Origin of the sequence: Rhizobium sp. SL42, from assembly GCF_021729845.1 — a bacterium.
In the GTDB taxonomy this organism is placed as follows: Bacteria; Pseudomonadota; Alphaproteobacteria; order Rhizobiales; family Rhizobiaceae; genus Allorhizobium.
This window is the reverse complement of sequence record NZ_CP063397.1, coordinates 1,511,146-1,568,816: the sequence shown is the minus strand read 5'-3', so window position 1 is coordinate 1,568,816 and position 57,671 is coordinate 1,511,146. Positions and strand designations below refer to the sequence as shown.

Genomic DNA, 57,671 nt, shown 5'->3' with positions numbered 1-57,671 from the left:
AGCTTGGACACTTGAAAGGCCGGAGCGAAACGCTCCGGCCTTTTCGTTCGGCGAGTATTATTTCTTGCGCATGGCCTCGGCCAGCGCCGCGCCGAAGCCGCCAACGGCCGGCGTTTCCGGCTTGGGCGGCTTGGCATTGGCGTGGCGCATGGCATTGGCGTTGCCGCGCGTATCGCCACGCGGAGATGGAGCCTGGGCTTCTCCGCCATCCTTGCGCATTGTGAGCGCGATACGCTTGCGCTTCACATCGAACTCGACGACACGGACCTTGACGACATCGCCGGCCTTGACGACCTCATGGGGGTCCTTGACGAAGCGATCGGCGAGCTGGGAGACATGCACGAGCCCATCCTGATGCACGCCGATATCGACGAAGGCGCCGAAGGCGGCGACATTGGTCACGGTGCCTTCGAGCAACATGCCGACCTTCAGGTCGGAGATCTCCTCGACACCATCGGCAAAGGTGGCGGTCTTGAAGCTCGGGCGCGGGTCGCGGCCGGGCTTTTCCAGTTCGGCGAGGATGTCCTTGACCGTCGGCAGGCCGAACTGCTCGTCGATGAAACGTTTCGGATCAAGCGCCTTCAACGTGGCGCTATCACCCATGAGAGCGCGCAGATCGCGACCACAGGCGGCGACGATCTTTTTTGCCACACCATAGGCTTCCGGGTGAACGGACGAGGCGTCGAGTGGCTCCTTGCCGTTCGGGATGCGCAGGAAGCCGGCGCATTGTTCGAAGGTGCGGGCGCCGAGGCGGGCAACCTTGAGCAGATCCTTGCGGCTTTGAAACGGACCGGTCTGGTCGCGATGGCTGACGATGGCCTCGGCAATCGAGCCGCCCAGACCCGAGACGCGGGCGAGCAGCGGCGCGGATGCCGTGTTAAGATCGACGCCGACCGCATTCACAGCGTCTTCGACGACGGCGTCGAGCGAGCGACCGAGACGACCCTGGTCGACATCGTGCTGGTATTGGCCGACGCCGATCGACTTCGGCTCGATCTTGACGAGTTCGGCAAGCGGGTCCTGCAGACGGCGGGCGATAGACACGGCGCCGCGCAGCGAGACGTCAAGATTGGGGAATTCCTTCGCCGCAGTTTCCGACGCCGAATAGACCGAGGCACCGGCTTCCGAGACGATGACCTTGGTCGGCTTCGGGGCTGTGGCCGGAAACTGCGCCAGCATGTCGGCGACCAGCTTTTCCGTCTCGCGGCTGCCGGTGCCGTTGCCGATGGCGATCAGCTCGATACCGTGCTTGCGGATCAGCGAGGCCAGTTCAACCTGGGCACCCCGCACGTCGTTGCGCGGCTGGAAGGGATAGACGGTCGAGGTGTCGAGCACCTTGCCCGTGCCGTCGACCACGGCGACCTTGACGCCGGTGCGGATGCCCGGGTCGAGGCCCATGGTCGGGCGCGAGCCGGCGGGAGCCGCCAGCAGCAGGTCTTTCAGGTTGCGGGCAAAGACATGGATCGCCTCTTCCTCGGCCCGTTCGCGCAGGTCGCGCATCAGGTCGAGCGACAGCGATACCGAGAGCTTCACCCGCCAGGTCCATCCCGCGACATCCATAAGCCATTTGTCGGCCAGGCCTTTGGCGGCAATGTCATAGGCGGCTGCGATCGTGCGCTGCGACGGCTTCACCGGTGATGGATCGTCGCGGTCGACCTCGATCGACAGGGTGAGGAATTCCTCGTTCCAGCCGCGCAGCATGGCGAGTACCCGGTGGCCGGCCACCGTTGCCCAACGTTCGGAATGGGCGAAATAGTCGGCGAATTTCTCGCCGGCCGCTTCCTTGCCCTCGACAACCTTGGAGTAAAGGATCGCGCGGTCCTTCATGTCGTTGCGCAGGCGGCCGAGCAGATCGGCATTTTCCGAGATCAGTTCGGCGATGATGTCGCGGGCACCTTCCAGCGCTGCCTTCACGTCCGGCACATCAGGGGTGACATAGGCGGCAGCCAGCACCTGCGGATCGGCGGAGCGGTCGGCCCAGATCGCGTCGGCCAGCGGCTGCAGGCCCTTTTCGCGGGCGATCTCGGCGCGGGTGCGGCGCTTGGGCTTGAAGGGCAGATAGATATCCTCAAGCTCCGCCTTGGTTGCCACCAGCGCAATCTTGCGCGCCAGCTCGTCGGTCATCTTGTCCTGCGAGGTGATGCTCTCGACGATCGCCTTGCGACGGGAGGCCAGCTCACGCAGGTAGATCAGCCGTTCGGCGAGGTTGCGCAGCTGCGTATCGTCCAGGCCGCCCGTCACTTCCTTGCGGTAGCGGGCGATGAAGGGAACGGTTGCGCCCTCGTCCAGCAGACCGACCGCCGACACCACCTGATCGGGGCGGGCATTGATCTCGGTCGCAATCAGGGCTGCAATGGATTTGATGTCGTCGGCCATGGGAATTCTCCAGTCTTTCAAGCGGCGACCATAGCCGCGACAGCAGTGAAGGCAACAAAGTGCTCCACCCCTCCACAGGAATACGGCAGTTCCGGGTTTTTCCTTGACCTTTGCCCCCTTCCCCCTTAACCGCCGCCTATCCAAGGCAATCGGAGGTCGGGCAATGAAGGTTCTGTTGATCGGTTCGGGCGGACGCGAACATGCGCTGGCCTGGAAAATTGCCCAGTCTCCCCTGCTCTCCAAACTTTATGCCGCTCCCGGCAATCCGGGCATTGCCGAGCATGCAGAACTGGTTTCGGTCACTGTCGAGGATCATGACGCGGTCGTTGGCTTCTGCAAGGAAAACCTGATCGACTTCGTTGTCGTCGGGCCGGAAGCGCCTCTGGTAGCGGGCCTTGCCGACGTGCTGCGCGCCGAGGGCATTGCGGTCTTCGGGCCGTCGGCCGCCGCCGCCCAGCTGGAGGGCTCCAAGGGTTTCACCAAGGATATCTGCGCCCGCTTCAACATCCCGACCGGCGCCTATCAGCGCTTCAACAATGCGCCGAAGGCCAAGGCCTATGTGCGCGAACAGGGCGCGCCGATCGTGATCAAGGCCGATGGCCTGGCCGCCGGCAAGGGCGTGACGGTCGCGATGACCGTCGAGGAGGCACTTGCTGCCATCGACGACTGCTTTGAAGGCGCGTTCGGCGCGGCCGGCGCGGAAGTCGTGGTCGAAGCCTATCTCGACGGCGAGGAAGCGAGCTTCTTCTGCCTGTCCGATGGCAAGACGCTTTTGCCGCTTGCCACCGCCCAGGACCACAAGCGCGTCGGCGACGGCGATACCGGCCCGAACACCGGCGGCATGGGCGCCTATTCGCCCGCCCCGGTGATGACAGCCGGCATGGTCGAGCGGACGATGAAGGAGATCATCGAGCCGACCATGCGCGGCATGGCGGAACTCGGCATGCCGTTTTCCGGCGTGTTCTTCGCCGGCCTGATGATCACGGCAAAAGGCCCGGAGCTGATCGAATACAATGTGCGTTTCGGCGACCCGGAATGCCAGGTGCTGATGATGCGGCTGAAGAGCGATCTTTTGCCAATCCTGCATGCCTCAGCCATGGGCACGCTCGACCAGGTTTCTGCCGAATGGAGCGACGATCCGGCACTCACCGTGGTTCTAGCCTCCAAGGGCTATCCGGGCAGCTATGCCAAGAACACGCCGATCGCCGCCATTCCCGCAGCCACGAACGGCGCCAAGGTGTTTCATGCCGGTACGGCATCGAAAGACGGCCAGCTGGTCGCCACCGGCGGCCGGGTTCTCAACGCGACTGCAACGGGCCGGACCGTGGCGGAAGCACAGGCTGCCGCCTATGCGCTGGTCGATGCGGTTTCCTGGGACAATGGCTTCAGCCGCCGCGATATCGGCTGGCAGGCGATCGCGCGGGAAAAAGCCTGAGCGAAGAGGCACATCCAGGGTGACCTGCCGGAAAATTGCGCATTCGTTCAAATTTTACCATTCCCTCTGACCGGATCGAAAGAAAGCGGCGCTAGGGTCCTCGTGAACAATCCGAGGAATACGAGATGCGCAAGTTTCTTTTGACGGCCATGTTGCTTGCAGGCACGAGCCCCGCTTTCGCCTCATCGATCGAGGTCATCAGCGGCACGCCGACGCAAGCGCACAGCATCACGGCGATCGCCTGCCCGAACTGCCCGCCCCCGCAGGTGAAGAAAGACAAACACGCCTATCAGGTTCCGACCGTCCCAAGCGGCTCGCAAACCGCGGAAATCCTCGATGTCGGCGGCGAGAAAAAGCTGAAGCGGATTGAAAGCTGGCTCGGCGGCTCGCCGGTCGTGATCATGAGCTCTGCAGAGGGCTGGTCGACCAATGGCTCGATGGTGATTGCTGGCAACGCGCCATCTGCCGGGCAGATCGACCATGAGGCAACCACTGCAGCCGTCAACGTGGCGCCGCCCGCAGATGGCAAGCTTGATCTCGATACCGCCGGTTTCGACCTGCGCCTGAAGTGACTGTTTCAGCTACCCTTGCCCAAATCCAGCCGCACGATCCAGGCTGAGCGGGCTGCCGCGCGAATGCGGACAAACGCTCCGGGATGTCCGGAGCGTTTGCATTTCCTGCCGCCAGACGGCGCGGGGGTCGGGCAGCACAAGTACAGGCAGTGCAAGTTCGGGCTCGCGGATCAAGGCTTGCAAGCAAGGGAGTGACCTACATCGGCGCCTATTATTTTATTAATATTTGATACGTAGTTTACCGACAATGCAATGCAGCATCGGCAGCGAGACTCAAGCGGCCTCCGTCATCATCGACCTTGAGCGGGCACGACGGACAACAGCTCTCACTTCCGATCCTGCGAGGGTTTATGAACCGCCTCAAGATTTCCATGCAGCTGATGCTGCTTGTCGGCGGCCTGATGGCCGCCTTTGCCATCGCCACTTTTTTCCAGGTCAAGGCATCCTCGGACGCCATCTATCAGCAGCGCTATGAATTGCTGAGGACGCAGGTCGAGACGGCGATTTCCGTCATGAAGACCTATGACGACAGGGTACAGTCAGGCGAACTCTCGCTGGATGACGCCAAGGCACAGGCTTTCGCGACGTTGAACAAGCTGAAATTCGAACCCGATGGCTATTTCTTCGGCTACGACTATGACGTTGTTCTCGTCTTCCACCCGACATCCAAATCCGTGGGTCAGAGCAGCAAGGGCAAGGGCGATCCGACCGGCTATGCCTATCGCGACGAACTGGTCAGGCTTGGACAGAATGGCGGCGGTTATGTCGAGTTCATCGGTCCGAAGCCCGGCCACGACCCGAACGACTACAGCTTTCCGAAAGCGGCCTATGGCATGACCTTCCAGCCCTGGAAGATCGTCGTTGCCACCGGCCTCTACACCGACGACCTGAAAGCCGAAGTGCGTGCAAACATCATGCAGACCATCGGCGTTTCACTCGGGATCCTGGTGTTGGCGCTCAGCGCGGCATTCGTGGTGGTGCGCGGCATCACCAAGCCGCTGAATGCCATCCATGCCGCTCTCGAGGCCGTGGCCGAAGAAAATGTCTCCATCACCATTCCGCATACGGACATGCGCAATGAAGTCGGCATGATGGCCAATGCCACACAGGCGCTTCAGGAGAAGATCCGCGAACGCCATGCGCTGGCCAAGCGCCAGGAAGAACAGCAGCGCGAACTCGATGGCGAGCGCCAGCAGAATGCCGACATGCAGGTGGCGGAGGCCAATCAGCAGGCGCATGTGGTGAGCACCATCGGCGCATCGCTGGTCAAGCTTGCAGAAGGCGATCTCACGGTCCGCTGCAACGACCTCGGCCCGAAATATGCGACCCTGCGCGAAAACTTCAACGAAGCGCTTGGCCGTCTTGAGGAAGCCATGGCGCGCGTCAGCCTGAAGGGCAACGATATTGCCGTCAGCAAGGAAGAAATCCGTCGTGCCTCCGGCGAACTCGCAACCCGGACGGAGCGCCAGGCGGCCAATCTGGAAGAAACCTCGGCAGCGCTCGACGAACTGACCGTTGCCGTTCGCCAGACAGCCGACGGCGCCCGCGAGGCGGCCAGCCGCGTCGGCAGCGTCTCAACCGAAGCCCGCCAGAGCGACGCAATCGTATCGCGCGCCATCGAGGCGATGAGCGGCATTGAAAAGTCGTCCGAGGAGATCACCAAGATCATCGGCGTGATCGATGAAATCGCCTTCCAGACCAATCTCCTGGCCTTGAACGCAGGCGTCGAGGCCGCACGCGCCGGCGAAAGCGGCAAGGGTTTTGCCGTGGTTGCCCAGGAAGTGCGCGAACTGGCGCAGCGTTCGGCTGCGGCAGCCAAGGAGATCAAGGACCAGATCGCCCGGTCCTCAGCCCAGGTCGAACAGGGCGTGCAGCTCGTCGGCCAGACCGGGGAGGCCCTGAAACGGATCTCCGACCAGATCGCCAGCGCCAACGACATTGTCTCGAAGATCTCGCACAGCGCCCAGGAACAGGACACAACCCTGCGCTCGATCTCGTCTTCGGTGAACCAGCTCGACACGGCCACGCAGCAGAACGCCGCTATGGCCGAAGAGACCACGGCATCGGCCGAGGTTCTGGCCAACGATACCGGCGACCTGCTGGCCCTGATCCGCGGCTTCCGGACATCGGGCGCCAAGGCCGATCATGGCCATCAGCCGATGCGCATGGCGAGCTGAGCACGCCAGATTTCGACGACAGTTGCGAGCCGCCGGAGCGATCCGGCGGTTTTTCTATGTCCGCCAGACAGTCTCGATCCTGGTGACAAGCGCATCGATCTCACGGTCGGAATAGACCTCGATGCCGGCCGACTGCATCAGCGCCGCCGTGACGCCGTTTCCGACATGGCGCCTGCCGGCGAAGGAGCCGTCATAGATGAAACCGGAACCGCAGGACGGGCTACCGTCGATCAGCAGGGCGAAGCGACAGCCCTGCGCCTTGGCGAAGGCCAAGGCCTTTTCACCACCATCAATGAATTTGGCCGTGACGTCGCCTCCGGTGACTTCCAGCACCCGCGCGCGGCCGGCGAGCACATCGGCACCACTCATGCCGTTCTCGATTTCCGCCGGGGGACGCGGCGTCGGCAAGCCACCCGCCTGTTCCGGGCAGAAGCCGACCAGCCTTCCCTCCGCCTGCCAGCGGACAATCGCCGGGTGATGCAGCGGCTTGCCCTTGCCGTCATAACGGACGGGGCGGCCGAGAAGGCAGGCGCTGATGAAGATTTTGGCGGGCATAGATGCTATTCGTTGAGTTGCCGGGCAATATCGCGTTTTTCGTGAACTATACGAATGACATCAATCAAATCGACCTCGACCACATAAAATATCAGGTGGTGCCCGACTTTGTATCTACGATAGTTTGAATGTAGCCAGAAACCGGCCGCCCCAGATGTGGGTTGGCGACCAGATGGCTAATCGACGCAAAGATGTCAGAGACATAGTGCTCGGCCTGTGTCACGGACCAGATTTCGGCGGTGTAGTCCCAGATCTCTTCGAGATCAGCCTCTGCCGACGGGCGAAGGCTGTACGAGCTCACAGTGTACGCTCGCGCATGCGCGCGATGAACTCATCCTTATCTACATACCGGCCAGGGCCGCTGTGTTCACCCTCGATCAAGGCCTGTCTCAGCCATTCGAGCTTGTCTTGCTCCTGCTTCAACAGCCGCAGCCCCGCCTCGACGACCTCCTGGGCAGAGCCGAATTGGCCGCTCTCGACCTGCGCGTCAACGAAGCTTTCCAGGGGCTCGCCCAATATGATCTGAACCGACTTGTTCATCCATGCTCCTATGCGCAAAGGACTGGTGTTGCCGGATTATACTACAGGGGATGAGCAGATACAAAAAGCCCCGCCGGAGCGGGGCTTGGGATCAGCCGGTGATCTTCGAGAAGTCAGCGACGGTGCCCGTCGCCTCGCGGATCGCCTTCAGGAGGGCCAAACGGTTGGCGCGGATGGCGGCATCCTCGTCGTTGACCAGGACGTCCTCGAAGAACTTGTCGACCGGGGCACGCAGTGTCGAGAGGGCCTGCATCGCAGCACGGAAGTCTTCCTTCGAGACCGCCTCGGCGGCAGCCTTGGTCGCCTCGGTGACTGCGGCGTAGAGCGCCTTTTCAGCGTCGAGCTTGAGCAGGTCTGCGGAGACGCCATCGGCGACGACGGTGCCCTTCTTCTCTTCGGCGGCCAGCAACTGGGTGGCGCGCTTGGTGCCGGCGAGGAGGTTGAGGCCGTCTTCCGAGGTGATGAAGGCGGTCAGTGCTTCGGCGCGACGCGCAACCATCAGCAGGTCGTCGGTTTCCGGCGTCAGAACGGCATCGATGATGTCATGGCGGGCGCCCTGGTCGCGGAGGTAGACTTTAAGGCGGTCGTGGAAGAAGGAGAGGAGGTCAGATGGAAGCTTGGCAAGCACCTCTCGTGAGAACCCAACGTCGTAGTCCTCCGGAACTGAACGCATAAGGTCAGGCAAAAACTTGACGAGTAGATCAGGTCGACCAGAAAGACGCTCGGCTTCAGCAAGACTCCCCGCTAGTTGTGCCATGTGCTCCCGGGCGAACAAGCGCGCTAGGTTGATCGCCTGAGAAACGAGAACACCGAGCAGCGGAAGTCGTATCCCCTTTTCCAGAATGACCCTTACCATACCCAGCGCCGCACGCCTTAGCGCGTAAGGATCCTTCGACCCCGTCGGCTTCTCATCAATCGCCCAGAAGCCGACGAGCGTATCGAGCTTGTCGGCGAGCGCGACCGTCAACCCAACCTTGTCGGCCGGCAAGCGGTCGGAGGGGCCGTTCGGCTTCCAGTGGTCCTCGATTGCGGCGGCGACCGAGGCGTCCTCCCCCTGCAGGAGAGCATATTTGCGGCCCATTGCGCCTTGGAGTTCGGGGAATTCGCCGACGGCTTCGGTGCGCAGGTCAGCCTTGGCCAGCACCACGGCGCGGTCGACGAGAATCGGATCGGCACCGACGATCGGGGCGAGTACCTTGGCGAGTTCGCGAATGCGCGCCACACGTTCGCCCTGCGTGCCGAGTTTGGCGTGGAAGGTGACGTTGAGCGCGTCGAGCTTGGCCATGCGCTGGTCGAGCGGCTTTTGAAGATCGAGGTCGAATTTGGCGGCCGAGGCCTTCAACGTCCCGAGATCCGGAAGGTCGCCCTGGTCGCGCTTCCAGAAATGCAGGGCGTCGGAGAGACGGGCACGCACGACCTTGCCGTTGCCGTGAACGATCTCCTTGCCGCCATCGGTGGCGGCAATGTTGGAGATCAGGATGAAATGGTTCGACAGCTTGTCGGCCTCGCCTTGCGGCCGCACGACGAAGCACTTCTGGTTGGTCTTGATGGTCAGGCGGATGATTTCGGCCGGGATCGACAGATAGTCTTCCTCGAAGGTGCCGAGCAGGACCTGCGGCCATTCGACCAGGCCGGAGACTTCTTCCAGCAGGCCTTCGTCCTCAACCAGGTCGAGGCCATTGGCAAAGGCGATGTCGCGGGCGTCGTGCAGGATCATGTCCTTGCGGCGATCGGCATCGAGGATGACCTTGGCGCGCTCGAGGCTGGTGACATAGTCGTCGAAGCGGCGGACGGTGATGGCGTGCGGCGCATGGAAGCGGTGGCCATAGGTGATGTTGGACGCCACGATGCCGTCGATCTCGAAGGGGATGACCTGCACTTCGTCATGCTCGGGGCCGAAGGTGCAGATGATCGACTGCAGCGGACGGACCCAGCGCAGGCTTTCCATGCCCTTGCCCTCGACGCCGCCATAGGTGGAACCCTTGGGCATGGAGGCATAGCCGGAGCGCATCGAGGTCGGCCAGGAAAAGGAACGGATGATGCCGGGCATCACGTCGGCAATGATCTCTTCCGCCGCGCGGCCGGGCTTGTCGATATAGGCGACGTAGAAGTCGCCCTTCTTCGGATCGGTTTTGATCGCCGCCTGGTCGATCGAGGCCAGACCCGCGCCGCGCAGGAAGCCATCGATTGCGCCTTGCGGCGCCGAAACGCTCGGGCCCTTCTTCTCTTCGCGAATATCGGCGGAACGCGCAGTCAGGCCGCGAATGTCGAGCGTCAGGCGTCGCGGCGTCCAGTATTCGCGCGCACCTTCGTAGGTCAGACCGGCATCGACCAGCGCATCGGTGACCGCCTTCTTCAGATCGCCAGCAGCCTTGCGCTGCATGCGGGCGGGGATTTCCTCAGAGCGGAGTTCGAGCAGTAAATCGGGCATCAGACTGACTTTTTCGCTTGTTGCATAGGGCTGCGGGGGACTTAGCAAGCCGCGCGGAAAAAGTCATCCATGCAATCGCCGAAAATAGTCGTTGGCTCTACCATCCCCCGCCACCGCCGCCGCCTCCGCCGCCGCCGGAAGATCCGCCGGAGGAAAAGCCGGATGTCGACGAGGACGAGGAACTCGGCGGTGGGGCCGGAATGGTCGAGGCGATCGTCGTTGCCATCGACGACGAGAAGCCACCGATGCGGTCGCCGAACGTGCCGCGATTGCGGCCGTGATACCACATCGGCTGATAGGGTTCGGCCTCGGCCCGGGCCGCGGCCAGCCAGGTTTCGAACGTTGCCGACCAGGGTTTTTCGACGCCGAGCGCGACGGCATAAGGCAGAAGCGTTTCGAAATGCGACGGCGACATGGTCGGGGCACCCGCCATGTTCATCCGGTCCTTCTCGGCCAGTGTCATGTAAATGCGAAGACCTTCAATGCCGTCCATCAGCTTGCGTCCAAGCGGGGTTGGCGCATCCATCAGGAAGAAGAACAGGAAGTTGGCGAGAATGATGCCGCCAATGGCGATGATCACATGCAGTTGGCCGCTATGCGACAGATCGAGCAGGATCGACATCACGATCGTGCCGAAGATCGACAGGCCGACAAAGCCGACAAAAGCGCCGATGACAATCGAGACGATGCGGGTGAGCAGAGGCGCCCCGCGCCGCAGTCCCTTGCCGATGCCAACCGAGAAAATGCCGAAGAAGACGGAAAAGAAAGTCGGCACGATCATCAGGGCCACGGTGTCTTCCTGCAGGTCGCCGAACATCAGCAACAGGAAGAGGATGGCGACGCTGATGGCGATGCCGCCGGCGATATAGCCAGTATTGCCGCGGTAGTATTTGCCGCGATGTTCCTTCTCGATCGCCGAGCGGAAACTGTTGCCGACCTGTTGAACACGTTTGCCATTGGCCTTGTCTATGGTCAGCGTGTCGCCCTTCGACCCAACGGCTGACAGCAGTGTCTCCTGTCCAGAAGGCAACTTCTCCCTGGCCGGTTTGTCCGTGCGCGTCAGCGTGATGGAATTTTCCAGGTCATCCAGCGTGATGTAGCCCTTGACGGCGAGATCTAGGGCCGACGCGGACAGGGCCGTCCAGCCACCGTTGGAAAAGCCCTTGTTGTCGACATAGTTGACCAGAGCCGGAGAGATGCCGTCCGGCGCATCCCAGCGCGGCACGACGACGCCCTTGGCAGGGTCGCGGCCGACCGCCATCCAGGACCGCAGGTAGTAGCCCAGCACAAGGATCAGGCCGCCGATGGAAAAGATATCGGCGAAATTGTCGCGCAGATACCACCAGAGGCCCGTTTCCGGCTCGGGCGCGGCCACCGTGCCCTTGGGCATGGCGAGCACGATGGTCAGGCCCTCCCGCGCGCCAAGCGGCGCAGTGGTTTCAAATTCCAGACCACCGCTGCCGGGAACGACGCGGGCATTGCTGTCGGTGGAGCCGACAGCACCAGTGTAGACGGCGGTCCTGGTCGGTTGGATATCGCCCGGCAGGGTGACGCTGGCGCTCGCCTCCTCGATCGGGAACAGCCAGCCATTGCCGGTGACATTCCAGTAGAGTTCGTCATGATCGTCGAAATAGCGGATCTGCCGGGCTGTGGTGTAGGTGAAGACATAGGTGTGCTCGCCCGGGTCGAGCGTCACATCGGCGGATCCTGCATAGATGCGGATGCCTCCGTCGATGCTCTCGGTGTGAAAAGGCTCCGGCTCGCCGTCGCGCTCCACCGAGGTCAGATCGAACGCGACCTCACGGCGCTTGCCGCGTTCATTGGTGTAATAGAGCGGAAAGTCGCGGAAGATGCCGCGCTTGATGTCGATGCCCTCGGCATTGACGGTGATCGTCTCCGTCACCTCGAGGCTAGCGTCGGCGGAAACCGCGATATCGGCGTGATAGGAGCGGATCACCTCCTCGGCCCATGCGCCGCATGCCGTCCAGAGAGTGAGAAGCAAGGCGGCGCAAAGGCGAAGGAGCATAGGGCTTATCCGTTGTGTTTGACCTGCTCGACCCCGAGCGAGGCAAGCGCATCCCAATAGCCGGGATAGGTCTTGCCGACGCAATCGGGGTCCAGAATGGTGATGTCGCGGATCTTGAGGCCGGCAAGCGCAAAGCTCATGGCAATGCGGTGGTCGGCGAAGGTGTCGATATCGGCCGGCAGCGACTGGCCGGCGAGCGACGGATCGGACGACACGATCAGATCATCACCCTCCTCCGATGCCAGTCCTTCGCGGATGTTGTTGAGGCCGGTGGAGACCGCACGGATGCGGTCGCATTCCTTGACGCGCAGGTTGGCGATGCCAATGAAACGGACCGGATGGTTGTTGAAGGCGGCAAGCACGGCGATCGTCGGGATCGCATCCTGCATCTGGCTGCCATCGATCACCGCAGGCATGTTCGGGAAGGCGGCGATCACATCATAGGCCTTGGCGTCGGGCTGGGTGAAGGCGTCGGCCGGCGTGCCGATATCGATCGCCCCGCCGGTCATCACTTCCGCGCCCCAGAGATAAGTGGCGGCCGAGGCATCCGGCTCGATGTGGAAATCGGTCGCGGTATAGCCGGTCGGCTGAATCACCCAGGAGGACGGCGTCGGCTGTTCCACTTGGGCTCCAAAAGCGCGCATGGCCGACAGCGTCAGGTCGATATAGCCGCGCGCGCCGATATCGGCACCGGCGAGCTCGATGGTGAAGGGTTCGGAGCCGCAGGCGGCCGCCATCTGCAGGGCAGAGACATACTGGCTGGACAGGCCGGCATCGATAACGACATGGTTCTTCCTGAACGAACCATTGGCATCAATGGCGACCGGCGGGCAACCGGAAGGAGCCGCGATCGCGACGCCGAGCGACTGAAGCGCATCGACCAGCGGCTTGATCGGCCGCTTGCGCATGTGTTCGTCGCCATCGACGACGTAACGGCCCTTGCCGAGCGCCAATGCCGCGGTCAGGAAGCGGGTCGCGGTGCCGGCATTGCCGAGGAAGAGCGGTGCTGCCGGCTCTTTCAATTCGCCGGAGCTTGTGACGACGAAGGTGGTCGCGTCCGGTTCCTCGACGGTCACACCCATGGCGCGCAGGGCTTCGGCCATATAGCGGGTGTCGTCGCTTTTCAGGGCACCAGTCAGGCGGCTCGTGCCCCTGGCAAGGCCGGCGAGCAGCAGCGCGCGGTTGGTGATCGACTTCGAACCCGGAGGGCTCACCCGGCCGGTCAGGGCATGGGCAGGCGGAATGATGGTCAGTCTGTCAGTCTTCATTGTCTCGTCTCGGAGGGGGCAGCAGGCCTGGTGTCAGAACTTGACCGTCGGTACCGCACGGTCGGCCTCGTTGGCAATCTCGAAATACGGCTTCTTGGCAAAGCCGAACTGGCCGGCGACCAGATTGTTCGGGAAGGTCTCGACCTTGACGTTCAAATCGCGGGCTGCGCCATTGTAGTAACGACGCGACATCTGGATCTCGCCCTCGATGGTTTCAAGCGATTTCTGCAGCTCGACGAAGTTGTCGTTCGCCTTCAGGTCGGGATAGGCTTCTGCAAGGGCGACGATCTTGCCAAGGGCAGCCCCCAGAAGACCTTCGGCAGCAGCACGACCGGCGACGTCGCCGGCTGGCACGGCCTGGGCCTTGTTGCGCAATTCGATGACACTTTCCAGCGTGCCCTTTTCATGGCCGGCATAGCCCTTGACCGTCTCGATCAGGTTGGGGATCAGATCGGCGCGGCGCTTCAGCTGCACGTCGATGCCCGACCAGGCTTCCTCGGCCATCTGCCGGGCCTTGACCAAGCCATTGTAGATGAAGACGACATAGGCGGCGATGGCGGCAATAATGGCAAGCGTCGTGAACATGTAATTGCAACTCCCCAGCTTCGATGCGCAGACGTTAGCCGGTCAGCACAGCAAAGTCATCGGGGTTCGGCGCTACGGGCAATCTTAGTCAGGCGTGGCCCGGCATCAGGCGGCCCTGCCGAAATTCACGCCGCCGGCATCTGTCAGCAAAAATGCTTCGCCGCAGGCCTTGGCGAGCGTGCGTACGCGCAGGATGTAGCTCTGGCGCTCGGTGACCGAGATCACGCCGCGGGCATCGAGCAGGTTGAAGACATGGCTTGCCTTGATGCACTGGTCATAGGCCGGGAAGACGCATTTGTGCAGGCGCTGGTTATCGTTGTCGGAAGGCGCGCCTGCGGCGAGAAGCGCCTGGCATTCCGTCTCGGCATCGATGAAGTGGCGATGCAGCATCTCGGTATTGGCGAATTCGAAATTGTGCCTCGAATATTCCTGCTCGGCCTGCATGAAGACGTCGCCATAGGAGATTTTCTCCTCACCTTCGCGACCGTTGAAATTCAGGTCGTAGACATTGTCGACGCCCTGGACATACATGGCCAGGCGTTCGAGACCATAGGTCAGTTCGCCGGCGACCGGCGAGCAGTCGATGCCGCAGACGGCCTGGAAATAGGTGAACTGCGAAACTTCCATGCCGTCGCACCAGCATTCCCAGCCGAGGCCCCAGGCGCCGAGCGTCGGGCTTTCCCAATCGTCTTCGACAAAACGCACGTCATGCAGCAGCGGATCAAGTCCGATGGCCTTGAGCGAGCCGAGATAGAGCTCCTGCAGGTTGGACGGGTTCGGCTTCAGGATGACCTGGTACTGGTAATAGTGCTGCATGCGATTGGGGTTTTCGCCGTAACGACCGTCGGACGGACGGCGCGAGGGCTGCACATAGGCGGCCTTCCACGGCTTGGGGCCAAGCGCGCGCAGGGTGGTTGCCGGATGGAAGGTGCCGGCGCCCACTTCCATGTCATATGGCTGCAGCACGGCGCAGCCCTTGTCGGCCCAATAGGCGTGCAATGTCAGGATCAGCGCCTGGAAAGAGCGCTTCGGGTCCATATGCGGGGCGAGAGACGTGGTCATGGGATATCGTCCAAAACTTGGCTTGAAATGCGTGGTCCGTCTGGTGCCACGACGGGGCGGACGGGTCAAGCATGTGAAGGGGATTGCGAGCTCAGCGATAGGCGCGATCGCGTTCTAGCGATCCAGATCGGCGATCTGGTTCAACCGGCCGCTCAGCGAGAAGATCACGCCATCCGGCAGGAAGTGGATCTTCGCCTCGCCCTTGAACAGGTCCGAGACAACGCGCTCGGTCAGCCTTGAGCCGAAGCCGCGTCGGGGCGGTTCGCTGACCGGCGGACCGCCGCTTTCGCGCCAGTCAAAGGAAAAGCCCTCGCTGCCTTGCCGGGCCCAACTGACATCGACACGCCCGCCAGGCAGCGACAGGGCGCCGTATTTGGTCGCGTTGGTCGCAAGCTCATGGATGGCAAGCGACAGGCCAAGCGCCTGTTGCGCCGACAGGTAAACATTCGGACCCTGCATATGGAAGCGTATCTCGCTGTCGCTGTGCGGCGCGACGGCGGCATTGGCGATCGCCGACACCTCGGCTGCCGTCACGCTCATGCCGGTAAGCAGATCCTGCGCCTTGGCAAGCGTCTGGATGCGGGCGGATATCGTCGAGGCGGCGTCCGACAGGGACGAGGCGCCGCGCAGGGTCTGGCTGACGATCGACTGGACCATGGCCAGGGTGTTCTTCATCCGGTGTGCAAGCTCGCGATTGAGGAGCTTGAGTTCCTCCTCGTGCTTTTCGCGCTCAAGGATATGGCTCGTCGCATCGGCATAGGCCCGTTCGAGGGCTACGCGATCCTGCATGGCCTGTGTCGTTTCCGTAACGACATTCAAGATGCCGCGGATATCGCCAGTGTCGTCATAGAGCGGGCTATAAGAAAAGGTAAAATAGGTCTGTTCCTCATAACCGTTGCGGGTCAGGGTCAGCGGCAGGTTTTCCATCCAGGTGCCCTTGCCAGCCAGCGCACTGCGCACGAAAGGCAGGACGTCCTCCCAGACATCCGACCAAAGCTCCTTGAAGGGCTTGCCGATGGCGGGCTGACGCTTGCCCAGCATTGGCAGATAGGCATCATTGTGAAACTGCAGCAGGTCTTCACCCCACCAGAAGCACATGGGCTGGCGCGAGGAGAGAACCAGGCGGAGCGTCGATTTCAGCGACTGCGGCCAATTGTCGATCGGTCCCAATTCGCTCGAGGCCCAATCAAAACTGCAAATTTCAATTGCAGCCTCTCCGCCAATATTGAGGAAATCCTGCGTACGAATATTGCTACCCCTTCGAGGCCGTCGTCACCAGGCGGCAGAACAACCCCCTCAATTCCGCGCATGGCTTAATGATCAAACGATACTCAAAATAGGGCGAAACACATTGCAACTCAAGACGCCGGGCCGGAGCAAAACGCGCAGCATCAAGGTGCGCCGCGCCGGCGGAATGTGCTGAACTGGAATTTTTGCACCGATCCCGACGGCGTATGATGCTCATGGCTGATACTGCCGAGCAGATCAAAATCGGGACCGAGCAACCGTTGCAGGCTGGTGCAGTCGTGACGGGCGACCGGCAGACCGCTGCATTTTTTCGGCCCGTCCGGCGCAAAGGTGCCGATGACCGCCACGCCGCCGACCAGCAGTGCCGATTTCAACACGGTTACATAGGCATTCTGGTCGCTGACTTCGGTGAGGAAGTGGAATGCAGCCCTGTCGTGCCAGGCATGAAAATGGCGCGTCGGGGTCCAGCTACGTATATCGGCGACAACCCAATCCACGCTTCTGACACCCGGCAGGCGCTGTTGGGCGCGATCGAGGGCGGCGGCAGACAGGTCCAGCACCGTGACATGGGCCTGCCCTTCAACGATCAGGGCATCGACCAGAGCAGAGGCCCCTCCACCGACATCGATGACGGCCACATCCAGCCCGATGCCCGCCGATCGTAACAGCGACAGTGAAAGATCGGGCCGCTCCTCAAACCAGCTGACTTCGTGTTCGGCCTTGTGACGATAGACATTGTCCCAATGATCGCGTGCCGGCGTCACGGCCGCACCATCAGAGTGTGCCTCATCGGCCATCGGCGCCCCTCCAGAACCGGGCAGAATATGGACGGCGCTTTCGCAGCGCAGGACTATTCGTCGTCGCGGCGGACACGGTATTCGCCGGTTTCCTTGTCCTGGACCAGCGTTCCGATCGCACCCGTTTCGCGCTCCTTCTCCGCCGCACGGGACTTGGCCGCGAGCTTTTCCGCATCGCTGACAAATTTGCGGTAGAGCATCCAGCCGCCGCCGAACAGCAGTCCGAAAAATATCAGTTGCGCCATGTCCCCTCGCCCCGTCGCGTCCTAACCATGCCGTGCCGCGGTCAGAGACCGTAGCGCGACCACAATGCCTTTTCCTCAAGCGTGTCGGCAAGTCCCGCCACGGTTTGCGCGGCAATCTGGTCGATGGAACCGAATGCATCCACACCCGTCACGCGCTTGCCGAACAGGCTCTTGGCACCGCTGATCAATTCGAGCCTGGCATCTTTGCCATACCGCGTCTTGATTTCCTGGCGCATATTGCCGAGCCGATCGACAAGGCCAAGCTCGACGCCGCGACGGCCGGTCCAGAACAGGCCGGAAAACAGGGTCGGATCCTCGGCCAGAAGCACGCCGCGCCGGGCCTTGACCATGTCGATGAAGATCTCGTGGATCTCCAGCTGCAGGGTCTTCAGATACTCGATATCGCCTTCCTTTTCGGGCTGGAACGGATCGAGGATCGCCTTGTTTTCGCCGGCGGTGTAGACGCGGCGCTCAACGCCGATCTTCTTCAAAAGCTCCGGGAACCCGAAGCCGCCCGAGACCACACCGATGGAACCGACAATCGAGGTCGCGTCGACAATGATCTCGTCTCCGGCAATGGCGAGCATGTAGCCGCCCGACGCTGCCACATCCTCGACGAAGACGAGAACGCGCTTGTTCTTCTCTTCGGCAAGGGCGCGGATACGGTCAAAGATCATGCGCGACTGGACAGGCGAACCGCCGGGAGAATTGATCGACAGAGCAACGGCGGGGCTGTCCTTCATGGCGAAGGCCTTTTCCAGCTGTGGCGCGACACTGGCAAGATTGAGCGCTGGCCTGAACTTGGAACCTCCGCTCATGATCGCACCATGCAGACGCACGACGGGGATGACGATCCCCTGCTTGCGGAAGCGTTTCGGCACCAGCCGCTTCAAAAAATCTGCCATGGACGCACTATCCTCCTACGTGTCAAAACCTTGTCGAGATGTAAGAAGCCGGCCCCCAAACGCAATGGCTGCATACAAAATTCGGGCGATGCACGATCAGCGCTGACGGGCGTAACCGGCACGGCCATTGTTCAGATCATCGACAAGAGGGGCGAAGGCATGGCTGTCCCCGCGGTCATGCATCAAGAGCGGCGCCCGCAGTTGCAGACGCGCCCGCGACCCCTTGATCGCGGTAACCAGAATGCGGGTCGCGTTCTCGCCCGGCCGCGGATGGATGGCGGTAATCTCGATGCCACCGAAGCGGCGACCGCAGGCGGCGATGATTTCGGCGATCGACTGGGGTCTTGCGATCAGCGACAATTGCCCACCAGGCAGGGCGATGGCGCCAGCGGTTCGGATCCAGCTTTCGAACAGGTTTTCGGTCATCGCATGCGCCTCTGCCTTCAAGACGTCCGGCGTGCGGCGGTCGCTGGCATCGTTGAACGGCGGGTTCATGATGACATGATGGAAGCTGTCATCGCATAGACCCGCAGCAGCACGGGCGCGCCCGGTCAGCGTGACGTCCGTCTCAAGAACCGAGATCCGGTCGGCATATTGTGCATTTTCAGCCAGTGCGAGGCTCTTTCGGGCGAATTCCGCCATGTCGGGCGAGCGTTCGACGAGCACCACGTCTGCATCCAGCAGCCTGGAGGCCACGGCAAGGCCTGCCGCACCGGCGCCAGCCCCCAGATCCGCAAGACGAAACGGCCCGTCCTCTACCACCAGGGAAGCCAGCAACATGGCATCCATGCCTGCGCGATGACCCCGGCCGCGCGGCTGGACCAGATGAAAGCGGCCGCGGTGAAAGGCGTCGATGGTTTCGGAAGATGGCTGGTGCAACATCGGGCTTCAGGCCTCGTCGTCCCGCAACTCGGCCGCAAGACCCGCATCGGTGAGGATCCGACGCGCCTGACCGACCTCTTCTGAATCGACGAGCAGCCTGCGCTGCAGCATGCCCAGCGAGCCTTCGAGAATGCTCATCTGCTGGTCGGCAATCATCACAGCGATCCCGGCGTCCCGCATCAGGCTTTCGGCAAAGGAGAGAAGGACGACGTCGTTCGAACGGATGATCTCGTGCATTTTACCCAGAAAACCTTCTTCATTGCCGTTCCGGGACAATTCGCCCCTTGCCGTGGGTGCCTCGGCTTTTTATTGTCGAGGCAGAATTGAACAGGAGTCCGGTGCGTTGGGCGTAGTCATACCGCTTGAGGAAAACAAAAACAAACAGGCTTCCATCAAGCCCTTGGTGGACCTGACCAAAAGCGGCATGGAACGGGTGAACCAGCTGATCCTGTCGAAGGCGGGCTCGGATGTCCAGATGATCCCGGAAGTCGCCAACCACCTGATTTCGTCGGGCGGCAAGCGGCTGCGGCCAATGCTGACGCTGGCGACAGCATCGATGTTCGGCTATGAGGGCGACCATCACATCAAGCTGGCCACCGCTGTCGAATTCATGCACACGGCAACGCTGCTGCATGACGACGTGGTGGACGAAAGCGATCTCCGGCGCGGCAAATCGACGGCACGCACCATCTGGGGCAACCAGGCCAGCGTTCTTGTCGGCGACTTCCTGCTCGGCCAGGCTTTCCGGATGATGGTGGATGTCGGCTCGCTCGATGCGCTCGACGTGCTGTCGACGGCCGCCTCTGTGATCGCCGAAGGCGAAGTGCTGCAGCTGTCCGTCGCCAAGAACATGGAGACCACCGAAGACGACTACCTCTCGGTGATCCGGGCCAAGACGGCTGCGCTGTTTGCGGCGGCGGCCGAAGTCGGGCCGATCGTGGCCCAGACCGACAAGGCGACGCGCAATGCGCTGAAATCCTATGGCATGAACCTTGGCCTTGCCTTCCAGCTGGTCGACGACGCGCTGGACTATGGCGGCAAGGCCGCAGACCTCGGCAAGAATGTCGGCGACGATTTTCGCGAGGGCAAGATCACCCTGCCGGTGATCCTGTCCTATCGCCGCGGCACCTCCACCGAACGCGACTTCTGGCGGGAATCGATCGAAGGCGGCCAGAACGACGACGCCCGGCTCGAAAAGGCATTGGGGCTGATCAGCCGCTATGGTGCGCTCAGCGAAACGATCCAGCGGGCACAGCATTACGGCACCATTGCCCGCGATGCCCTGGCACCTCTGCCCGAGACGCCGTGGAAAGATGCGCTCAACGACGTGATCGACTTCTGTATCGCCCGCGTCAATTGACGCGGACAATCGTGGCGTACGGGCCGATTGCCTTGCGGGCCTGCTTCAAAAAAGCCATTCTATGCGTGAATCATCGCGCGTCGTTCCCATATAAGCACGACAGCGCTCTTTATCGGTTCTTGAAAGGCTCGTTCATGCGGCAAAGTCCCGCCACTCGTTTTCTCGCCGGCACTGCCCTGGCGCTGCTTCTCAGCGTCTTCCAAGCCCCGATCGTGTCTGCGGCGTCGCCCGACAAACCGGCGGAATCGGAGAGTTTCGACCTTGAAAGCGTAGACAGCTTTGCCGGCGCCTTTCTGGCGGCCCGGACGGCTGAGGCCGACCGCGACTACGCAAATGCCATCGGCCTGTACAAGAAGGCACTTGAGCTTTCGCCGGACGAGCTGGATATTCAACAGCGGCTGATGATCGCCCTGATCATGAACGGCGACTTCGATGAGGGCGCCAAGCTCGCCAAGGAACTGGAAAACGATCCGGCCGTCGAGCGCGTGACCTCCGTCGCACTGGGATTCCAGGCGATCCGGGATGGCCGCTACGACGACGCGCTGAAGAGCTTCAAATACGAGGGTCCGAACGACCTCGACCGCCTGATGAACGAATTGCTGGTAGCCTGGACCAAGGTCGGCGAAGGCAAGGGCAAGGAAGCGCTCGATCTGGTGAAGGGTCTGGAAGGCCCCAGCTGGTACGCGATCTTCCGCAACTACAATGTCGGCGTCATCGCCGCGCTGACCGGCGATGACGATACGGCCCGCAAGGCACTCACTGACACGCTGATCGACCGTAGTGGTGGCGCAACAGCGCCCGACACCTTTGCGCGGGCGGTCATTGCGCTTGCGACGCTCGAAGCCAATGCCGGCAACAGGCAGAAGGCCCTGGATGCCCTGGCGGCCGGTGACGAGCTGATCAACAATTACGCACCGTTCAAGGCGCTGCGCGACGAGATCGAAGCTGGCGGCAAACCGAAGCCGATGGTCGAGAATGCAGCCCAGGGTGCGGCCGGCGTGCTGTTTTCCATCGGTGGCGCGCTCAACCGCGAAGGCGCCGAAGACACGGTAATGCTCTATCTCCAGCTGTCGCATGCGCTGGACAAGGAAGCGGCAGACACCCTAGTCCTGCTCGGCGGCATTGCCGAGAATGCAAAGCAGCCGGAAAAGGCAATCGAATTCTACCGCCAGGTTCCGGAAGCCTCGCCGATGCGGCGGATTTCCGAATTGCAGCTCGGCCTGACGCTTGCCGAAACCGGCAAGGTCGAGGATGCACGCGAGCATCTGCAGGGTCTGATCGCGTCCGATCCGAAGGATATACGCAGCTACCTGGCCTATGGCAGCGTGCTGTCCGAGGCCAAGGATTACGCGGCGATGGCCGCCAACTACGACACGGCGGTCGAAGTCATCGGTCAATCGCCGATCAAGAGCCACTGGTCGATCTTCTTCCAGCGCGGCATCGCCAACGAACGCCTGAAGAAGTGGGACAAGGCCGAGCCGGATTTCCGCAAGGCGCTGGAGCTGAACCCGGAGCAGCCGCAGGTTCTCAACTATCTCGGCTATTCCTGGGTCGACATGAACCGCAATCTCCAGGAAGGGCTGGAGATGATCAAGAAGGCCGTCGAACTGAGGCCCGATGACGGCTACATCGTCGACTCGCTCGGCTGGGCCTATTATCGCCTCGGACGTTTCGACGAATCGGTCGCCGAACTGGAGCGGGCAGCCGAGCTGCGCGCCGGCGACGCGACGATCAACGACCATCTGGGCGACGCCTACTGGCGCGTCGGCCGCAAGCTCGAGGCCACGTATCAGTGGAAACGCGCACTTGCTTCCGAGCCGGAAGAGGCCGAAGTGCCGAAGATCCAGGCGAAGATCGACAAGGGCATGCCGCCGGTCGAATCCGATGCGGCCAAGATCAACGAACAGCCGGTGGTCAAGCCGGCTGAGATCGACAAGAAATCCTGACCATCATGATGCATGGCGCCGATTTTCGGCCGGTGCGGATCGAAGAGACCGCGCCGGCCAAGATCAATCTGGCCCTGCATGTCACGGGCCAGCGCAACGATGGCTACCATCTGATCGACAGCCTGGTAACGTTCTGCCAGCATGGCGACAGGCTGACATTCACGCTGTCGGATCAGGATGAATTCCAGATTACCGGCCGGTTTGGCGCCATGCTTTCAGCCGATGCGGATGGGCGCGACGGCAATCTGGTTGTTCGTGCGCGTGATCTGTTGCGCAAGGCTCTGGCGGCGGAAAACAGTGCCGCACCGCCGGTTTCGATCGTGCTGGAAAAGGAACTCCCGATCGCGTCGGGCATCGGCGGCGGGTCTGCCGACGCGGCCGGGACATTGCGCGGGCTGTTGCGATTGTGGCGCGCCGACATATCCGACGAAACATTGCAGAGGCTCGCACTCGCACTCGGTGCCGACGTGCCGATGTGCCTGCAGTCGAGGCCGCTTAGGGCGAGCGGCATCGGCGAAATCCTGACGCCCCTGCCCCAGATGCCGGCGCTGGCACTGGTGCTCGGCAATCCGTTGAAGGGCGTCTCGACGCCGACCATCTTCCGGCTGCTGGCGAACAAGGCCAATCCTGTCATGCCAGACTTGCCGACCGACGCCGCACTTTCTGACTGGATAGAGCGGCTGGGCACCCTGCGCAACGACCTGGAGCCGCCGGCGCGCGCGTTGCTGGCGGAGATCGGCATGCTGTCGGACATGTTCGCCGCAGAGGGCGCGCTGTTCACCCGCATGTCCGGCTCGGGCGCGACATGCTTCGGGATCTTTGCCGACCAGCACCATGCCGAGCAAGCCGCCGCTACCCTTCGCCAAAAGCGGCCGGACTGGTATTTTCAGGCGAGCCAGACATATCCAGGAGACATGGCATGAGCCGCATCGACGAGGCCCGGCCCTTCATTCCCGTCGGCATTGCCGTGCTGACCGTGTCCGACACACGCACGCTGGCCGATGACCGTTCGGGCGACACGCTTGTCCAGCGGATCACGGAAGCCGGTCATCGCCTTGTCGCAAGGGCCATCGTTGCGGACGACAGGCAGTCGATCTTCGATCAGGTTCAGGCCTGGACGCAAGACGATGCCGTCGATGTGGTGATCACCACCGGGGGCACCGGCTTTACCGGCCGCGACGTCACGCCGGAGGCGCTGGAACCGTTGTTCGAAAAGCGCATGGACGGCTTTTCCGAAGTGTTTCATCGAATTTCCTACGACAAGATCGGCACATCGACCATCCAGTCGCGGGCAACCGGCGGGGTCGCCAACGCGACCTTCATCTTCGTGCTGCCGGGATCGCCCGGCGCCTGCAAGGATGCTTGGGATGGCATCCTGAAGCTGCAGCTCGACTACCGCCATATGCCGTGCAATTTCGTCGAGATCATGCCACGGCTCGACGAGCACCTGACGCGCGGCAAATAACACCGCCAGTATGCGCTTCAGCGCCTGGCTTCGCGCGCGACCCAGGACGGGATAATTTCAGACGTCAACCGCCGCGGCTTGTGGCCATTTGCCAGATCGCGAAGATCCATGCCCGACCTGACCAGCGTCTGCGCCTGGCGCTTGGGCAGCAGCAGGCCATTTTCCAGTGGCGGGCGAGACCGGGTCAGGCGGCGATACAATGGCAGCCGATAGGCACGTGATTCCGAAAACCGGGCCGGCATCTTGTTGAGCGCGACGTATTCGGCGACCTCATCGATCCAGCCCTGTGTCAGCCGCGCCCCGGGCTCGACCAGGAGCAGCCACTCGCCGCGCGCCGTGCCGAGCAGGTCCTTCATGTCCCATTGCTGATAAAAGCGGCAGCCTGCGGCATCCGCCACAAAGGACGAACCGTCCTTGGAGCCGTGGTCCAGAACAATAACATCGCTCACAAGGCCTTCAACAGCGCCGGCTACGAGAACCGACAGCGTCTGAGCAAGTTCAGGCTCCTGATCGCGGCATTCCATGATCACTGTCAACATTGCCTATCTCTATCGCATTGCACAAAGATTTGCCACCGCTTTGCGGCGGCCCGATTTTTCAATTTTGTTCTTGCAATGTTCTCATTGATGATGGTAGGAATATAGTCATTCGGCGGGACTGATTGCCCCCGCGAGGAGCTAAACATGAACGAGCTGTCTCTTGTGGGCCAGGCTGCCTTTCAGCCTGGCAATACGGCAGATATTGCCGATGCGGTGATGACCTCTTCCGGGCTCCGGATCGAGATCGACCGACGCCGCGGTCGCGGGGCAACGCTCAACCCGGGCGGTCGCTTCGAACCAACGGAACGCGTGGCCTTCGATGACGGCTGGCAGAGCCTTGAGGACATGCCGCCGTTCAAGACGGAAGTGCAGGTCGAGAAGCCGAGAACGATCATCACCCGCAATGAATCGCCGGATATTCCCTTCGATCGTTCGATCAATCCTTACCGCGGCTGCGAGCATGGCTGCATCTATTGCTTCGCCCGCCCGACGCACAGCTATATGGGGCTCTCGGCCGGTCTCGACTTCGAGGCGCGGCTGTTTGCCAAGCCGGATGCACCGAAGCTTCTGGAACGGGAATTGTCGAAGCCGGGCTACAAGCCGCGGCCGATCGCGATCGGCACCAATACGGACCCCTATCAGCCGATCGAGCGGGAATGGCGGATCATGCGCCAGATCCTCGAAGTGCTCGACAAGGCCAATCATCCGGTGGTGATCGTCACAAAGTCGGCGCTGGTGCTGCGCGACGTGGACATCCTGAAGTCGATGGCGGAGCGCGGCCTCGCCAAGGTCGGCATTTCGGTAACGACGCTCGACCGCAAGCTTGCCCGGCTGATGGAGCCACGCGCGGCCACGCCGTCAAAGCGGCTGGAGACGATCAAGGGGCTGTCGGAAGCCGGCATCCCGGTTGCCGTGATGCTCGGGCCGGTCATTCCGGCACTGAACGACCATGAGATCGAACGCATTCTCGACAGCGGCAAGGCAGCGGGCGCGACGGAGGCCAGCTATGTGCTGCTGCGCCTGCCGCTTGAGGTCAGCCCGCTGTTTCGCGACTGGCTGCTGCAGCATTATCCGGACCGCTACCGGCATGTGATGTCGCTGGTCCGCTCGATGCGGGACGGCAAGGATTACGATGCCGAATTCGGTAAGCGGATGAAGGGCGCCGGTCCTTACGCCTGGCAGATCAGCCGCCGCTTCGAAATGGCGACCAAGCGTCTTGGCCTGACCCGCCGCAGTCTGCATCTGCGTGAGGACCTGTTCCTGTCGCCGAACAGCCATGGCGTGCAGCTGTCGCTGCTGTGAAACTGGCACTGTTGTGAAACTGGCGCCTCACAAAGGCGCAGGATCCCTATCGTGATGTCCGGGCGGCCGGCACCGCCTCGACATTGCGCCTCCCGGTCCAGGCCGGGTTTCGACTTCCGGCGCGGTTATCCGCCGCCTCGCGCCGGATGTGTCCCTGGTCAGCCGCCCCTTGCTCTCGCGTCCAACGAGAGAAAGGGACCAGGGGCTTGCAGGAGATCGGGTGTGCGTGCGAGTTCTGCCGCATGAAAACGCGAACGCCACCCGATTCTCCCAGCCTGTTTGCCGACATGCCGCTGGCACCCGATTTCTCGATCGAGAGCCGCACCAGGCGGCGCGGGCTCTGGCCGGTGGCCGGAACCGATGAAGCCGGCCGCGGGCCGCTGGCGGGGCCGGTGGTGGCCGCTGCGGTCATCCTCGACCCGAAGCGTATCCCTGAGGGGCTGAACGATTCGAAGAAACTGTCCGCGGCCCAGCGCGAGCGGCTGTATGACGAGATCCTTGCGACTGCCACCGTCTCTATCGCCTCTTCGTCACCCCGCCATATCGATGCACGCGATATCCGCAAGGCGAGCCTCGACGCGATGCGGCGTGCCGTTGCCGGGCTTGAATTGAGCGCCATGCATGTGCTGGCCGACGGCAAGGACGTTCCGGACGGACTTTCCTGTTCCGGCACGGCCGTGGTCAAGGGCGATGCCCGCTCGGTGTCGATCGCCGCAGCATCGATCCTTGCCAAGGTCATGCGGGACCGGATGATGGCACGGGCCGGGCTGCTCTATCCCCACTACGGGTTCGCACAGCATGCCGGATATGGCACGGCCATGCATCGGGCAGCGATCGCGCTGCATGGCCCCTGCCCGCTGCACCGTATGAGCTTTCGGCCATTGCGACAGGAAGACCTCATCGACTGAGGCAACGCTGCTGCCCGTGACAATCACCGATCCGGCTGGGCGGCAGCAACACTCCATATTGCAGACAACAAAAAAGCCGGGCGAACCCGGCTTTCTTCAATTCCAAGACCGATCCTGCGATCAGTTCAGGCGGGACTTGACCTCACCCACGGCGTTCTTGAACAGGTTGTCCTGAACCGCGCCGTCAGTCTTCTTGGCCAGGACCTTTTCAGCCGCAGCGATGGCCAGATCGACGGCCGCTACGCGCACGGCGTTGACGGCTTCGGTTTCGGCCTGCTTGATCTTCTGCTCCGAGAGTGCATTGCGGCGTGCAATGAACTCGTCGGTCTTCTGCCTGGCTTCGGCCGTCAGGGCAGCGGCTTCGCGTTCGGCAGCAGCAACGATGCCTGCGGCCTCTGCTTCCGCTTCCTTGCGCTTGCGCTGGTATTCGGCCAGCAGGTGCTGGGCCTCTTCGCGCAGGCGCTTGGCTTCCGCCAGTTCGTCGCGGATCTTGTCAGCGCGCTCGTCAAGCCCCTTGGCCATCATGCCCGGAACCTTGAGGTAAGCGAGCAGGACGAAGAAGAGAACCAGACCGACCAGGGCAAAAAATGTTGCGTCGAGATGCATGGCGATCACGCTCCCTGCTTGGCGGCGCCGGAAACGGCAGCCTTGATGTCGGCGGCGGTCGCCTTGGTGCCGATCAGCTGTTCAACGATCGAACCGACCGTGTCGATGGCGATCGTGTCGACTTCGGCGAATGCCTTGGCCTTGATCTCGCCGATGCGGACTTCGGCGGCAGCGATCTTGGCGGAAAGATCCGCTTCGATGCTTGCGCGTTCCGCGTCGGCCTTGACCTTGGCTTCGTCGCGCGCGACCGAGGCAATCTGGCCGGCCTTCGCCTTGGCCGCGCTCAGCTCGCGTTCGTATGTTTCAATCGCAGCGTCGGCCTCGGACTTCAGGCGTGCTGCCTCGTCGAGATCCTGTGCAATGCGGTCGTGACGGTTTTCGAGAATACCGCCAACGCGCGGCACGATGACCTTCTGCATGAGCATGTAGAAGATGCCGAACGTGATCACCAGCCACAACAGCTGCGAGGCATAGGTGGACGAATCGAACGGCGGGAACACACCGCTGGCATGTTCCGTATTCGGAACGCCGGTCTCGGTGTGGACAGTGCCCTCTGCCGGCGCTTCCTCGGCATAGGCGGGGGTCACAAACATGCTCACCTCCAGGTGTATTCACAAATGCACGAGATCACGGCCGCCGCGAAAGGCACGCCGTGATCCCAATCTCCAACCGTGTATTAGACGGCGAACAGGAGGAGGAGAGCGATGAGCAGCGAGAAGATGCCCAGAGCTTCCGTAACGGCGAAGCCGAATACCAGACGGCCGAACTGGCTGTCGGCAGCAGACGGGTTGCGCAGTGCGCCGGAGAGGTAATCACCGAAGATACGGCCGAGTGCGAGGGACGTACCAGCCATGCCGAGGCATGCGAGACCTGCGCCGATGTACTTTGCTGCTTCCGCTTCCATATGGATACTCCTTCGAAATGGTTGTTGCGGCTGTTTTGGCCCCGGTTGCGCCGGGGCCAGCGACTATATTCTCAGTGACCGCCGTGCACTGCGTCGTTCAGGTACATGCAAGTGAGTACCGCGAAGACGTAGGCCTGCAGGAAGGCAACGAGAAATTCGAGACCGGTCATGGCGACCGTCATCAAAAGGGGCAGAATTGCGCCGCCGACACCGACCGCACCCATGGCGCTCATCGACGCGACGAAGCCGGCAAAGACCTTGAGCGTGATGTGACCGGCGAGCATGTTGGCGAACAGACGGACGGAGAGGCTGATCGGACGCGAGAGGAAGGAAACAACCTCAATCGTGGACACCAGCGGCAGCAGAGCAATGGGCACGCCGGACGGCGCAAAGATGCCGAGGAACTTCAGGCCGTGCTTGTAGAAACCATAGACCAGGACGGTCAGGATGACGAACAGCGCCAGAGCGAAGGTGACGATGATCTGGCTGGTAATGGTGAAAAAGTACGGGAACATACCGAGCAAGTTTGCCGTCAGCACGAACATGAACAGCGAAAACACCATCGGGAAAAACTTCATGCCATGGCTGCCAGCGCCTTCGCGCAGCATCGAGGCGATGAATTCATAGGCCATTTCAGCGACGGACTGCATGCGGGTCGGAATCAGACCCCGGTTCGACGTCGAGAAATAGAGGAAGCTTGAAGCGGCTGCGACAGTTGCAACCATGAACAGCGACGCATTGGTGAACGAAAAATCAATCCCACCCACTTCGATCGGAACAATCTTCTGGATCAGAAACTGATGAGTAGGATCGTTGGCCACGTTCTGCTCTTTCGCGTTTTGCCGCCGGGGCGGATATCTTATCGTCGTGCTCGGATCGCCTCAGCGACCGTCGCCTTTTTCTTTCAAGTCCAACTTGCGATCAGCCGGATGCGGCGAAGCCACAATTCCAACGACGCGCATGACGTTCAACACGCCGGCGCAGAACCCGATGAGCAGCATGACAATCATGCCCCAGGGCGCCGTACCGACAAAGCGGTCAAAAAGATAGCCCAGAAATGCGCCAACAACGATGGCGGAGATGAATTCGCTCGAGATCTTCATCGCCATTCCGTAACCCTTGCGGGTTTCTTCGGCGTTGATCTCCGCGCTTTCCTCGCTCTTCGCCTTGGTGTCCCGGACAGCCAATTCGGCAGCCAGTCTCCGGCGACGCTCTTCCAGACCTTCTTCCCGATTATCCGTCATGGCTTCCTCCCGTCCCAATCCGTATCTCACAGGGCACAATACACCCGATTTGAATGCAGAAACGGCAGGATAGAAACCCTTCTGGCCCGCTTTGAAGTCGGCCGCACCATAATTTTGAGGACCTGCATAGTCAAGGCATATGGGGGCCAAGTTTCACGACAAATTAACCCATAAAATTCAGATGGTTAGATAAATATTGCCGATTCAACTCACATGACAGACGCCAAATCGTGTCACTTGGTCGCGATGGAAGGAGAGAATCTGCCATAATCGATGCCGCGCCATGCCACATTGCGGCACAAGCAAGTCAGCGGAAAACGAAATCATGTTCGGCCGGCGTCAAAGTCCGAAAATGCCGCCGCAATCCTGAAAGGGCGCCCGCCTTCGCGCAGATGCTGGCGTGTCAGCTCCAGCCACCGCCATAGGTGCGGTAGAAGATGTGCTTGCCGATCGTGTCAACCCGCTTCATCGTCGGACCCCAATCCGGCTTCACATAGGTCGCGTGATAGTGGGTGGCGGATCCCACCTCCTTGAACCAGATCTTGCCGGCGGTGACCGCCATGGCAATCTCCTTGGCGATGCGCCAATGGGACGGCGATGTCACGCGGTCGGGGATACGGTCGCAGGCGAAGGAAAACTGGCAGCGGTTGCGCCAATCCTCGTTCTGATAGACGACACCACAGATCGTTGATGGATAATGCGGATTGCGTACCCGGTTGAGGATGACCTGGGCGACCGCCGCCTGCCCCTTCACCGATTCGCCTCGGGCTTCGAAATAGATGCCCTCGGCGAGGCATTTCTGTTCCTTGTCGGAAAATACGCCGGCCGGCAAAGCGGTTGCAGCCCAGGCATGATCCTGCGGGCCGATCTCGGGCATGAAGCGGCCGCGCGCCGTCTGCTTTTCCGTCAGGATCGCATCAAAGGGCGAGACACTGGCGTAATCCGGTGCGGGCGGCGCGTAGGCGGTGGCCAGAACGTCCGGGTTTCGGTTGGTCACCAATCCGGCAAGCATGGCCGGCAGCGCCGGATCGACCGGCTGCTCCTTGCGCTTGAAATAGAAGCTCGCCAATTCGACCGGCTTCGTCTCGGTTTTCTCCCGAGCAAAGGCTGTGCGTTCGGTCGCGCGATCCCTTGGGTCGAGCAGCGAACTGGTGCGCTTCAGGATCGATCCCGCCGAAAAGGCACGCGGTGGCAGCATCTGCTCGACGGCAATCACCCTGCCCTTCTTCAGGTCTCGGGTGACGCGCATTTCATCCGGCAGCGGATCGGCGGCCTGCTTGCCGCCGTCAAAGGCGATGCGGCGGCCGTCGGGCAGCACAAGGCCGGTGTCATTGGACAGGGCCGACGATGTTTCGTCGGCAGAAAATGCCAACTCTGCCTGATGGATTGAACCTGCCGGCGATGCGGTCAGAACCATACGCCAATTGCTGGCGCCGCGGTCGCTGCCGGCCAAAAGGCCGGCCAGATCCGCTTGGGCTGCAATTGTCGGGAAGGCGAGCCAGGAGACGAGGCCGAAGAGCAGAGGCGAGGTCCACATCTCCAGCCGGGAGAGGACCTTCTTGGACGGGCGAAATGAGGAACGCAAACCGAACTCCAGCACAAGGACGCGAGATACATTAGAAAAACATCTCTCATTAACCTTGATGCATGGTTAACGCCGGCTGCAATACGGCGTGAAAGCGGGCCGCACCAACGCGAAGGGCCACCGGGATCATCCGGTGGCCCTCGAATGCATTTTCCGGCATCTGCGTCAGATGATGACGTGCGAGCCCAGTTCGACCACGCGATTGGCTGGCAGGCGGAAATAGTCCGACGGGTCGGCTGCCGCGTTGGCAAGCGAGATATAGAGCCGGTCCTGCCAGTAGGGCATGCCGGATTTGGCATCCGGCACCAGCTTGCGCCGGCCGAGATAGAACGAGGTCGACATGATGTCGAATTTCAATCCGCAGCGGCGCAGGTTGGCCAGGGCCTTGGAGACATTCTGGTTCTCCATGAAGCCGAACCGGATCTCGACGCGGGAAAAACGTTCTGACAAAGGCTCGATGACAAATCGCTCGTCGGCGGTGGCGCGTGGCCGCCCGATCGTCTTTATCGTCAGGATGATGTTGCGTTCGTGGAGAACATGGTTGTGCTTGAGATTGTGCAGAAGCGCGGCGGGCGCCGTTTCGGCATCGCTGGTCAGGAAGATCGCGGTACCCGGAACGCTCGCCGGTGCATGGTCGCTCTTGCGCTCGATGGAGGCGATGAACGGCGCGAGCGGCACATCCGTATGGCGGGTCTTGGCAAACAGGATGCCGTTGCCACGACGCCAGGTCCACATGATGACCGTGAAGACGCCGGCAAAGAGGACTGGGATATAGCCGCCATCGTGGATCTTTAAGAGGTTTGCGCCGAGAAACACCATTTCCAGCGCCAGGAGCGGCAACAGCGCAGCCACGGCAGTGGTCAGGCTCCAGTTCCAGCGCTTGCGGACAAATTCGAAGGCCATGATCGTGGTGACGACCATGGCACCGGTGACCGAGATGCCATAGGCGGTGGCCAAGGCCTCGGAGCTTTCAAACAAGAGCACCAGCGCCAGAACGCCAACCAGCAGCAGGGCGTTGACCGAGGGAAGATAGATCTGGCCGGTATGGGTTTCCGAGGTAAACAGGATCTGCATGCGCGGCAGGAAGCCGAGATGGATCGCCTGGCGCACCAATGAGAAGGCGCCGGTGATCACGGCCTGGCTGGCAATGATGGTTGCGAAGGTCGCCAGAATGACGACCGGCAACAGCGCCCATTGCGGAAACATCAGGTAGAACGGGTTTTCCATGGCAGCGGGATTATGCAGCACCAGCGCGCCCTGCCCGAGATAGTTGAGCACCAGCGACGGAAAGACCAGCACGAACCAGGCCCACTGAATGGGCTTGCGGCCAAAATGGCCGAGGTCGGCATACAGCGCTTCCGCACCGGTTACGGTGAGGAAGACGGCGCCGAGGACGACAATGCCGAGGAAGCCTTCACGCAGCATGAAACTGGCGGCATGCCAGGGATTGAAGGCCGAGAGAATGCCGAGGTCGTCGAAGATGTGATTGACGCCGCCGGCCGCCATGACCAGAAACCAGAGTGCGGTGATCGGGCCGAAGAAACGGGCAACGGCCGCGGTGCCATGCGATTGCACGGCAAAGACGCCGATCAGGATCGCGACCGAAATCGGCACAATATAGTCCGACAGGTCCGGCGCCACGAGTTTCAGCCCCTCGACCGCCGACAGCACCGAAAGCGCCGGAGTAATCATGGAATCGCCGAGGAAAAGTGCCGCCCCGATCAGACCAAGCACCATCAGGATCGGCCCGTGGCCATTGGCGGTCTTCGACAGCAATGCGAGCAGCGACAGGGTTCCGCCCTCGCCATCATTGTCGGCGCGCAGAAGGAACAACACATATTTGATCGTGACAATGATGGTCAGCGCCCAGATCATCAGCGAAATCAGACCGATGATCTCCATGCGGGTGACGCCACCTTCGCTGATCGGCTTCAGCGCTTCACGAAACGCATAGAGCGGGCTGGTGCCGATATCGCCATAGACGACGCCGACGGAACCGAGCGCAAGGAAAAACATCCCCCGCGGACCCTTGTGAGCTGCTGACGCATGATGTTTGTCGTGTTCCATAAGATGTCGGGCTCCTTCAGAGCCAGCCTTTCCAGCGGAAGAAAAGAAACGGAATGACGGCGGAGATCAGCATGCCGAAAAGCGCCAATGCGTAGCCATAGTTCCAGTCCAGTTCCGGCATGAAGTGAAAATTCATGCCGTATATCGAGGCGACCAAAGTCGGTGGCAGGAAGACCACCGAGGCAATCGAGAAGATCTTGATGATGGCGTTCTGTTCGACATTGATCAGGCCGAGCGAGGCATCCAGCATGAAGGTAATGTTGTTGCTGACGAAAGCCGCATGCTCGGCGAGCGACTGGACGTCGCGCGCCACGACCAGACAGAGTTCGGCCGCCTCCTCCTCACGCCGCACGACCTGCTGAGACTGCAGGAATGTAACCAGACGTGACAGGGAGATGAGGCTGTCACGTGCCTTGCTCACCAGTTGGTGGTGACTGGCGATATCGAGCAGCTTGTCTTCCAGAAAGCGCGGCGGGCGGCGCTTGGCAGCCTTGCGATCGACAAAGACGGAAATGGATAGCGCATCCAGGCGCGTCGCGAGGATTTCCAGCACTTCGGCCGTCCGGTCCACCACCGTCTCGAGCAGGCGCCCGAGCAGAACGGTCCCGGTCGGGCACTGTTCGGTGGCACGCAAGAGGCTGGCGCTGAAGAGCGCGAAGGATTTCGGCTCTGCGTAGCGGATGGTGATGAGGCGGTTGCCATGCAGGATGAACGCCACATCGGTCAGCCGCGCCAGATCCGTCTCGACCTTGTAGATCAGCGAGGCGGTCATGTAGACACCGCCGTTCTCGACATAGAGACGACTTGAAGGCTCGATATCCTTCAGTTCCTCAGGGGTCGGCAGCGGAATACCGAGCCTTTTTTCGACCTGCTGCTCTTCTTCCTTCGTGGGGCTTATCAGGTCCAGCCAGATGATCGACGCGTCGAAGTCACCTGTGGCGTCATCCGGGCCGATCACCTCCGCGCTGCCGTCAGTTCTATAGGCCCGGATCAAGACAAAGTTACCTTCATGGCTACCCGCGAGTGGCAAATTGCCCGGACCCAAACACAAATGGCAAGAAAAAGGCAAGTCGAATTTTGCACCGCAGTATTCTGTCCCGAACACTGCTCTTTTCCGGAATGCGCCCGACAGCGGCTTTCAGATGCCCGAAAATAACATCCGAAACCGCCTCGAAACCCGTTCAAAACAGAGGGCGCACTCCTGCCGGTATGGCGCTATTCAAAGACGATGGCCGGTGCGGCACGGCCCGAGCGCGCCTTGACCTCTGTCCAGACCTTCCCGGCGATCTCGCGGTAGACGGCCGCTTGCGGACCTTCGGGATCGGAAACGACGACCGGGGTTCCGGCATCCGACGTTTCGCGGATCGAGATCGTCAGCGGCACTTCGCCCAGGAAGGGTACGCCGATCTTCTCGGCTTCGGCACGGGCGCCGCCATGACCGAAGATATCGTAGCGATTGCCGGTGTCGGGCGCGATGAAATAGCTCATGTTCTCGACGATGCCGAGCACCGGCACCTCGACCTTATTGAACATGTTCAGCCCCTTGCGCGCATCGATCAGGGCGAGATCCTGCGGGGTCGAGACGATGACGGCACCGGAAAGCGGGACCTGCTGGGCCATGGTCAGCTGGGCATCGCCCGTGCCTGGCGGCATGTCGACGACCAGGACATCAAGGTCACCCCAGGCGACTTCGCGCAACATCTGCATCAGCGCCGACTGGACCATCGGCCCGCGCCAGATCATCGCGGTGCCCTCGTCGACGAGGAAACCCATCGACATCACCTTGATGCCGTAGTTCTCCATCGGCACGATGATGCGGTTTTCGATCTGCTGCGGACGTCCGGTAATGCCGAGGAGGCGCGGCATGGAAGGACCGTAGACATCGGCGTCGAGAATGCCGACGCGCAAGCCATTGGCCTTGAGGCCAAGCGCCAGATTGACCGCTGTGGTCGACTTTCCGACGCCGCCCTTGCCGGAGGCAACCGCAATGATCGCCTCGATGCCCGGCACGCCGGCCTTTGTGCGCTGCTGCTGCGGCTGGGCGTGGCCTGGTCCATGCGTGTGTGCGTGGTTGTGCCCATGATCATGCCCGTGATCGTGACCGCGGGCAGCGGCGGCTGGCGGTTGCGGCCGGGCTGCTGGCGCCGCACCTTGCTTGCGCTCTGCCGTAAGGCTGGCCAGAACACCCTTGACGCCCGGAATGGCCTTTACAGTGCGCTCCGCCGCCTGGCGCAAGGGCTCCAGCGCCTCGGCCTGCTCAGCCGGTACGGTGATCGAGAAATAGACCTTGCCGTCGGAAATAAAGACATCCGACACCATCTTCAGCTCGACGATGCTGCGATCCAGATCGGGACCGCGCACGCGCCCCAATGCGTCCAGAACCTGCTCGCGGGTCAACTCGGTCATGACGTCCTCTTTCCTGGCTCATTTTCTAGGCTCTGGCGTCAGAGCTTAGCGTGTCGTGACAGCGTAGATAATAGAGGAGCGCGACTTCGCCAACCGCAAATGCGGAGACAAAACGCCCCACGACAACAGGAGCGGACAAAGCCAGATGGAAGCAAGGGGGAAGTCAGTCCGGCCCGAGACGGAAGGGCGCCCGGTAAAGACGCCAGCGCCCTAGAAACAGGAAAGCCGCCAGCAGGAACCGATGTTCACCGCGGCGGCTTGTCCTTGCAGCACCCTTGGCTGGGTACCATGCAGCGTCCCCTCTGGACTGAAATAGAGAAAGCAGGAAGCGTGCCAGACTGGAACCCGGAGGAGAATCGGCGTTTCCGGCGGTTTTCTTGCGGGAGAAAACCCCAATCGGCGACCCACTTGCCAACAATCTAGGCGCCGGTCGCGCGGACCGCACAAAAAATCAACAGAGGTCAGAGTTATTTAATCAAGCCGAGGCGGAGCGCCTTGGCGACTGCCTGGGTGCGGTTGACGGCATCGAGCTTCTTCGTTGCACGGTTCAGGTAGTGATTGATGGTGTGCTCGGACAAAGTCAGGATTTCGGCGATCTCGACGCTGGTCTTGCCGGCAGCCGTCCAGTTGAGGCAATCCAGTTCCCGCTCAGTCAGCATATCGCTGTTGCGGCTGTCCATGTCGCGGATTTCGGCCAGCCGATTGAAGACATGGACTGCCAGATAGCTCAGTTCCATCATCTCGCGCATCGTGAACGGTTTGCGCTCGCCGCTGAACGAAACGGCCCCTCGCGCGCCCGTTGCGTCATGCACCGGGAAATAGGCGCCGCGATTCATGCGGAAGCGATGAAACAGCGTCTTTGAAAGTTCTGCACTGCGCGGATCGCGCTGCGCTACGACCTCATCGATATCGTAAGTGAAGGGTATGGAGGCGCGGCGCAGCACGGCAAGGACCGGGCTTCCGGCCAGAAGCGCCCCCTGATCGAATTCGGTCAGCAGGTCCGACGGCCAGTTGGTGATGATCGAACTGCTGGACAGATCCAGCGACGTCGCACCCGGCATGTTCAGAACCATGAACGCGCGAGAACCATATTGCTCCGTCGCCCGCTTCATGAAGCGAAACACGTCGAACTGTGTCTTGAAACTTTTCACCTCGAGTACCAGCGCCTCTATGCGGCTGGAGTCGGGGGTATCGTTCGTGGTCATGGCATCATTTTCTGCACGATATGTTCGGCCATCATGACGATCCACATTTTCCAAGGCGGTATTCCCAATCCGTGGCAGTACCGGTCTGTCTCACAGCCATTGGCACAGCAAAATGTCATCAAGTGCGAATCCCAACAACACGATACAAAACCATCTCGTCAGGCTTGTTGGCTGGTACGCGATCACGGGATTTATCGAGAACGCGACCTCATGTTGGGTCTTATATCGAGCACCAACGAATCCGTTTCCCAAGTTGTCACACAATAGACTTGTAAACCACTCCGCGTCCAGCAACCTCTTTATTTTACCGTAAACCCCTGTCAAACAAAGGGGCGCAGCGGCAAAGGTCGCGGCGACCAATGCAGGAGGATAGAGTGATTTCAATGACACCATTCACAGGTAAAGTTCTCACGGAAGAGCGGCTGGAATTGGGCGAAGGCCCAAGTTACGACGCGCTGACCGATTGCCTCTGGTGGTTCGACATTCTCGGCAAGACCCTTTGCCAGCTCAACATCGCCTCTGGAGCCTTCACCAAGCACGACCTGCCTTTCCTCGGCAGCGTGTTTGCGGTCATTAACGACAAGCAGCACCTTCTTGCATCCGACAAGGGGCTTTTCCTGCGTGATGCGGCGTCGGGCGCGCTTCACCCCTATGTGGAGATCGAACCCGGCAAGACGCAGAACCGCTCGAATGACGGTCGTATGCATCCCAGTGGCGCGCTGTGGATCGGCACGATGAGCCGAACGGCCGAAACCGGCGCCGGCGCCATATATCACGTGGCCGGCACAACAGTGACGAAGCTGTTCAACGCCGTCAGCATTCCGAACTCGATCTGCTTCTCGCCGGACGGGACGATCGGCTATTTCAACGATTCCAAGGTCAACCACCTGATGCGCGTCAGCGTCGATCCGGCGACGGGCCTGCCGACCGGCGAGCCGAGCATTCTGATCGACCAGTCGGCACGGACGACGGGCGTCATCGACGGATCGGTGGTGGATGCTGAAGGGACGATCTGGAACGCGAACTGGGACGGCGGCGCCGTTGACCGCTATGCGCCGGATGGCCGCCAGATCGCGCGCTACGAAATGCCGGCGCGCCGCGTTACCTGCCCGGCGTTTTTTGGTACGAAATTCGATCGCCTGGCGGTCACGTCCTGCTTCGAGGGACTGTCGGCCGAGGAGTTGAAGAACGATCCCCTGGCGGGAGCAACCTTCGAGCTCGGCGTTGCCGTCCAGGGGCGTGCGGAACCGCGCTTCAAGCTCTGACTTCAAGTGTTACAATGACTTGCGGCGCCTTCTGCGGGGCGCCGCAAACCAAACAACGACCCAAATGTTCCCGTCATCCGGCAAAATAAACTGATGAAAAAAATGGGAACGATCGGACCTGCCGGGCATTTTCCTCTCGAACCGACGCAACCTGAATAACCCGAACGGGACGGTGGCGTCAGTCGAAGACGATCTCAGAGGAAAGGTAGTCCATCATGAACAAGTCCTTCAAGACATTCGCCGCGGCCATGCTGCTGGGTTCCACCGCCATTGCACCTTTCGCCGTCGCACAGGACGCCACTGCGCCTGCAGCCGGCACAGAAAGCACGACCGGCGCGCCGCCCGCGGCGGCCCCGATCGCTCCTGATGCCGCGACCGGCACCGATGCAACCGGCACGACGGCCACCACTGCCCAGACCACGACCGGCACTGCCACTGGCGAAACCTATCTGACCGCACAGAGCGAATCGCAGATGAGCGCCAACGACTTCATGGGGCAGGCGATCTATACCGGCGACAACCAGAGCATCGGTGACATCAACGACCTGCTGGTCGAAAAGGATGGCGGCATCGTCGCGGCCGTGGTCGGCGTCGGCGGCTTCCTGGGCATCGGTGAAAAGGATGTGGCCGTTCCGTTCAGCAAGATCACGCTGACCAGGGAAGCCGGTGAGAACGGCGCCGAAGGCGATGTGCGCCTGACCACCACCGAGACCGCCGAAAGCTTGCGCAACGCGCCTGAATTCAAGACGCTTGATGACCAGGCTGCAGACGCAAGTGCGACGGCTCCGGCCACCATGCCGGCCGACAACACAACTACCTCGTCGACGAAGAACTAATTCCGGAACGAGAGACGTGTTGACGTTTCAATGGGCGGCGCCTTTGGCGCCGCCTTTTCTGTGTGCCTACAACAGGCTGCAGTAGCGCAAGGCATCGTAGACCGCAGCGTGAATATTGCGGCTCTCGATGGCATCCCCGATGCGGATGACATCGAATGCCGCATTTTGATCTAGCTGCGGCAACGGTGCCCGGCGCGCAATCAGCGCATCATAATCAACCGCGCCCCGGTTGCGCGAATGCGGTTTCAGCTCGAGATACAGATCGGCATTGGCCATGGTTCCGTGCTCGACCACGACCTGGGCCACGCGGCGCTCCGTCCGGACATCTGAAAAATCAGAGCCCAGGATTGCGACAAGACCGTTACCCTCGCGGCGGACGGCCAACAGGCGCGTATTGATCGTCACGCGGACATTCTTCTCGGCGAAAGCCTTGGCATAGGGCACATGGTTCATGCCACCCATTTCCGGGGCGAAGAAACGCTCGGGCGACACCAGTTCCAGCTCGGCGCCAGCATTGGCGATCACCTCGGCAGCACTCATGCCCGGATGGCCGCCATTGTCATCGAACAGCAGGACCGATGCTTCGGGTCTGGTTGTGCCGGCGAGAATATCCCAGCTCGACACGACCAGGTCGTCGCCTGCCTCAAGCTCAGGCGACTGGCCGATGCCGCCGGTTGCAACCACGACGAGGTCGGGGCTGCGTTCCAGCACATCCTCGACGGAGGCATAGGTGTTATAGTGGATCGGCACGCCGAGCCGCTCAAGTTCTGCCAGACGCCAATCGACGATGCCGACCATCTCCTTGCGCCGTGGATTGCGGACCAGCAGATTGACCTGCCCGCCGGGCTCACCCATCGCCTCCAGCACCTCGACGTCATGGCCGCGCTCGGCCAGTACGCGGGCTGCTTCCAGACCTGCGGGTCCGGCGCCGACGACGACAGCCTTGCGGGTCATGCCGGCCTTCGGAAGCTCGTGCGGGATCAATGCCTCGCGGCTGGTCGCCGCGTTGTGAATACAGAGCGCCTCGCCCCCTTCGTAGATCCTGTCGAGACAGTAGGTGGCGCCGACGCAGGGCCTGATCTCAGCCTCGCGCCCCGCGATGATCTTTCTGACGATATGAGGGTCGGCGATATGGGCGCGGGTCATGCCGACCATGTCGAGCTTGCCCTCGGCGATCGCATGGCGGGCCGTTGCGACATCTGCGATGCGGGCGGCATGGAAGACCGGAAATTTCGTCGCCGCCCTCACTTCGCCGGCGAAATCCAGATGCGGCGATGCCGCCATGCCCTGGATCGGGATGACGTTGTTGAGGGCCGCATCATGTTCGATATGACCACGGATGATGTTGAGGAAGTCGACCTTGCCGGAGAGGGCAAAGCGGCGGGCGATCTCGATACCCTCTTCCCTTGACAGCCCCTTGTCCCAGTCCTCGTCCGCGACCATGCGGATGCCGACAATGAAATCGGGGCCGACGGCCTTGCGGACCGCCTCAGTCACCATCTCGGAAAAGCGCATGCGGTTCTCGAGGCTGCCGCCAAAGGCGTCGTCGCGCCGGTTGGTTGCCGGCGACCAGAAGCTGTCCATCAGGTGGCCATATGCTTCGAACTCGATGCCATCGAGGCCGGCGGCCTGCATGCGCTCGGCGGCGCTGGCATAATCGGTGACGATGCGCTCGATATCCCAGTCCTCTATCTCCTTGGGGAAATGCCGGTGTGCCGGTTCACGGATCGCCGAGGGCGCCAGCACCGGCAGCCAGTCGCCCTTGTTCCAGTTGGTACGACGGCCGAGATGGGTCAGTTGGATCATCACGGCGCAACCATGCTCGTGACAGTCGTCGGCCAGGCGTTTGAGATGCGGGACTATCTCGTCCCTGTAGGCAAGCAGGTTGCCAAAGGCTGGCGGGCTGTCACGGCTGACGCTGGCCGAGCCGGCGGTCATGGTCAGCGCGATGCCGCCCTTGGCTTTCTCAACATGATAAAGCCGGTAACGCTCCGTCGGCATGCCGGCTTCCGAATAGGCAGGCTCGTGGGCCGTCGACATGATACGATTCTTCAGCGTGAGATGCTTCAACCGATACGGCTGAAGAAGCGGGTCCTTGCTTGCTGTCATGCGTGATGGGTTCCAGTTCAGTACCAGGCGTCGGGGCGCGCGCGGTTGGTGCGATCGATATAGTCGCGCAAGGCGTCGTCGATGGCGATGTCCAGCGGCGGCGCGGAATAGTCGGCAAGCGCCTTTTTCCACCTCAGATTGGCGCGGCTCGCCATATCGGTCGAGCCGGCGTCGGACCACTTCTCAAACGGCTCGTTGTCGGAGACCGCACTGTCCCAGAAAGCCGTCTGGTAGTTGCGCATCGTATGGGCAGAACCGAGGAAGTGGCTGCCGGGGCCGACTTCGAGGAAGGCATCCATGGCCAGGGTGTTGTCATCAACGACGACGCCGGCGAGATAGGAATGCAAGGCACCGCAGAAATCGCTGTCCATCATGAACTTCTCATAGGACATGGCAAGCAGGCCATCCACGAAACCGGCGGAATGCAGGATAAAATTGGCGCCGCAATGCACGGCCGACAACATCGACATCACGCCTTCCTGCATGGCCTGGGCGTCGGGCAACTTGGAATTGGAGAAATTGCCAGCACAGCGCAGCGGCAGCTTCAGCCTGCGGGCAAGCTGACCGATGACCATCGAGCCGATCGCCGGCTCCGGGGTGCCAAAGGTGGGCGAGCCCGAGCGTAGCGACATGGAAGAGAGGAAGTTGCCGAAGATCACCGGCGCGCCTTTTCGTTCCAGCTGGGTCAGCGCGCAGCCGGCGAGCGTCTCTGCATAGGACTGGGCAATCGCGCCGGCATTGGTGACCGGCCCCATGGCACCGCCAAGGATAAACGGCACGATGACCGCTGCCTGGTTGGCACGCGCATAGGCCCTCAGCGCCTTGGTCATGGTACCGTCCCAGACCAGCGGCGAGTTGACATTGACATTGCCTAGGATGACGCAGTTCTCGTTGACGAAATCGGCGCCGAACAGGATGCGGGCCATTTCGATCGATTCCTCCGCCCGCTCTTCGGCCGTCACCGAGCCCATGAAGGCGCGGTCGGAATATTTGATATGGCTATAGACCATCTCCAGATGACGCTTGTTCACCGGAAGATCGACAGGCTCGCAGATCGTTCCGCCGGAATGGTGCAGCCAAGGGCTGGACTGGGCAAGCATGACGAGGTTGCGGAAATCCTCGATCGTGCCATAGCGCCTGCCCTTGTCGAGATCCATGACGAAGGGCGAGCCATAGGCGGGAGAAAAGACGACAGCACTGCCGCCAATCTCGACATTGTTGGCCGGGTTGCGGGCATGCTGGACAAAGCGCTGCGGCGCTGAAGCCACGATTTCGCGCAACATGCCGGGGGGAAAACGTACTCTCACCCCATCCATCTCGGCTCCGGCGCCGCGCCACAGGTCGAGCGTCGCGGGATCATCGCGAAATTCTATACCAATTTCGGCAAGGATGCGGTCTGCCGTCTTTTCGATCCGCTGGAGGTTTTCCTCCGACAAGATGTCGTAGGTCGGGATATTGCGCCTGATGAAGGGCACCTTCAGATGCGGTGCGGCTGACGCCTCACGCCGCCCTGGTCGCGCGCGGCGGGGCCGACCAGTTTCCAGCAGATCACCATCCATTGTGCTTTCCCCTGATTTTTCTGAAGGCTAGCCTTGGGAAATCGGGATGTGACGCTGGAAAAAATCTGGATATGCAATAAGCTGAACTTATGACAAGTTTTCGCAGCCTGATCCCTTCGGCGAATGCGCTGGTGATTTTCGAAGTGGCCGGCCGGCATGAGAATTTCACCCGCGCGGCTGAAGAGCTCGGCATGTCGCAGGTGGCGGTCTCCTATGCCATCCGCGGCCTGGAACAGCAGCTCGGCGCCCAGCTGTTCGAACGCCAGCACCGGGCCGCCAAGCTGACGGAGGTCGGCGAACGCTTCCATGCGGATGTCTCGGCCGGACTTTCGCGGATCGGCCGGGCAGCGGAAGACATCCGCAGCAAGGGGCGCGAAGTCAACGTCACGCTTGCCGCATCGACGGCCTTTGCGTCGATGTGGATGCTGCCGCGCTTGACCGCCTTGCGCGCGGACCTGGCGGATATCGATCTGCGTATCCAGACCAGCGTGCGCGATCTCGACCTTGAGGATGAGGCGATCCCGCTCGGTGTGCGTGGTGGCGATCCGAAGGACTGGCCGCATTATCACGCAGCCCAGCTTGCGCCTGAAGTGATCACGGCGGTGGCAAGCCCCGCCTTTGTCGAGGCGCATGGCCGGCCCGACACGCCGCTGGCTCTGGCGCAACATCGGCTGATCTGGCTGGAGGAGCCGGTGCGGCAAGCCTGCAACTGGCCCGAATGGTTCGCATCGGCCGGGATCGACTACAAGCCGACGGGACGGCGTCTGGCGATCAACGACTATGTCCTGGTGGTCCAGGCTGTGCTTGCCGGCGAAGGCATCGCGCTCGGCTGGACGCATCTGGTCGATCGCCTGGTGAAGCAGGGGCAACTGGTCGAGGTCGGAGGTCACGCACTGCTGACGGGCAACGCCTTCTACGTGGTCTGGCCGCGATCCCGCGAGCTCAATGGCGCAGCGACCCGGGTGCGCGACTGGCTGCTGGCGCAGGCCTGAGGCGCTGGAAACTCCGTCAGGCAGAAGCGCGCTCGACGAGGGCGAATTCGTGGTGATGTTCGCTGAGATAGCGCAAGGTGGCTGCGGTATCGACCGGCTTGCCAAAAAAGTAGCCCTGCCCCATGCCGCAGCCGAGCGCACGCAACTTGTCGGCTTCCGCCTCCGTCTCGATGCCTTCGGCGACCACTTCGAGATCCAGGCCCTCGCACATCGTGACGATCGCCTTGATGATGTGCTCGGACGTGCGATCGGTTGTGATGGCCGAGACGAAGGCGCGATCAATCTTGACCTTGTCGAAGGTGAATTCGCGCAGCCGGCCGAGGCTCGACTGGCCCGTGCCGAAGTCATCCAGCGAGATGCGGATGCCGGCATCCTTCAGATCCTTGATGATCCGGCGCGCGGTATCGGCCGAGGTCATCACGGCGGTTTCGGTGATTTCCAGTTCCAGCCGTCGCGGATCAAAGCCGACGCTGTTGAGAATGGAGAGCGTGCTGAACGAGGTGCGCGGATCCATCAGCTGGCATGAAGACAGGTTGAAGGACAGGAACAGGTCGCGCGGCCACGCGAGCGTTGCTTCGGCCGCCTTGCGCAGCAGCGTTTCCGACAGGGTATCGATAAAGCCGCGCTCTTCGGCCAGCGGCACGAATACAGCCGGAGAGACAAACCCGAGATCGGGATCGATCCAGCGGGCGAGTGCTTCAAAGCCGACGACACGGTTGTCGCGCAGACGCACGATCGGCTGGAAATGCACATCGACCGTGTCGTTGATGATGGCGTTGCGAAGGGCCTGCTCCAGCTGGGTGGCGCGCTTCATTTCCTGGGCGATCTCGCGGGAATAGACGGTGATCTGGCCGCGGCCGCGGCGTTTCGAGCGATAGAGCGCTGTCTCGGCGCTCTTCATCAGTTCCTCGAAATCATTGCCGGCAAATGGATAGATGGCAAAACCGAGCGAGGCGGAGAGGCGCACATTGCGGTCGCCGAGGTCGTAGGGAGCGGACAAGACGTCCTTGATCATCTGGCCGGCGCGTTCGGCACCGGCGCGCTCGAAGACCAAAGGCAGGATGATGGCAAACTCGTCACCGTCGTGGCGGGTGACTGTGGCACCGTCGGGAGCGCAGGCCTTCAGGCGATGGGCAACCTGGCAGAGGATTTCGTCGCCGGCCGCCTGGCCGAAAAGGTCGTTGATCGGCTTGAAACCATCAAGATTGACGATGCCGACGGTGAATGGCGCGGGATCAGAGGCCCGATCGGCGGCCAGTTGGCGAGCCTTGTCACGCAGCCGGTGACGATTACCCAGACCGGTCAGATGATCGGTGTAGGCCATTGCGTGCAATTCGTTCTGGTTAAACTGCTCGGTGGCAGATCCAGCGGGGCCCATTCACGATTCCTGATTCAGTTCCTTCCACGCTGGTGAGAATGAGGCGGAAACATTAAAATTATCATATCGATATCGCTCGCCGGACGCGCCCCGGCGACCCCTTATTTGGGGGGTTGACAGCGATCAAGCCAGAGAAGCGAGCTTGGCTATGCTCGGCACAAGACGTGTCAGCGCCGCATCAATTATATCGGGGCTCAGGGGCTTCAAGATCACGTCGTTCATGCCGGCCGAATAGCAACCTTCACGGTCACGCTCGAAAGCCTGGCTCAGCACGCCGATGATCGGTGTCGTGATCAGGGTGGCATGCTCCAGCTCGCGAATACGGCGGGCTGCGTCGAAACCGTTGATATCCGGCAGCGTCACATCCATCAGAACGATCGCCGGAGCGAGTTCCTGCCAAAGCCGCACGACTTCTTCGCCGGTTGCGGCGATGCGATAGGCATAGCCCAGCCCTTCGAGGATCTGGGCAAAGACGATCTGGTTGATCTCGTTGTCTTCCGCCACCAGCACCAGCGACGGAGATGTCGAGGGCTTGAGCGGCTCGACGCTCTCTTCGGTGGTGATCTCCCAGTCATCGACCGGGGACGGCGCCGCCTGCAGGGCCGTCAGGCGATCGAGGACGGTGAAAGCCAGTTCGGTCGACAGCTGATAACCGTCCATGGTGATGTAGTCGACATCGACGGTCTGGATCAGCTCAAGGCAACGGACATCCATCTGGACATCGACGATGGCAAGATCGATGGCAACGCCGACGGACAGGGCGACATTGAGGAAGGCATCCAGCTCGTCGTCATTGCGGACGCAGCAACTGTCGAGACCGAGGATCTCAAGCGTGTTAAGTGCGGCGGCCTCGAACTCCCGATCGCTGGTGACAAGCAGCGCCTTTCGGCCACGTAGCCGCTGATCGAGTTTCGGGTCCACGACCGGTGACAGTTTGCTCGGAGTACCGCCCGTCAGGCCAGTGTCGATTTCGACGGTCGTTGCCATCGAGCCGACCTCGCCGAGGCTGGCGACGACGAAGTATCGACCGGGTTTTCCGACACGCTGGACATGGGTCAGTATCGGCCGGGACGGATCGCCGTAGAGGCGCATGTTCAGCGTCACGGACGAACTCATGCCGGTGTCCAACACGTGCCGGCTGACATTGGTCAGGGTCGTGGCGAGTTCCGCCTCGAAAATCGCGTTCAGGCTGCCGCCGAGCGCATTATCGGCTCCGACCGCCATTGCCGCGCAGAAAACCTTGTTGACGGCGACAAGCTGGAGGCTGCGGTCCTGAACAAAGACCGGATGCGCCAGGTTGTCGAGGATTTCCTCGGTCAGCTGCACCCGCTCCAGATCGGCGCGCCACTGGTCCTCGCGCTTCTTCTGCTCGGTGATGTCGGTGATGACGCAGATGCCGTAGCCGGAGGGCAGACGGCGCTTGGAATAGCGGGTCCAGCGCCTGGAATCGTCACAGAACTGCTGTTCGGAGCGCTCCTTCCAGTGGGCGGATATCTGCCGGCTCAGCCATTCATCACGGCTCTGGGCGGCGTTTTCCCCCTGATCGCGCCAGCCATTGTCGTAGGCGCCGGCGAGGAAATCGCGTAGCCGCGTCCCGGGCTCAAAGAAACTCGACGGCGCCGGCACAAAGTTTCGCACGGCGCGACTGGCGAAGATCAGCTGGTCATTGCGGTCGTAGACGAGAAAGGCGGCATTCAGCGCTTCCGATACGGCGTCAAGCATCGCAGCCTGGAGAAAGCTGTCTGATGTCTCGCCCGCTATTCCGTTATGTCCCCTGTTTTCGCCGGGGACCGGTGGAAACTCGCTCACAATGCTGCCTCAAAGAACCTGATCACTGGACGCAACAGGTTTGGAATCGGAATCGTGCTTGCAATGGACATTCCGGCAATCACTTGAGGAGGGTGGGAGTGTGTGAAGAGCGATCCGGCTGTCCGCTCTTCCTCCATTGGCTCGCAAGCCCACCGTGGAAAACATTTCAAGTTGCCTCGAAAACTAGAGCCTTTCCGTTAAGGCGCGCTTAATGATGCAAGCGAAATCAGGGCGCCGCATTTAGGCCTTTCCCCGGCAGCCCGAATCCCGGAAAATGACCGCATGATGATCAAGCAGCTCTCAGAAACCCTGATCAACCAGATTGCCGCCGGCGAGGTCATCGAACGACCGGCCAGCGCGGCCAAGGAGCTGATCGAAAACGCCATCGATGCGGGGGCAACCCGGATCGAAGTCGCGACAGCGGGTGGCGGCAAGACATTGCTGCGTATTGTCGACAATGGCTGCGGCATGGGGCCGGAGGATCTGGAGCTGTCGATCCGCCGGCACTGCACCTCGAAGATCAGCCAGACCCTGTTCGACATCCGCTCATTGGGCTTTCGCGGCGAGGCCCTGCCCTCGATCGGCTCGGTCGCGAAGCTGACGATCACCAGCCGGCCGGCCGGTGCAACGGCGGGTGCGGAAATCTCCGTACAAGGCGGCAAGGTTGGCGCGGTCAGGCCGGCCGCTGCCAATCCCGGTACGACGGTCGAGGTTCGCGACCTGTTCTTTGCCACCCCTGCCCGGCTGAAATTCCTGAAGACGGAAAAGGCGGAAGCCGCAGCGATCACCGAAATCGTCAAGCGCATGGCGATCGCCTTTCCCGGCATCCGCTTCGTCCTCTCGGGTACCGACCGGTCGACGCTGGAGTTTCCCTCCACCGGCGACGATCACTTGGCCCGCATCGCCCAGATCCTCGGTTCCGACTTTCGCGACAATGCTATTGCGCTCGATGCCGAGCGCGAAGATGTGCGCCTGACCGGATTTGCCGGCGTGCCGACCTTCAACCGTGGCAACTCGGCGCATCAATATGCCTTCGTCAACGGGCGTCCGGTGCAGGACAAGCAGATCCTGTCGGCCATTCGCGGCGCCTATGCCGAAACCATTCCGCACGGGCGCTACCCGGTTGCGGTATTGTCGCTGGCGCTTGACCCGGCCCTGGTCGATGTCAACGTGCATCCGGCGAAGTCGGACGTACGCTTCCGCGATCCGGGCCTGGTCCGCGGACTGATTGTCGGCGCCGTGCGCCAGGCACTGCAGCGTGAGGGGGACAGGTCGGCGACAACGGGCGCCGGCGGCATGCTGCGGGCATTTCGCCCCGGCTTCAGCCCGCAGCCATCGGCGAACTGGTCTGCCGGCACATCCCCCTATCGACCGTTCAACAATGATCCTGCGTCCATGACATCGGCCCCCTCGTCGCCGAATACCAGCCAAAGCTTTACCTTTGCCGAAGCGGGCCAGGCGGCATTCGAAACCCTGAGCCAGCCAGCGGCACGCAGCGAGGCGCCGGCGGCTGTTTCGGCGGCGGAACCCGCGCGCCAATTTCCGCTTGGCGCCGCCAGGGCGCAGGTGCATGCCAACTACATCGTTGCCCAGACGGGCGATGGACTGGTGATCGTCGACCAGCATGCCGCGCATGAGCGTCTGGTGTTCGAGCAGATGCGCAAGGCGCTGACTGGCCGCCGACTTCCATCGCAAGGCCTCCTGATCCCGGAGATCATCGACCTGCCGGAGGAAGACTGCGACCGGCTGATGATGCATGCGCAGGCGCTGGAGCAATTGGGGCTCGCCGTCGAACGCTTCGGACCGGGCGCCGTTGCGGTGCGCGAAACACCGGCCATGCTGGGCGAAATGGATGTGACCGGACTGATCAGGGATCTGGCGGACGAGATTGCCGAATGGGACACGGCCGACCGGCTCTCGGCACGGCTCGAGCATGTCGCCGCGACCATGGCCTGCCACGGCTCCGTGCGGTCGGGCCGGCAATTGCGCGTCGAGGAAATGAACGCGCTGCTGCGCCAGATGGAGCAGACGCCCGGTTCGGGCCAGTGCAACCATGGCCGGCCAACCTATGTCGAGCTCAAGCTGTCGGATATCGAACGCTTGTTTGGCCGCAGTTGAGACGGGTCATCGCAGCATGGCTGGCGCGTATTTGCCGTGGCAAAGCAGGCATGCTGTTTTCCGCGGCCGGCTCTAGAAATCGCCCGGAGGGCGCTGTATTGCAGTACCGTGACAGGCGCAGGAGACAACAGATGAACCGTTTCGAAGGCAGCGGCAACCGCGAGGCCAAGATCCGCTATCTCGACGCGGACTTCCAGATTCTGGCGCCCGGCAGCCATGTCGTCTGCGCCATGACCGGCCGGCCGATCCTGATCGACGAACTGAAATACTGGAGCGTGGCGCGGCAGGAAGCCTATGTGGATGCGGCGGCTTCGCTTGATGCGGAAAAACGCGCCGGGGCATTGCCGAACCAGTCTCGCTGATCGTCAGGCTTTCGCAGCAAGCCTGCGCGTCCGGCAGGCGACGAATGCCTTGTCGATGATCTGATCCGGGGCTTTAGGATCGTCAAAGGCCATGTCGATTTCGACCACGACCGATCTTTCGGCAAGCATTGCTGCCTGACCATGGCCGCCGACAAGGCGCACTTGGTCCTTGGCCGTGGTCACGAGCCGCAGTGCCTGCTTGTCCGCACGCTCCAGAAGATCGGCGATTTCGTCATCCGCGAGATGATGATGGTCGGGGAAGCCCTGGCGATCGGCGATCACGGCCCCGACCTCCTCCAGCGTGCGATAGAACTTGCCCGGATCGGCAATGCCGGCATAGGCGAGCACGGGCTTGCCCTTCAGGTCATGCGCATCGCGCGGTTTCACATTGGCGACCAGAACCGGCTTTCCGGCGCGCGACGCCTGACGCACCAATGCATCGGCGGCATTGCCCGATCCAACCTTCAGGATGGCATCAAGATGGCGCATCTGGGTGCGGATGGGCGCACGCACGGGCCCGGCCGGAACGGTGCAGCCATTGCCAATGCCGCGGACGGTGTCGATGACAATAAGGGCAAAATCGACCTTCAACCGCGCACTCTGGAAGCCGTCGTCCATGATGATCAGATCGACGCCCTCCGCCACCAGGCGTTCGGCGCCCGCCACGCGGCGACGGGAAATCACGGTCAGCGCCTCGCGGGCGAGCAGCAGGGGTTCATCCCCGACGGCAGACGAACGATGATGCTGCGGATCGACGACGGTCGTCACATCGAGCGAGCCGCCATAGCCACGGCTCAGAAACCCAGGCTTCAGGCCTTTTGCCTTGGCGGCACGGGCAATGGCGATCGCGGTCGGGGTCTTGCCGGCACCACCGACGGTAAAATTGCCGACGCAGATGACCGGCACAGCGACGGCATGGCGGCGCCGACGGTTCATCAGGCTTGCTGCAATCCGCCCATAGACAAAGGCGACCGGCCGCAGGCAGCGCGCTTGCCAATCCATCTTCGTCCACCAGAAAGGCGGTGCTTCCGAAACCATCCTGCCCTTGCCCCCCACGCGGTCGCCCCGCCGGGATGAACGGCTCCTCCCGCTATCCCAGCGAGCAACAAGAAGCCTTGCGCGCGTCAGAAGGTCAAGCATCGGTGTATCAAATGGAAACAAAACGGGTCAGCCGAGCACCGCTTCAAGCTCGGTGATGTCGGAAAGAACCATGTCGGAGGCAAGCGTCAGCGTCTCGCGCGACCCCGTGCCGGACAGAACGCCGATCTTCAAGCCCGCGCCGGCATTCTGGCCCATGTGCAGATCGTGATTGTTGTCACCAACGACGGCGACCTGCGCGGGAGTAAGGCCGGTCGCGGCGCAGAAGCCGAGCACCATGCCGGCTTCCGGCTTGGCGCCATGGCCGCTGTCATAGCCGGCGACAAAATCGACATACTGGGTTATGCCGAAACGATCGGCCGCGACCCGGATCGAACGCTCATTGTCGCTCGAGGCAATGCCGAGGCGCAGACCGCGCCCGTGCAGCCGGGCAAACAGCGGCTGAAGCTCGGTGATCGGCACCGAAAGCTGGGCCGCTTCGGCAAAGCAGTCGTCGATGCGCGGCACGAGATCCGACAGCGCCAGCGGTGAACCGGCGGCGATCATGCCCTCGGCGATCTCGCGGGTGTTGCCGGAGGCAAACAGGCTGTCGGGAACGATGTCGCCCGAGACGGGATGCATGCCGCAGGCAGCCAGAAGCCGATCGGCCAAGGCCTGTTCGCCATCGGCTGCCATCAGCGCCACCATGCGATTGACCGGACCCCAGCTCGCGTCGAAATCGAGCAACGTGCCGTCCTTGTCGAAAAGGATACCGGCAATCTCTGGCTTGGCGTTCATATCGGCATCCCTCAAAGGCAGTGGTGATCAGCTCTGGCTGGCAGTGCGCGGCTCAAGCTTGGCCTTGACCGAAAGCGGGCTGATATAGGGTTCCAGCGCTTTCAGCGTTGCCGTCAACGCACCGCGCATTTCCTGCATGCTCTCGGTTCCCGCTTCCATCATCTTGGTGCGGGCGAGATCGTTGGTCATGAGAAAATGGACAGCTTTGGCCAGCATCTCGGCATCGCGCACGATACGGGCGGAGCCGTTGCGCACCAGCCGCTGATAGCTCTCGCGAAAATTGCTGACCTGCGGACCGGACAGGATCGCGCAGCCGAGCATGGCCGGCTCAAGCGGATTCTGTCCGCCATCGGCAGACAGGGAGCGGCCGACGAAAGCGATATCGGTCATGCGGAGATAGAGGCCCATTTCGCCGATCGTATCCCCGAGGAAGACATCGGTTTCCGCCGTGATCACGTCGCCGCGGGTGCGGCGCGCGACGTTCAGGCCCTTTTCCACCATCATCGCCTCGATCTCATCGGAGCGTTCGGGATGGCGGGGCACGACGATCGACAAAAGGCCGGTATGCGCCTTCAGGGCGCGGTGCACCATGGCGGCGATCTTTTCCTCGCCCTCGAATGTCGAGATGGAAGCCCAGGTCTTGCGCGTGCCGATCTGCTGCATGTAGCGCGCCAGAACTGCCTCGTCACAGGGCGGAGCGTCGCTGTCGACCTTGATATTGCCGGAAATCCCGACCGGCCAGGCCCCGAGATCGCGGAACCGCTCAGCATCGACGTCGGATTGGGCAATGACCAGTGCGAGCTTGCCGAACAGGGCTTCCGCCACCGACTTGTAGCGCATCCAGCGATCGATGGAGCGATCCGACATGCGGGCGTTGACAAGAATCTGCGGAATCTGGCGGCGATGAAGTTCCATCAGGGTCGCCGGCCAGATTTCGGATTCGACGCCGATCGCCACGTCGGGCTGCCAGTAATCGAGAAAGCGGCGCACGGCCGGCAGAAGGTCGAGCGGCACATATTGATGCAGGACCGTATCGCCCAGACGATTGCGGGCGACTTCCGCCGAGGTCACCGTGCCTGTGGTCAGCAAGACATGGATATCACGACGGCGAAGCTCGCGCATCAGGGGCACGACCGCGACGGTTTCGCCCACGCTGGCTGCATGGATCCAGACCATGGGGCCCATGGGCCGAGCCAGACTGGCGTGACCAAAACGCTCGTTGCGGCGCGCGCGGTCTTCCTTGCCCTTGGCCGCACGATAGGCAAGCAACGGCCGAGACAGCGGATAGGCAACCAGCCCCAGCCATCCGTAGGAGGCGACAGCGATCTTTGCCAAACCGTCGCTTAGCGCCATGGACCAAACCTGCTCATCTTCATCGACAATGCCAATATGCCCTTTCGAAAAGTGGGCCATGCAAAAAGCAACAGATGCACAAAGACTGAGTTAAAAACGTGACCCTCGATGCGGGTCTATCATAGCGGCGACGGCTGGGAGCACGGTCGCGGCGCCGGACGCCACTTATTCGGTCGGGTTCAACAGACGGTGCATGTGGACGATGAAATAACGCATGTGCGCATTGTCAACGGTCGCCTGTGCCTTGGACTTCCATGCCACCAGAGCGCTGGCGTAATCCGGAAAGATACCGACGATATCGAGGTCATTCAGATCCCGGAACTGAACCTGCTCGAGGTTCGACAACTCACCGCCAAAAACGAGATGGAGAAGCTGTTTCTTGTCGCTGGACTCGGTCATGGTTTCGGTTTCATCCCATAGAATTTTTGCAGACGTTTCATCTGCGCGATTTCATTTGAAAGGTCAACTCCGGGCAATTGGGGTAAGGGTCCCCAAAAGCTCCGGCAAGACCTGATTGGCGGCGGCAACAAGGACAGGATGGGTGACATCCGGCCTGTTGTAGACCAGCGGCTCGCCGGCCAGATCGGTCAGGCTTCCGCCAGCGCAAGACAGGATCAGGTCGGCTGCTGCCAGATCCCAGTCATGCGAATTGCGCTTGACCAGCGTTGCGTCAATCCGGCCATCGGCCACCAGTGCCAGTCGATAGGCGAGCGATGGAACATGCTCGACCCGTTCGATGCGCGAGCGGATCGTCGGTTGAAATCCTGCGATCATGTCCTGCGCACAGGCGATCTTCAACGGCCCGCCGCTTTGAGCCAATGAGACGCGGATCGCCGCGCCATTTCGTGAGGCCTGCCCGTTCAGGACGGCTGCAAATTCCTCATCCAGTGCCGGCGCGACGAGAACTCCGGCAACAGGGCGTCCCTTGTGCACGACTGCGACGCTGACACACCAGGTGTTCTTGCCGGCGATGAATGCGCGGGTGCCATCGATCGGGTCGATGACAAACAGGGTCTCGCAGGCGAGGCGCGCCGGATCGTCATCCGTCTCCTCCGACAGCCAGCCATAGCTCGGGCGGGCGCTGCGCAACACCGTCTCCAGCGAAAGATTGGCCGCGTAGTCGGCGGCACTGACCGGCGACTGGCCTTCGTTCTTCCACCATACTTCCGGCGACTGGCCGAAGAACGACAGCGCGACACGGCCGGCCTCGCGGGCGGCTGTCGTGATCAGTTCCAGATCAGCCTGCCAGTCGAAATCGCCCAAAGCCGTGGGGATTGGCGATCCGCTGTCGTCAGAGCCCGGCAAGGGTCATGCCCTCGATGGCAAGCGTTGGAGCCGCGACGCCGAACTTACGGTCGATGTCATCGGCGAGCGTGACGCGCATGAACATGTCCTTGAGATTCGAGGCAATGGTGACCTCGGACACCGGATAGGTCAGTTCGCCATTCTCGATCCAGAAACCGCTTGCGCCGCGGCTGTATTCGCCGGTGATCATATCGACACCCTGACCGATCATGTCGGTGATGTAGAGGCCGGTGCCGACATTGCGGATCAGCTCTTCGGGCGAGATGTCGCCCGGCTCCAGCGCGAGATTGGTCGAGGACGGCGAAACGGCGGTGCCGCCACGGGCGCCGCGACCATTTGTGCGCAGGCCCAGCTCACGGGCAGCCGATGACGACAGGAACCAGTGCTTCAGCACGCCATCCTCGATCATGGTCAGGCGCTCGCCGCTGACGCCCTCGCCATCGAAGGGCCGGGAGGCCGATCCGCGAACCTTCAGCGGGTCATCGGTGACGTTGAGGCCGGCTTTCAGAACCTGCTGGCCCATCTTGTCGCGCAGGAACGAGGTCTTGCGGGCAACGGATGCGCCATTGATCGCACCTGCGATCGTGCCGACAAATCCGCGGGCGACACGAGGGTCGAAAACAACAGTCAGGTTGGAGGCGGTCGGGACCTGGCGCGGGTTCAGGCGCTTGATCGCCCGCTCGGCAGCGCGCCGGCCGATCACTTCGGCGTCATCGAGATCGGCGAAATAGAGGCGGCTGTCGAAATCGTGGTCGCGCTCCATCTTGGTCCCCTCGCCGGCAATCACGCCAACGGAACGGGAAAAGCGCGATGCGGCATAGCTGCCGGAGAAACCATGCGAGGTGACCAGAACAAGGCCACCCATGCCGGCAGAGGCGCCGGCGCCGAGCGAATTGCTGACGCCATTGACGCTGCGGGCGGCCTCTTCCATGGCAAGCGCACTCTCGCGCAGGCTGTCGCTCGACACTTCGGTCGGATCGTAAAGCTCAAGATCGGCAATGGTGCGGGCCAGATCCTGTTCGTCGGCCAGGCCGGCATAGGGATCTTCGGGCGAAACCCTCGCCATGGCAACTGCCCGCTCGGCCAGCGCCGTCAGGTCGAAGCCGGGATTGGCCGAGACGCTGGCCACCTGGTTGCCGATGAAAACGCGCAGGGAGAAATCATCGCTTTCCGAGGCTTCGGTCGATTCAACCTTGCCCATGCGGACGCTGACACCCTTGGAGCGAGATCGCACCACGACGGCATCGGCGCGATCGGCACCCGCCTTGCGGGCCAGGTCGACGAGCTGTTCGGCGCGTTGGAGAAGATTGACGGAATCAATTTCATTGGGCATGGCTTGGCCTTTCCTTCCCGCACCATTTATTGTGCATTCCAGAGGGCATCAAGGGCGGTTCGGGCTTTTCCCGTTCACGAGCACGGCATGCCACAAAGGAGACCGCGTTTGTCCACCGCAACCGAAGCGCTTTTCACCCAGCCTCTGCTGTTGCTTGGCGGTGCCGTTGTCGCGGCCCCGCTGTTTCGAAAGCTGGGTCTGGGAACGGTTCTCGGCTATCTCGCCGCCGGTGTGGTGATCGGTCCGGTGCTGCACATGATCGCCGGATCGGGCGACATCCTGGCGGTGGCGGAACTCGGCGTCGTCCTGCTGTTGTTCGTCATCGGGCTCGAACTCAAACCCAGCCGGCTCTGGCACATGCGCCGGGACATTTTCGGACTGGGATCTGCACAGGTCATCCTGACAGGCCTTGCCATGACCGGGGCGATCCTGCTTTCCGGTCTTCTCGACTGGCGCGGCGCCGTCGTCGCCGGTTTCGGCCTGGCGCTGTCGTCCACGGCGTTTGCCCTGCAGATCCTCAATGACAATGGCGAGCTGAATAGTCGCCATGGGCAGCGCTCGTTCTCGATCCTTCTGTTCCAGGACCTCGCCATCGTGCCGCTGCTGGCGATGATCTCGATCCTCGACGGCAATGGCGGAGAACAGGGGACGTCCGCCTTTGTCGAGATCGCCATGGCAGTCGGCGCGGTCGTCGCGATGATCCTGGCCGGTCGCTATCTGTTGACGCCGCTGTTCCAGGTGATCGCAAGGACCGGTGCCCGCGAGGTGATGATCGCGGCGGCGCTGTTTGTCGTTCTGGGCTCCGCATACCTGATGCAGGTCAGCGGCCTTTCCATGGCCATGGGCGCGTTCCTCGCCGGCGTGATGCTGGCGGAATCCTCCTATCGGCATGAACTGGAAGCCGATATCGAGCCGTTCCGCGGCTTGCTGCTGGCGCTGTTCTTCATGGCCGTCGGGTTGTCGATGGACATCCAAGTCATCGTCGACAACCTGCTGCTGATCACGCTCACCGTGCCGGTGCTGATGTTGGTGAAGGCGACTGTGCTTTACAGCATCTGCCGGATCGCCGGATCGCCGCACAACGATGCCATCCGGATCGCCATGCTCCTGCCGCAGGGCGGCGAATTCGGCTTCGTCCTGTTCACCACGGCCGCCGCCAGCGGCATCCTGTCCGGCGCGACCTCGTCGCTGCTGATCTCGATCGTCACCTTGTCGATGGCGCTCACCCCGTTGGCGACCCTGTTGGCCAAGAGGCTGGTCTCCGACGAAAGCGGCGACCGCGAAGAACTGGAAGAGGATTTCGAAGGGGCCGGCGCGGATGTGCTGATGGTCGGCTTCTCGCGTTTCGGGCAGATCGCCGCGCAGATCCTGCTTGCCAGCGGCCGCGACGTCACCATCATCGACGACAGCGCCGACCGCGTGAGACAGGCGGCGCAATTCGGTTTCCGCATCTATTTCGGCGACGGCAAGCGGATCGACGTGCTGCGCGCCGCCGGCATCGAGAAGGCGAAGATCGTCGCGGTCTGTACGCAGAAAAAAGAAGTGACCGACGCGATCGTCGACCTCATTCGCAGCGAATATCCCGATGTCAGGCTCTATGTGCGCTCCTATGACCGTATTCACAGCCTGTCGCTTCGTGCCCGCGACGTCGACTATGAAATCCGCGAAACCCTGGAATCCGGTCTGCTGTTCGGGCGCCGGACGCTGGAAGGCCTCGGTGTTTCGGAAGACGAAGCCTATGATATCGGTGAGGATATCCGCCGCCGCGACGAGGAGCGGCTGCGGATCCAGGCACAGGAAGGCATCCAGGCCGGACGCGACATGCTGCACAACCGGCCGGTCAAGCCGGAACCGCTGGTCAAGCCGAAGCGCCCGGTTGCGCCAATGGTTGGAGAAGAGGCCGGTCCGCACAGCTAGCCGGGCGACCCCGGCAGATCAGCGGCGGACGAAATCTTCCATGCGGGCTGAAATCTCCCGCTTAAGGCCGTCCTTCAGGCCGTCGGATGCCTCGAAAATCTGGCGGGCCTTGAGAAAATCGAGCACGCGGAAGGCGTTGACATCCGGGCGCAGGTAGATGTCTGGCTGGCAGATCTTCATTTTCAGCGCGACATTCGACTGCATCATCAGTTGCGAGGCACCGAAAAGGCTGTCTATGCGATTGGGCATCAGGGAGCCGTCGCCTTCCGGGGCGCCGACAACATCGACGCCAATGATGATATCGGCCTGACCGATCAGCAGATCATAAGGCACCGGATTGAAGATGCCGCCGTCGATCATCAGCCGGCCCTTGATGGTGACCGGGGCAAACAAAGCCGGGATTGCGGCCGAGGCGGCGAGCGCCTCATAAAGATCGCCGTGGTCGCAGAGCTGCTCGCACTGGCCGTAATAATCCGTCGCCATCACCTTCAGGGGAATGCCAAGGCCGGTGAAATGCGTCGGGATTTCCGGCGGCAGGAAGGCTTGCAGCACACGCTGCAGGTTGAACTGGCCGAGGCGAAAGCCACCGAGCGCGTCGCGCATGCTGGCCGGGCGCAAGCCCCAGAGGCGGTTCAGCACCTGGGCACGGTTGTCAGCCAGATGCAGCGCATATTCTCGGATGTCTCGGCCGGTCATGCCGGCGGCATAGGCCGCACCGATCAGGGCTCCCATTGAGGATCCCGCGATGATCGAAGGCTTCAGGCCGAGTTCGTCGAAGACTTCCAGCACCGGGACATGGGCAAAGCCACGCGCACCGCC

The 57,671-nt window shown here is 61.9% G+C and carries 51 protein-coding genes and 1 pseudogene (1 of these 52 running past the window's edge); 15 read left to right on the top strand and 37 right to left on the bottom strand.

The genetic code is table 11. From position 1 onward, the window contains the following. Nucleotides 1–57: 57 nt before the first annotated feature. On the bottom strand, nt 58–2,376 hold the full coding sequence (locus tag IM739_RS07255; RefSeq protein ID WP_237370512.1) for a Tex family protein: 2,319 nt from the start codon (nt 2,374–2,376) through the stop codon (nt 58–60). Between the two features lie 163 nt (nt 2,377–2,539). On the opposite strand from IM739_RS07255, the gene purD reads away from it, so the two are divergent. The 3 genes from purD to IM739_RS07240 all read left to right on the top strand — a co-directional run bounded on the left by purD (nt 2,540) and on the right by IM739_RS07240 (nt 6,560). Then, nucleotides 2,540–3,811 (top strand): phosphoribosylamine--glycine ligase, encoded by a 1,272-nt coding sequence (purD, locus tag IM739_RS07250; protein WP_237370511.1) that lies wholly within the window; start codon nt 2,540–2,542, stop codon nt 3,809–3,811. 125 nt (nt 3,812–3,936) lie between these two features. After that, complete coding sequence (locus tag IM739_RS07245; RefSeq protein WP_237370510.1) at nt 3,937–4,383, top strand: plant virulence effector HPE1-like domain-containing protein; 447 nt, start codon at nt 3,937–3,939, stop codon at nt 4,381–4,383. Nucleotides 4,384–4,733: 350 nt separating this feature from the next. Beyond that, on the top strand, nt 4,734–6,560 hold the full coding sequence (locus IM739_RS07240; RefSeq protein WP_237370509.1) for a methyl-accepting chemotaxis protein: 1,827 nt from the start codon (nt 4,734–4,736) through the stop codon (nt 6,558–6,560). A 54-nt stretch (nt 6,561–6,614) separates the two neighbouring features. Here the strand turns inward: IM739_RS07240 and IM739_RS07235 are convergent, their stop codons facing one another. The 14 genes and pseudogenes from IM739_RS07235 to IM739_RS07170 form a co-directional block, all read right to left on the bottom strand. Then, nucleotides 6,615–7,115 carry a DUF523 domain-containing protein gene (locus tag IM739_RS07235; protein ID WP_442981102.1) on the bottom strand — a complete coding sequence of 167 codons (501 nt, stop codon included), beginning with the start codon at nt 7,113–7,115 and terminating at the stop codon, nt 6,615–6,617. Between the two features lie 5 nt (nt 7,116–7,120). Next, a pseudogene (locus IM739_RS07230) lies at nt 7,121–7,416 on the bottom strand (type II toxin-antitoxin system RelE/ParE family toxin). Next, a complete protein-coding gene (locus IM739_RS07225) occupies nt 7,413–7,655 on the bottom strand; it encodes a type II toxin-antitoxin system ParD family antitoxin (RefSeq protein WP_237370507.1) in 243 nt (80 codons plus the stop codon). The pseudogene IM739_RS07230 and the gene IM739_RS07225 overlap by 4 nt, the downstream one beginning before the upstream one ends. A gap of 91 nt (nt 7,656–7,746) precedes the next feature. Continuing rightward, the gene (gene glyS, locus IM739_RS07220) at nt 7,747–10,086 is read right to left on the bottom strand and encodes a glycine--tRNA ligase subunit beta (protein ID WP_237370506.1); all 2,340 of its coding nucleotides are present in this window, start codon (nt 10,084–10,086) and stop codon (nt 7,747–7,749) included. A gap of 97 nt (nt 10,087–10,183) precedes the next feature. After that, nucleotides 10,184–12,112 carry a DUF2207 domain-containing protein gene (locus tag IM739_RS07215; protein ID WP_237370505.1) on the bottom strand — a complete coding sequence of 643 codons (1,929 nt, stop codon included), beginning with the start codon at nt 12,110–12,112 and terminating at the stop codon, nt 10,184–10,186. A gap of 5 nt (nt 12,113–12,117) precedes the next feature. After that, the gene (aroA, locus tag IM739_RS07210; RefSeq protein WP_237370504.1) at nt 12,118–13,380 is read right to left on the bottom strand and encodes a 3-phosphoshikimate 1-carboxyvinyltransferase; all 1,263 of its coding nucleotides are present in this window, start codon (nt 13,378–13,380) and stop codon (nt 12,118–12,120) included. 33 nt (nt 13,381–13,413) lie between these two features. Next, the gene (locus IM739_RS07205; RefSeq protein ID WP_237370503.1) at nt 13,414–13,965 is read right to left on the bottom strand and encodes a LemA family protein; all 552 of its coding nucleotides are present in this window, start codon (nt 13,963–13,965) and stop codon (nt 13,414–13,416) included. Between the two features lie 105 nt (nt 13,966–14,070). Further along, entirely contained in the window at nt 14,071–15,003 is a 933-nt protein-coding gene (locus IM739_RS07200) for a glycine--tRNA ligase subunit alpha (RefSeq protein WP_442981124.1), read from the bottom strand. A 138-nt stretch (nt 15,004–15,141) separates the two neighbouring features. Further along, a complete protein-coding gene (locus IM739_RS07195) occupies nt 15,142–16,197 on the bottom strand; it encodes a PAS domain-containing sensor histidine kinase (RefSeq protein ID WP_237370501.1) in 1,056 nt (351 codons plus the stop codon). Nucleotides 16,198–16,418: 221 nt separating this feature from the next. Next, entirely contained in the window at nt 16,419–17,072 is a 654-nt protein-coding gene (locus tag IM739_RS07190; RefSeq protein WP_237370500.1) for a class I SAM-dependent methyltransferase, read from the bottom strand. A 53-nt stretch (nt 17,073–17,125) separates the two neighbouring features. Beyond that, complete coding sequence (locus IM739_RS07185; protein WP_237370499.1) at nt 17,126–17,317, bottom strand: hypothetical protein; 192 nt, start codon at nt 17,315–17,317, stop codon at nt 17,126–17,128. A gap of 41 nt (nt 17,318–17,358) precedes the next feature. Further along, the gene (locus IM739_RS07180) at nt 17,359–18,222 is read right to left on the bottom strand and encodes a S49 family peptidase (RefSeq protein WP_237370498.1); all 864 of its coding nucleotides are present in this window, start codon (nt 18,220–18,222) and stop codon (nt 17,359–17,361) included. A gap of 96 nt (nt 18,223–18,318) precedes the next feature. Then, nucleotides 18,319–19,104: a tRNA1(Val) (adenine(37)-N6)-methyltransferase gene (locus tag IM739_RS07175; protein ID WP_237370497.1), complete on the bottom strand. Its 786-nt coding sequence runs from the start codon at nt 19,102–19,104 to the stop codon at nt 18,319–18,321. A 6-nt stretch (nt 19,105–19,110) separates the two neighbouring features. Then, nucleotides 19,111–19,341: a putative signal transducing protein gene (locus tag IM739_RS07170; protein WP_237370496.1), complete on the bottom strand. Its 231-nt coding sequence runs from the start codon at nt 19,339–19,341 to the stop codon at nt 19,111–19,113. A 106-nt stretch (nt 19,342–19,447) separates the two neighbouring features. Here IM739_RS07170 and IM739_RS07165 point away from each other — a divergent pair, with 106 nt between their 5' ends. The 4 genes from IM739_RS07165 (at nt 19,448) to moaB (ending at nt 23,875) form a co-directional block, all read left to right on the top strand. Continuing rightward, a complete protein-coding gene (locus tag IM739_RS07165) occupies nt 19,448–20,464 on the top strand; it encodes a polyprenyl synthetase family protein (protein WP_237370495.1) in 1,017 nt (338 codons plus the stop codon). A 134-nt stretch (nt 20,465–20,598) separates the two neighbouring features. Continuing rightward, nucleotides 20,599–22,410 (top strand): tetratricopeptide repeat protein, encoded by a 1,812-nt coding sequence (locus IM739_RS07160; RefSeq protein WP_237370494.1) that lies wholly within the window; start codon nt 20,599–20,601, stop codon nt 22,408–22,410. Between the two features lie 5 nt (nt 22,411–22,415). Beyond that, nucleotides 22,416–23,333, top strand: a complete 918-nt coding sequence (locus IM739_RS07155; RefSeq protein ID WP_237370493.1) for a 4-(cytidine 5'-diphospho)-2-C-methyl-D-erythritol kinase — start codon at nt 22,416–22,418, stop codon at nt 23,331–23,333. Continuing rightward, a complete protein-coding gene (gene moaB / locus IM739_RS07150; protein ID WP_237370492.1) occupies nt 23,330–23,875 on the top strand; it encodes a molybdenum cofactor biosynthesis protein B in 546 nt (181 codons plus the stop codon). Before IM739_RS07155 ends, moaB begins: the two co-directional genes overlap by 4 nt. 17 nt (nt 23,876–23,892) lie before the next feature. On the opposite strand, the gene IM739_RS07145 is transcribed toward moaB, so the two are convergent. After that, the gene (locus tag IM739_RS07145; protein ID WP_237370491.1) at nt 23,893–24,414 is read right to left on the bottom strand and encodes a glycosyl transferase; all 522 of its coding nucleotides are present in this window, start codon (nt 24,412–24,414) and stop codon (nt 23,893–23,895) included. A gap of 144 nt (nt 24,415–24,558) precedes the next feature. Here IM739_RS07145 and IM739_RS07140 point away from each other — a divergent pair, with 144 nt between their 5' ends. Beyond that, nucleotides 24,559–25,716, top strand: coding sequence for a PA0069 family radical SAM protein (locus IM739_RS07140; RefSeq protein WP_237370490.1), 1,158 nt, complete (start codon nt 24,559–24,561; stop codon nt 25,714–25,716). Between the two features lie 242 nt (nt 25,717–25,958). Beyond that, nucleotides 25,959–26,624: a ribonuclease HII gene (locus IM739_RS07135; RefSeq protein ID WP_237370489.1), complete on the top strand. Its 666-nt coding sequence runs from the start codon at nt 25,959–25,961 to the stop codon at nt 26,622–26,624. 120 nt (nt 26,625–26,744) lie between these two features. On the opposite strand, the gene IM739_RS07130 is transcribed toward IM739_RS07135, so the two are convergent. From IM739_RS07130 to IM739_RS07085, 10 genes are all read right to left on the bottom strand, one after another. After that, a complete protein-coding gene (locus tag IM739_RS07130; RefSeq protein ID WP_237370488.1) occupies nt 26,745–27,230 on the bottom strand; it encodes a F0F1 ATP synthase subunit B in 486 nt (161 codons plus the stop codon). A gap of 5 nt (nt 27,231–27,235) precedes the next feature. After that, nucleotides 27,236–27,823, bottom strand: a complete 588-nt coding sequence (locus IM739_RS07125; protein WP_237370487.1) for a F0F1 ATP synthase subunit B — start codon at nt 27,821–27,823, stop codon at nt 27,236–27,238. Nucleotides 27,824–27,906: 83 nt separating this feature from the next. Next, on the bottom strand, nt 27,907–28,134 hold the full coding sequence (locus IM739_RS07120; RefSeq protein ID WP_007597650.1) for a F0F1 ATP synthase subunit C: 228 nt from the start codon (nt 28,132–28,134) through the stop codon (nt 27,907–27,909). Between the two features lie 71 nt (nt 28,135–28,205). Next, nucleotides 28,206–28,955: a F0F1 ATP synthase subunit A gene (locus IM739_RS07115; protein WP_237370486.1), complete on the bottom strand. Its 750-nt coding sequence runs from the start codon at nt 28,953–28,955 to the stop codon at nt 28,206–28,208. Nucleotides 28,956–29,015: 60 nt separating this feature from the next. Continuing rightward, a complete protein-coding gene (locus IM739_RS07110; RefSeq protein ID WP_237370485.1) occupies nt 29,016–29,378 on the bottom strand; it encodes an AtpZ/AtpI family protein in 363 nt (120 codons plus the stop codon). Between the two features lie 403 nt (nt 29,379–29,781). Next, entirely contained in the window at nt 29,782–30,963 is a 1,182-nt protein-coding gene (locus IM739_RS07105; protein ID WP_442981101.1) for a cell wall hydrolase, read from the bottom strand. 165 nt (nt 30,964–31,128) lie between these two features. Further along, the gene (locus IM739_RS07100) at nt 31,129–33,030 is read right to left on the bottom strand and encodes a potassium transporter Kup (RefSeq protein WP_237370484.1); all 1,902 of its coding nucleotides are present in this window, start codon (nt 33,028–33,030) and stop codon (nt 31,129–31,131) included. Nucleotides 33,031–33,046: 16 nt separating this feature from the next. Next, nucleotides 33,047–34,024 carry a magnesium transporter CorA family protein gene (locus tag IM739_RS07095; RefSeq protein WP_336886407.1) on the bottom strand — a complete coding sequence of 326 codons (978 nt, stop codon included), beginning with the start codon at nt 34,022–34,024 and terminating at the stop codon, nt 33,047–33,049. 221 nt (nt 34,025–34,245) lie between these two features. Further along, nucleotides 34,246–35,436, bottom strand: coding sequence for an iron-sulfur cluster carrier protein ApbC (apbC, locus tag IM739_RS07090; RefSeq protein WP_237370483.1), 1,191 nt, complete (start codon nt 35,434–35,436; stop codon nt 34,246–34,248). Nucleotides 35,437–35,903: 467 nt separating this feature from the next. Beyond that, nucleotides 35,904–36,641 carry a helix-turn-helix transcriptional regulator gene (locus IM739_RS07085; protein ID WP_237370482.1) on the bottom strand — a complete coding sequence of 246 codons (738 nt, stop codon included), beginning with the start codon at nt 36,639–36,641 and terminating at the stop codon, nt 35,904–35,906. A gap of 374 nt (nt 36,642–37,015) precedes the next feature. Here IM739_RS07085 and IM739_RS07080 point away from each other — a divergent pair, with 374 nt between their 5' ends. Next, nucleotides 37,016–37,906: an SMP-30/gluconolactonase/LRE family protein gene (locus IM739_RS07080; RefSeq protein WP_237370481.1), complete on the top strand. Its 891-nt coding sequence runs from the start codon at nt 37,016–37,018 to the stop codon at nt 37,904–37,906. A 215-nt stretch (nt 37,907–38,121) separates the two neighbouring features. Next, a complete protein-coding gene (locus IM739_RS07075) occupies nt 38,122–38,742 on the top strand; it encodes a PRC-barrel domain-containing protein (RefSeq protein WP_237370480.1) in 621 nt (206 codons plus the stop codon). A gap of 66 nt (nt 38,743–38,808) precedes the next feature. Here the strand turns inward: IM739_RS07075 and IM739_RS07070 are convergent, their stop codons facing one another. Continuing rightward, a complete protein-coding gene (locus IM739_RS07070; protein WP_237370479.1) occupies nt 38,809–40,851 on the bottom strand; it encodes an NADH:flavin oxidoreductase in 2,043 nt (680 codons plus the stop codon). Between the two features lie 17 nt (nt 40,852–40,868). Next, the gene (locus IM739_RS07065; protein WP_237370478.1) at nt 40,869–42,410 is read right to left on the bottom strand and encodes a trimethylamine methyltransferase family protein; all 1,542 of its coding nucleotides are present in this window, start codon (nt 42,408–42,410) and stop codon (nt 40,869–40,871) included. A gap of 89 nt (nt 42,411–42,499) precedes the next feature. Between IM739_RS07065 and IM739_RS07060 the strand changes: the two genes are divergently transcribed. After that, entirely contained in the window at nt 42,500–43,402 is a 903-nt protein-coding gene (locus IM739_RS07060) for a LysR substrate-binding domain-containing protein (RefSeq protein ID WP_237370477.1), read from the top strand. 16 nt (nt 43,403–43,418) lie between these two features. Here IM739_RS07060 and IM739_RS07055 read toward each other — a convergent pair whose 3' ends face one another. Together IM739_RS07055 and IM739_RS07050 are read right to left on the bottom strand one after the other, a co-directional pair. Then, nucleotides 43,419–44,780 (bottom strand): putative bifunctional diguanylate cyclase/phosphodiesterase, encoded by a 1,362-nt coding sequence (locus tag IM739_RS07055; protein WP_237370476.1) that lies wholly within the window; start codon nt 44,778–44,780, stop codon nt 43,419–43,421. Nucleotides 44,781–44,903: 123 nt separating this feature from the next. Beyond that, the gene (locus tag IM739_RS07050) at nt 44,904–46,589 is read right to left on the bottom strand and encodes a response regulator (RefSeq protein ID WP_237370475.1); all 1,686 of its coding nucleotides are present in this window, start codon (nt 46,587–46,589) and stop codon (nt 44,904–44,906) included. A 282-nt stretch (nt 46,590–46,871) separates the two neighbouring features. Here IM739_RS07050 and mutL point away from each other — a divergent pair, with 282 nt between their 5' ends. Both mutL and IM739_RS07040 read left to right on the top strand, forming a co-directional pair. Further along, complete coding sequence (gene mutL, locus IM739_RS07045; protein WP_237370474.1) at nt 46,872–48,707, top strand: DNA mismatch repair endonuclease MutL; 1,836 nt, start codon at nt 46,872–46,874, stop codon at nt 48,705–48,707. A gap of 131 nt (nt 48,708–48,838) precedes the next feature. Beyond that, the gene (locus tag IM739_RS07040) at nt 48,839–49,069 is read left to right on the top strand and encodes a DUF2093 domain-containing protein (RefSeq protein ID WP_237370473.1); all 231 of its coding nucleotides are present in this window, start codon (nt 48,839–48,841) and stop codon (nt 49,067–49,069) included. A gap of 3 nt (nt 49,070–49,072) precedes the next feature. Here the strand turns inward: IM739_RS07040 and lpxK are convergent, their stop codons facing one another. The 6 genes from lpxK to IM739_RS07010 all read right to left on the bottom strand — a co-directional run bounded on the left by lpxK (nt 49,073) and on the right by IM739_RS07010 (nt 54,935). Beyond that, entirely contained in the window at nt 49,073–50,107 is a 1,035-nt protein-coding gene (gene lpxK, locus IM739_RS07035) for a tetraacyldisaccharide 4'-kinase (RefSeq protein WP_237370472.1), read from the bottom strand. Nucleotides 50,108–50,236: 129 nt separating this feature from the next. Then, a complete protein-coding gene (locus IM739_RS07030; RefSeq protein ID WP_237370471.1) occupies nt 50,237–50,944 on the bottom strand; it encodes an HAD family hydrolase in 708 nt (235 codons plus the stop codon). Between the two features lie 27 nt (nt 50,945–50,971). Further along, nucleotides 50,972–52,297: a lipid IV(A) 3-deoxy-D-manno-octulosonic acid transferase gene (waaA, locus tag IM739_RS07025; protein ID WP_237370470.1), complete on the bottom strand. Its 1,326-nt coding sequence runs from the start codon at nt 52,295–52,297 to the stop codon at nt 50,972–50,974. Nucleotides 52,298–52,462: 165 nt separating this feature from the next. Then, a complete protein-coding gene (locus IM739_RS07020; RefSeq protein ID WP_237370469.1) occupies nt 52,463–52,696 on the bottom strand; it encodes a DUF4170 domain-containing protein in 234 nt (77 codons plus the stop codon). 63 nt (nt 52,697–52,759) lie between these two features. Then, a complete protein-coding gene (locus IM739_RS07015; RefSeq protein ID WP_237370468.1) occupies nt 52,760–53,602 on the bottom strand; it encodes a 3'(2'),5'-bisphosphate nucleotidase CysQ in 843 nt (280 codons plus the stop codon). Further along, nucleotides 53,589–54,935: a TldD/PmbA family protein gene (locus IM739_RS07010; RefSeq protein ID WP_237370467.1), complete on the bottom strand. Its 1,347-nt coding sequence runs from the start codon at nt 54,933–54,935 to the stop codon at nt 53,589–53,591. Before IM739_RS07010 ends, IM739_RS07015 begins: the two co-directional genes overlap by 14 nt. 87 nt (nt 54,936–55,022) lie before the next feature. On the opposite strand from IM739_RS07010, the gene IM739_RS07005 reads away from it, so the two are divergent. Next, a complete protein-coding gene (locus IM739_RS07005) occupies nt 55,023–56,852 on the top strand; it encodes a monovalent cation:proton antiporter-2 (CPA2) family protein (RefSeq protein WP_237370466.1) in 1,830 nt (609 codons plus the stop codon). Nucleotides 56,853–56,870: 18 nt separating this feature from the next. On the opposite strand, the gene IM739_RS07000 is transcribed toward IM739_RS07005, so the two are convergent. Further along, nucleotides 56,871–57,671 carry the 3' portion of a patatin-like phospholipase family protein gene (locus tag IM739_RS07000; protein WP_237370465.1) on the bottom strand. The gene runs 78 nt beyond the window's last position, so the window shows 801 of its 879 coding nt (coding positions 79–879); its start codon lies off the right edge, out of view; it ends in the stop codon at nt 56,871–56,873.

Coding starts and splice junctions, on each gene's coding strand:
- IM739_RS07200 (WP_442981124.1), bottom strand. CDS start 15,003: ATGGACCCGAAGCGCTCTTTCCAGGCGCTGATCCTGACATTGCACGCC.
- mutL (WP_237370474.1), top strand. CDS start 46,872: ATGATGATCAAGCAGCTCTCAGAAACCCTGATCAACCAGATTGCCGCC.
- IM739_RS07145 (WP_237370491.1), bottom strand. CDS start 24,414: ATGTTGACAGTGATCATGGAATGCCGCGATCAGGAGCCTGAACTTGCT.
- IM739_RS07125 (WP_237370487.1), bottom strand. CDS start 27,823: ATGTTTGTGACCCCCGCCTATGCCGAGGAAGCGCCGGCAGAGGGCACT.
- IM739_RS07130 (WP_237370488.1), bottom strand. CDS start 27,230: ATGCATCTCGACGCAACATTTTTTGCCCTGGTCGGTCTGGTTCTCTTC.
- glyS (WP_237370506.1), bottom strand. CDS start 10,086: ATGCCCGATTTACTGCTCGAACTCCGCTCTGAGGAAATCCCCGCCCGC.
- purD (WP_237370511.1), top strand. CDS start 2,540: ATGAAGGTTCTGTTGATCGGTTCGGGCGGACGCGAACATGCGCTGGCC.
- IM739_RS07100 (WP_237370484.1), bottom strand. CDS start 33,030: ATGGAACACGACAAACATCATGCGTCAGCAGCTCACAAGGGTCCGCGG.
- IM739_RS07135 (WP_237370489.1), top strand. CDS start 25,959: ATGAAAACGCGAACGCCACCCGATTCTCCCAGCCTGTTTGCCGACATG.
- IM739_RS07155 (WP_237370493.1), top strand. CDS start 22,416: ATGATGCATGGCGCCGATTTTCGGCCGGTGCGGATCGAAGAGACCGCG.
- IM739_RS07030 (WP_237370471.1), bottom strand. CDS start 50,944: ATGAACGCCAAGCCAGAGATTGCCGGTATCCTTTTCGACAAGGACGGC.
- IM739_RS07075 (WP_237370480.1), top strand. CDS start 38,122: ATGAACAAGTCCTTCAAGACATTCGCCGCGGCCATGCTGCTGGGTTCC.
- aroA (WP_237370504.1), bottom strand. CDS start 13,380: ATGAAGACTGACAGACTGACCATCATTCCGCCTGCCCATGCCCTGACC.
- IM739_RS07235 (WP_442981102.1), bottom strand. CDS start 7,115: ATGCCCGCCAAAATCTTCATCAGCGCCTGCCTTCTCGGCCGCCCCGTC.
- IM739_RS07110 (WP_237370485.1), bottom strand. CDS start 29,378: ATGACGGATAATCGGGAAGAAGGTCTGGAAGAGCGTCGCCGGAGACTG.
- IM739_RS07190 (WP_237370500.1), bottom strand. CDS start 17,072: ATGGCCGATGAGGCACACTCTGATGGTGCGGCCGTGACGCCGGCACGC.
- IM739_RS07005 (WP_237370466.1), top strand. CDS start 55,023: ATGCCACAAAGGAGACCGCGTTTGTCCACCGCAACCGAAGCGCTTTTC.
- IM739_RS07070 (WP_237370479.1), bottom strand. CDS start 40,851: ATGACAGCAAGCAAGGACCCGCTTCTTCAGCCGTATCGGTTGAAGCAT.
- lpxK (WP_237370472.1), bottom strand. CDS start 50,107: ATGGTTTCGGAAGCACCGCCTTTCTGGTGGACGAAGATGGATTGGCAA.
- IM739_RS07040 (WP_237370473.1), top strand. CDS start 48,839: ATGAACCGTTTCGAAGGCAGCGGCAACCGCGAGGCCAAGATCCGCTAT.
- IM739_RS07160 (WP_237370494.1), top strand. CDS start 20,599: ATGCGGCAAAGTCCCGCCACTCGTTTTCTCGCCGGCACTGCCCTGGCG.
- IM739_RS07020 (WP_237370469.1), bottom strand. CDS start 52,696: ATGACCGAGTCCAGCGACAAGAAACAGCTTCTCCATCTCGTTTTTGGC.
- IM739_RS07255 (WP_237370512.1), bottom strand. CDS start 2,376: ATGGCCGACGACATCAAATCCATTGCAGCCCTGATTGCGACCGAGATC.
- IM739_RS07185 (WP_237370499.1), bottom strand. CDS start 17,317: ATGGCGCAACTGATATTTTTCGGACTGCTGTTCGGCGGCGGCTGGATG.
- IM739_RS07055 (WP_237370476.1), bottom strand. CDS start 44,780: ATGGGCCCCGCTGGATCTGCCACCGAGCAGTTTAACCAGAACGAATTG.
- IM739_RS07205 (WP_237370503.1), bottom strand. CDS start 13,965: ATGTTCACGACGCTTGCCATTATTGCCGCCATCGCCGCCTATGTCGTC.
- IM739_RS07010 (WP_237370467.1), bottom strand. CDS start 54,935: ATGCCCAATGAAATTGATTCCGTCAATCTTCTCCAACGCGCCGAACAG.
- IM739_RS07120 (WP_007597650.1), bottom strand. CDS start 28,134: ATGGAAGCGGAAGCAGCAAAGTACATCGGCGCAGGTCTCGCATGCCTC.
- IM739_RS07245 (WP_237370510.1), top strand. CDS start 3,937: ATGCGCAAGTTTCTTTTGACGGCCATGTTGCTTGCAGGCACGAGCCCC.
- IM739_RS07170 (WP_237370496.1), bottom strand. CDS start 19,341: ATGCACGAGATCATCCGTTCGAACGACGTCGTCCTTCTCTCCTTTGCC.
- IM739_RS07085 (WP_237370482.1), bottom strand. CDS start 36,641: ATGACCACGAACGATACCCCCGACTCCAGCCGCATAGAGGCGCTGGTA.
- IM739_RS07060 (WP_237370477.1), top strand. CDS start 42,500: ATGACAAGTTTTCGCAGCCTGATCCCTTCGGCGAATGCGCTGGTGATT.
- IM739_RS07175 (WP_237370497.1), bottom strand. CDS start 19,104: ATGTTGCACCAGCCATCTTCCGAAACCATCGACGCCTTTCACCGCGGC.
- IM739_RS07065 (WP_237370478.1), bottom strand. CDS start 42,410: ATGGATGGTGATCTGCTGGAAACTGGTCGGCCCCGCCGCGCGCGACCA.
- IM739_RS07180 (WP_237370498.1), bottom strand. CDS start 18,222: ATGGCAGATTTTTTGAAGCGGCTGGTGCCGAAACGCTTCCGCAAGCAG.
- IM739_RS07240 (WP_237370509.1), top strand. CDS start 4,734: ATGAACCGCCTCAAGATTTCCATGCAGCTGATGCTGCTTGTCGGCGGC.
- apbC (WP_237370483.1), bottom strand. CDS start 35,436: ATGACCGAGTTGACCCGCGAGCAGGTTCTGGACGCATTGGGGCGCGTG.
- moaB (WP_237370492.1), top strand. CDS start 23,330: ATGAGCCGCATCGACGAGGCCCGGCCCTTCATTCCCGTCGGCATTGCC.
- IM739_RS07215 (WP_237370505.1), bottom strand. CDS start 12,112: ATGCTCCTTCGCCTTTGCGCCGCCTTGCTTCTCACTCTCTGGACGGCA.
- waaA (WP_237370470.1), bottom strand. CDS start 52,297: ATGGCGCTAAGCGACGGTTTGGCAAAGATCGCTGTCGCCTCCTACGGA.
- IM739_RS07140 (WP_237370490.1), top strand. CDS start 24,559: ATGAACGAGCTGTCTCTTGTGGGCCAGGCTGCCTTTCAGCCTGGCAAT.
- IM739_RS07225 (WP_237370507.1), bottom strand. CDS start 7,655: ATGAACAAGTCGGTTCAGATCATATTGGGCGAGCCCCTGGAAAGCTTC.